Annotated in this window: 40 protein-coding genes, 4 tRNA genes and 1 rRNA gene (1 of these 45 only partly in view); 25 read left to right on the top strand and 20 right to left on the bottom strand. The window is 52.1% G+C overall.

Annotation, left to right across the window (positions count from 1 at the left end; translation table 11 throughout):
* The first annotated feature begins 56 nt into the window (after positions 1-56).
* A tRNA-Thr gene (locus tag ACM615_RS14380) sits at positions 57-132 on the top strand.
* Positions 133-168: 36 nt separating this feature from the next.
* A 5S ribosomal RNA gene (gene rrf, locus ACM615_RS14375) occupies positions 169-284 on the top strand.
* A gap of 141 nt (positions 285-425) precedes the next feature.
* On the opposite strand, the gene actP is transcribed toward rrf, so the two are convergent.
* The 3 genes from actP to acs are packed head-to-tail and all read right to left on the bottom strand — an operon-like array spanning position 426 to position 4417.
* Positions 426-2093 carry a cation/acetate symporter ActP gene (gene actP, locus ACM615_RS14370; protein WP_165353160.1) on the bottom strand — a complete coding sequence of 556 codons (1668 nt, stop codon included), beginning with the start codon at positions 2091-2093 and terminating at the stop codon, positions 426-428.
* Positions 2090-2401 carry a DUF485 domain-containing protein gene (locus ACM615_RS14365; RefSeq protein ID WP_112289154.1) on the bottom strand — a complete coding sequence of 104 codons (312 nt, stop codon included), beginning with the start codon at positions 2399-2401 and terminating at the stop codon, positions 2090-2092. The genes actP and ACM615_RS14365 overlap by 4 nt, the downstream gene beginning before the upstream one ends.
* Positions 2402-2455: 54 nt before the next feature.
* Complete coding sequence (gene acs / locus ACM615_RS14360) at positions 2456-4417, bottom strand: acetate--CoA ligase (protein ID WP_112289155.1); 1962 nt, start codon at positions 4415-4417, stop codon at positions 2456-2458.
* A 518-nt stretch (positions 4418-4935) separates the two neighbouring features.
* Here acs and ACM615_RS14355 point away from each other — a divergent pair.
* The 5 genes from ACM615_RS14355 (at position 4936) to ACM615_RS14335 (ending at position 10224) form a co-directional block, all read left to right on the top strand.
* Positions 4936-5517, top strand: coding sequence for a fimbrial protein (locus tag ACM615_RS14355; RefSeq protein WP_112289156.1), 582 nt, complete (start codon positions 4936-4938; stop codon positions 5515-5517).
* A 199-nt stretch (positions 5518-5716) separates the two neighbouring features.
* Entirely contained in the window at positions 5717-8119 is a 2403-nt protein-coding gene (locus tag ACM615_RS14350) for a fimbria/pilus outer membrane usher protein (RefSeq protein ID WP_240783326.1), read from the top strand.
* A gap of 56 nt (positions 8120-8175) precedes the next feature.
* Entirely contained in the window at positions 8176-8901 is a 726-nt protein-coding gene (locus ACM615_RS14345) for a fimbrial biogenesis chaperone (RefSeq protein ID WP_369921247.1), read from the top strand.
* A gap of 55 nt (positions 8902-8956) precedes the next feature.
* Entirely contained in the window at positions 8957-9928 is a 972-nt protein-coding gene (locus tag ACM615_RS14340) for a fimbrial protein (RefSeq protein ID WP_113878358.1), read from the top strand.
* Positions 9929-9951: 23 nt separating this feature from the next.
* Positions 9952-10224 (top strand): helix-turn-helix domain-containing protein, encoded by a 273-nt coding sequence (locus ACM615_RS14335; RefSeq protein ID WP_112289160.1) that lies wholly within the window; start codon positions 9952-9954, stop codon positions 10222-10224.
* Positions 10225-10249: 25 nt separating this feature from the next.
* Here ACM615_RS14335 and ACM615_RS14330 read toward each other — a convergent pair whose 3' ends face one another.
* The 7 genes from ACM615_RS14330 to aspA form a co-directional block, all read right to left on the bottom strand.
* Positions 10250-10804, bottom strand: coding sequence for a FidL-like protein (locus ACM615_RS14330; RefSeq protein WP_113878359.1), 555 nt, complete (start codon positions 10802-10804; stop codon positions 10250-10252).
* Complete coding sequence (locus ACM615_RS14325) at positions 10794-11684, bottom strand: winged helix-turn-helix domain-containing protein (protein ID WP_159282469.1); 891 nt, start codon at positions 11682-11684, stop codon at positions 10794-10796. Before ACM615_RS14325 ends, ACM615_RS14330 begins: the two co-directional genes overlap by 11 nt.
* Positions 11685-11939: 255 nt before the next feature.
* Positions 11940-12965, bottom strand: a complete 1026-nt coding sequence (locus ACM615_RS14320; protein WP_431012070.1) for a S66 family peptidase — start codon at positions 12963-12965, stop codon at positions 11940-11942.
* Between the two features lie 355 nt (positions 12966-13320).
* Entirely contained in the window at positions 13321-13896 is a 576-nt protein-coding gene (gene dicD, locus ACM615_RS14315; protein WP_112289746.1) for a division control transcriptional repressor DicD, read from the bottom strand.
* 43 nt (positions 13897-13939) lie between these two features.
* Positions 13940-15670: a protein-disulfide reductase DsbD gene (locus tag ACM615_RS14310; protein ID WP_431012069.1), complete on the bottom strand. Its 1731-nt coding sequence runs from the start codon at positions 15668-15670 to the stop codon at positions 13940-13942.
* 205 nt (positions 15671-15875) lie between these two features.
* Positions 15876-17177, bottom strand: a complete 1302-nt coding sequence (locus ACM615_RS14305; protein WP_113877072.1) for an anaerobic C4-dicarboxylate transporter — start codon at positions 17175-17177, stop codon at positions 15876-15878.
* Between the two features lie 153 nt (positions 17178-17330).
* A complete protein-coding gene (gene aspA / locus ACM615_RS14300) occupies positions 17331-18767 on the bottom strand; it encodes an aspartate ammonia-lyase (protein WP_112289751.1) in 1437 nt (478 codons plus the stop codon).
* A gap of 386 nt (positions 18768-19153) precedes the next feature.
* On the opposite strand from aspA, the gene ACM615_RS14295 reads away from it, so the two are divergent.
* From ACM615_RS14295 to ACM615_RS14280, 4 genes are all read left to right on the top strand, one after another.
* Entirely contained in the window at positions 19154-19645 is a 492-nt protein-coding gene (locus tag ACM615_RS14295; protein ID WP_014333639.1) for an FxsA family protein, read from the top strand.
* A gap of 214 nt (positions 19646-19859) precedes the next feature.
* Entirely contained in the window at positions 19860-20153 is a 294-nt protein-coding gene (locus ACM615_RS14290; RefSeq protein WP_009636718.1) for a co-chaperone GroES, read from the top strand.
* Between the two features lie 53 nt (positions 20154-20206).
* On the top strand, positions 20207-21853 hold the full coding sequence (gene groL, locus ACM615_RS14285) for a chaperonin GroEL (RefSeq protein WP_112289754.1): 1647 nt from the start codon (positions 20207-20209) through the stop codon (positions 21851-21853).
* A gap of 301 nt (positions 21854-22154) precedes the next feature.
* Positions 22155-22499, top strand: coding sequence for a DUF4156 domain-containing protein (locus tag ACM615_RS14280; protein ID WP_112289755.1), 345 nt, complete (start codon positions 22155-22157; stop codon positions 22497-22499).
* Positions 22500-22708: 209 nt separating this feature from the next.
* On the opposite strand, the gene epmB is transcribed toward ACM615_RS14280, so the two are convergent.
* A complete protein-coding gene (gene epmB / locus ACM615_RS14275; RefSeq protein WP_120162437.1) occupies positions 22709-23737 on the bottom strand; it encodes an EF-P beta-lysylation protein EpmB in 1029 nt (342 codons plus the stop codon).
* 38 nt (positions 23738-23775) lie between these two features.
* Here epmB and efp point away from each other — a divergent pair, with 38 nt between their 5' ends.
* From efp to ACM615_RS14260, 3 genes are all read left to right on the top strand, one after another.
* A complete protein-coding gene (gene efp, locus ACM615_RS14270; RefSeq protein ID WP_431012068.1) occupies positions 23776-24342 on the top strand; it encodes an elongation factor P in 567 nt (188 codons plus the stop codon).
* A gap of 95 nt (positions 24343-24437) precedes the next feature.
* A complete protein-coding gene (locus ACM615_RS14265; RefSeq protein WP_013573743.1) occupies positions 24438-24566 on the top strand; it encodes an entericidin A/B family lipoprotein in 129 nt (42 codons plus the stop codon).
* Positions 24567-24686: 120 nt separating this feature from the next.
* Complete coding sequence (locus tag ACM615_RS14260) at positions 24687-24821, top strand: entericidin A/B family lipoprotein (RefSeq protein ID WP_014333643.1); 135 nt, start codon at positions 24687-24689, stop codon at positions 24819-24821.
* Between the two features lie 84 nt (positions 24822-24905).
* Here ACM615_RS14260 and blc read toward each other — a convergent pair whose 3' ends face one another.
* The 5 genes from blc to frdA form a co-directional block, all read right to left on the bottom strand.
* A complete protein-coding gene (gene blc, locus ACM615_RS14255; RefSeq protein ID WP_431012067.1) occupies positions 24906-25430 on the bottom strand; it encodes an outer membrane lipoprotein Blc in 525 nt (174 codons plus the stop codon).
* Between the two features lie 124 nt (positions 25431-25554).
* The gene (frdD, locus tag ACM615_RS14250) at positions 25555-25914 is read right to left on the bottom strand and encodes a fumarate reductase subunit FrdD (RefSeq protein ID WP_279919924.1); all 360 of its coding nucleotides are present in this window, start codon (positions 25912-25914) and stop codon (positions 25555-25557) included.
* 9 nt (positions 25915-25923) lie between these two features.
* Positions 25924-26334: a fumarate reductase subunit FrdC gene (gene frdC / locus ACM615_RS14245; RefSeq protein ID WP_431012066.1), complete on the bottom strand. Its 411-nt coding sequence runs from the start codon at positions 26332-26334 to the stop codon at positions 25924-25926.
* An 11-nt stretch (positions 26335-26345) separates the two neighbouring features.
* Entirely contained in the window at positions 26346-27071 is a 726-nt protein-coding gene (locus ACM615_RS14240; protein WP_238484726.1) for a succinate dehydrogenase/fumarate reductase iron-sulfur subunit, read from the bottom strand.
* A 1-nt stretch (position 27072) separates the two neighbouring features.
* Complete coding sequence (gene frdA / locus ACM615_RS14235; RefSeq protein WP_113877076.1) at positions 27073-28872, bottom strand: fumarate reductase (quinol) flavoprotein subunit; 1800 nt, start codon at positions 28870-28872, stop codon at positions 27073-27075.
* Between the two features lie 283 nt (positions 28873-29155).
* Between frdA and epmA the strand changes: the two genes are divergently transcribed.
* From epmA to ACM615_RS14220, 3 genes are all read left to right on the top strand, one after another.
* Positions 29156-30133 (top strand): elongation factor P--(R)-beta-lysine ligase, encoded by a 978-nt coding sequence (gene epmA / locus ACM615_RS14230; RefSeq protein ID WP_113877077.1) that lies wholly within the window; start codon positions 29156-29158, stop codon positions 30131-30133.
* Between the two features lie 266 nt (positions 30134-30399).
* On the top strand, positions 30400-31767 hold the full coding sequence (locus ACM615_RS14225; RefSeq protein ID WP_113877078.1) for a nucleobase:cation symporter-2 family protein: 1368 nt from the start codon (positions 30400-30402) through the stop codon (positions 31765-31767).
* Positions 31768-31862: 95 nt separating this feature from the next.
* Positions 31863-33221, top strand: a complete 1359-nt coding sequence (locus tag ACM615_RS14220; protein WP_159282464.1) for an 8-oxoguanine deaminase — start codon at positions 31863-31865, stop codon at positions 33219-33221.
* Between the two features lie 69 nt (positions 33222-33290).
* On the opposite strand, the gene mscM is transcribed toward ACM615_RS14220, so the two are convergent.
* The 3 genes from mscM to rsgA form a co-directional block, all read right to left on the bottom strand.
* Positions 33291-36659 (bottom strand): miniconductance mechanosensitive channel MscM, encoded by a 3369-nt coding sequence (gene mscM / locus ACM615_RS14215; protein ID WP_431012065.1) that lies wholly within the window; start codon positions 36657-36659, stop codon positions 33291-33293.
* A gap of 47 nt (positions 36660-36706) precedes the next feature.
* Positions 36707-37798, bottom strand: coding sequence for an archaetidylserine decarboxylase (gene asd, locus ACM615_RS14210; RefSeq protein ID WP_431012064.1), 1092 nt, complete (start codon positions 37796-37798; stop codon positions 36707-36709).
* 182 nt (positions 37799-37980) lie between these two features.
* Positions 37981-39018 carry a small ribosomal subunit biogenesis GTPase RsgA gene (gene rsgA / locus ACM615_RS14205; protein ID WP_112289774.1) on the bottom strand — a complete coding sequence of 346 codons (1038 nt, stop codon included), beginning with the start codon at positions 39016-39018 and terminating at the stop codon, positions 37981-37983.
* Between the two features lie 126 nt (positions 39019-39144).
* On the opposite strand from rsgA, the gene orn reads away from it, so the two are divergent.
* The 4 genes from orn to ACM615_RS14185 all read left to right on the top strand — a co-directional run bounded on the left by orn (position 39145) and on the right by ACM615_RS14185 (position 40346).
* Positions 39145-39690, top strand: coding sequence for an oligoribonuclease (gene orn / locus ACM615_RS14200; protein WP_279919920.1), 546 nt, complete (start codon positions 39145-39147; stop codon positions 39688-39690).
* Between the two features lie 317 nt (positions 39691-40007).
* Positions 40008-40083: transfer RNA gene (locus tag ACM615_RS14195), tRNA-Gly, on the top strand.
* Positions 40084-40140: 57 nt separating this feature from the next.
* Positions 40141-40216: transfer RNA gene (locus tag ACM615_RS14190), tRNA-Gly, on the top strand.
* A gap of 54 nt (positions 40217-40270) precedes the next feature.
* Positions 40271-40346: transfer RNA gene (locus ACM615_RS14185), tRNA-Gly, on the top strand.
* 314 nt (positions 40347-40660) lie between these two features.
* Here ACM615_RS14185 and queG read toward each other — a convergent pair.
* Positions 40661-41815: a tRNA epoxyqueuosine(34) reductase QueG gene (gene queG, locus ACM615_RS14180; protein ID WP_113877082.1), complete on the bottom strand. Its 1155-nt coding sequence runs from the start codon at positions 41813-41815 to the stop codon at positions 40661-40663.
* Here queG and nnr point away from each other — a divergent pair.
* The 4 genes in view from nnr to mutL are tightly spaced (at most 32 nt apart) and all read left to right on the top strand, a layout consistent with a single transcriptional unit that may run on beyond the window.
* Complete coding sequence (gene nnr / locus ACM615_RS14175; protein WP_431012063.1) at positions 41814-43328, top strand: bifunctional ADP-dependent NAD(P)H-hydrate dehydratase/NAD(P)H-hydrate epimerase; 1515 nt, start codon at positions 41814-41816, stop codon at positions 43326-43328. The genes queG and nnr overlap by 2 nt on opposite strands.
* Before the next feature lie 10 nt (positions 43329-43338).
* Entirely contained in the window at positions 43339-43806 is a 468-nt protein-coding gene (gene tsaE / locus ACM615_RS14170; RefSeq protein ID WP_431012062.1) for a tRNA (adenosine(37)-N6)-threonylcarbamoyltransferase complex ATPase subunit type 1 TsaE, read from the top strand.
* 7 nt (positions 43807-43813) lie between these two features.
* Positions 43814-45574, top strand: coding sequence for an N-acetylmuramoyl-L-alanine amidase AmiB (amiB, locus tag ACM615_RS14165; RefSeq protein ID WP_431012061.1), 1761 nt, complete (start codon positions 43814-43816; stop codon positions 45572-45574).
* Between the two features lie 32 nt (positions 45575-45606).
* Positions 45607-46633: the 5' portion of a DNA mismatch repair endonuclease MutL gene (gene mutL / locus ACM615_RS14160; RefSeq protein WP_129639341.1), read on the top strand. Its footprint extends 875 nt past the window's final position; 1027 of the gene's 1902 nt are visible here — the first part of the coding sequence; the start codon lies at positions 45607-45609; its stop codon lies off the right edge, out of view.

Here is a 46633-nt window from a genome sequence, read left to right as displayed (position 1 = left end):
CCAGGCATCAAATTAGTAAAGTTTGCTTATAAGCGAGCTGTTAGAAGAATAAGCGTGCTGATATGGCTCAGTTGGTAGAGCGCACCCTTGGTAAGGGTGAGGTCCCCAGTTCGACTCTGGGTATCAGCACCAGTAATAAGCGTAGAGTTCGGTAAATTACAGAATTTGCCTGGCGGCACTAGCGCGGTGGTCCCACCTGACCCCATGCCGAACTCAGAAGTGAAACGCCGTAGCGCCGATGGTAGTGTGGGGTCTCCCCATGCGAGAGTAGGGAACTGCCAGGCATCAAAAAAAGACAAAAGCCCCGTACGAAAGTACGGGGCTTTTGTCTTTTCTACATTCAAAGGCTCTGCGATTTAAGACTGAAGATTCAAACAAAAGGCCATCCTCAGGGATGGCCTTTTGCGTTTCTGAAATCAGAACAATCAGTGATTAGAGCTTTGAGAGATCCCGATCCCGGTTTGTGAGCGTACAAACTGAGGATAGAAACGTTCCCTTTCTTTCTGGCCTTCCAGAGAGTTATCAGTAATCGAGAAGAACCAGGTCCCCACGAAGGCGACAATCATCGAGAATAAAGCCGGGTATTCATACGGATAAATAGGTTTGGCATGCCCTAAAATTTGTACCCAGATAGTTGGCCCGAGGATCATGAGTATGACTGCAGTGAGTAATCCCAGCCAGCCACCAATCATTGCTCCGCGCGTAGTCAGTTTGGACCAGTACATTGAAAGCAGGATAATCGGGAAGTTACAGCTCGCAGCGATGGAGAAAGCCAGACCGACCATGAACGCAATATTCTGTTTTTCAAACAAAATACCCAGAGCAATCGCCACGATCCCTAACAAGATGACTGTTATCTTCGAAACGCGTAACTCATCCCGTTCAGTGGCTTTGCCATCCTTGATAACACTGGCATAAAGGTCATGCGATACCGCTGAAGCGCCCGCTAATGTCAGACCTGCAACAACGGCGAGAATAGTGGCGAAGGCGACGGCAGAGATGAAGCCAAGGAAGAAGCTTCCTCCTACGGCATCAGCCAGATGGACTGCTGCCATATTATTGCCGCCGAGCAATACACCGCTGGCATCTTTAAAGGCAGGATTCCCACTGACCAGAACGATGGCGCCGAAACCGATAATGAAGGTCAAAATATAGAAGTAACCAATAAAACCGGTGGCATAAAATACGCTTTTACGCGCTTCTTTAGCATCGTTCACCGTGAAGAAACGCATCAGGATATGCGGCAGACCGGCGGTACCGAACATCAGCGCGAGGCCAAGAGACAGAGCCGATATCGGGTCTGAAACCAGTCCTCCCGGGCTCATGATCGCAATCCCTTTAGAATGCACCGCAACGGCCTGAGTAAAGAGCGTATTGAAGTTAAAGCCGACAGATCTCATGACCATCACGGCCATGAATGTCGCACCCGCCAGCAGCAGAATTGCTTTGATGATTTGCACCCAGGTTGTCGCCAGCATCCCGCCAAACAACACATAGAGCACCATCAGGATCCCGACCAGGATCACGGCAACATGATAGTTAAGACCAAACAGCAGCTGGATTAACTTACCGGCACCGACCATCTGTGCAATCAGATACAACGCGACTACGACCAGTGAACCACAGGCTGAAAGCAGCCGAATGGGTTTCTGCTTAAGACGGTAAGACGCAACGTCGGCAAAGGTATATTTACCCAGGTTTCGCAGACGTTCGGCGATGAGGAACAGGATAATCGGCCAGCCAATCAGGAAACCGATGGAGTAAATCAGCCCATCGTATCCGGAGGTGTAAACCAGCGCAGAGATGCCAAGGAAAGACGCGGCTGACATAAAGTCACCGGCAATCGCCATACCGTTTTGCAGGCCGGTAATGCGCCCGCCCGCAGTGTAGTAATCCTGACGGGATCGCGTACGTTTTGCTGCCCAATAGGTGATATATAACGTCGCACCGACAAACAGTACGAACATCACAATCGCTTCTATATTAAGAGGCTGGCGTTTCACTTCACCTGCAATTCCTTCGGCGGCAAACAGGTTGAAGGGGAAGGCTGAAACCAACGCCAGTAAAAGAAGAGAGCCACGATGAGCCTTCATGGCTGCACCTCGCGGATAATATCTGCCGTCAGCCGGTCAAATTCGCTATTCGCACGGATGACATAAATCCCGGTCAAAACGAAAGAGATAACGATCAGCCCCACGCCAACAGGAATACCCCGGGTAATCGTGGCACCTTCATAAAGTGGGGTTCCCAGCCACTGCGGATCAAAAGCAATCAGCAGGATAAAGGCAACGTACAGGACCAAGGTAATCCCTGAAAGTAACCAGGCAAAACGACTGCGTTTTTGCACCAGTTCCCTAAAGCGCGGATTATTTACAACTCTCTGATAAATGAGATCATTCATCTCAGTGACTCCTGTGAGGCATTGATAGAGTTCACCGCGCCAGGGCGGTGAAAATTACGACGGCACTTTCATTGATTGTTTTTCTTCCAACAATTTGTCGACTACGCCCGGATCCGCCAGCGTAGAGGTGTCTCCCAGATTACTGGTGTCGCCGGCAGCAATCTTGCGCAGGATACGGCGCATGATTTTGCCGGAGCGGGTTTTAGGTAATGAATCCGTCCAGTGAAGAACGTCTGGTGTGGCGATGGACCCTATCTCTTTGCGCACCCAGTTGCGCACTTCGGTATAGAGTTCCGGTGACGGTTCTTCGCCGTGATTGAGAGTGATGTAGGCGTAAATAGCCTGCCCTTTGATGTTATGCGGAATGCCGACAACAGCCGCTTCTGCAATTTTAGGGTGTGAAACCAGCGCGGATTCAATTTCAGCGGTTCCCAGCCGATGGCCGGAAATATTAAGCACGTCATCAACGCGGCCAGTGATCCAGTAATAACCGTCTTCGTCACGACGGGCACCGTCGCCACTGAAATACATATTCTTGAACGTTGAGAAATAGGTCTGCTCGAAGCGTTCATGATCACCAAACAACGTACGCGCCTGTCCGGGCCATGAATCGGTGATCACCAGATTGCCTTCGCATGCACCTTCCTGTGGAACACCTTCGTTATCCACCAGCGCAGGCTGAACGCCAAAGAACGGTCGTGTTGCCGAACCGGCTTTCAGCTCAGTGGCGCCTGGCAATGGCGTTATCATGAAACCGCCAGTTTCGGTTTGCCACCAGGTATCGACAATCGGGCAATGGCTGTTGCCTATTGTTTTGTAGTACCACTCCCAGGCTTCCGGATTAATGGGTTCCCCCACCGAGCCCATGATCCGCAGCGATTCACGGCTGGTACCTTCAATCGCTTTATCGCCTTCAGCCATCAGTGCACGGATAGCGGTAGGAGCTGTATAAAGGATGTTTACTTTATGCTTATCAATGACCTGAGCCATGCGAGCCGGTGTCGGATAATTTGGCACACCTTCAAACATCAGGCTGATTGCGCCGCATGCCAGCGGGCCGTAGAGCAAATAGCTGTGACCCGTTACCCAGCCAACATCGGCGGTACACCAGTAGATGTCTCCGTCGTGATAATCAAAGGTGTATTTAAATGTAAGAGCGGCATAGACCAGATAACCGCCGGTGGTGTGCAGCACGCCTTTTGGCTTACCGGTAGAACCGGAGGTATAGAGGATGAAGAGCGGATCTTCCGCATTCATTTCTTCGGCCGGACAATCAGCTGAAACGCCGTCAATGGCATCATGCCACCAGATATCACGACCTTCTTTCCACTCGCCCTGTTTGCCGGTGCGTTTGAAAATAATGGAATGTGTCACGCTGGTGACTGAAGGATTTTTTAGCGCATCGTCCACATTCTGCTTCAGCGGAATCGTGCGACCCGCACGCAGCCCTTCATCGGCGGTGATAACCACTTTCGCGCTGGAGTCGATAATACGACCAGAGACGGCTTCAGGTGAGAAACCGGCAAAGATAACGGAATGCACGGCACCAATACGCGCACATGCCAGCATGGCAACGGCAGCTTCCGGCACCATCGGCATATAAATCGCGACGACGTCGCCTTTTTTAACACCCAATCCTTTCAGCACATTCGCAAACTGGCAGACATCATGGTGAAGCTGTTTGTAGGTGACGTGTTTGTTTTCAGCGTTAGGGTCATCGCCTTCCCATATCAGTGCCGTCTGGTCGCCTTTTTCCGCTAAATGACGATCCAGGCAGTTCGCGGCCAGATTGAGGGTGCCGTCCTCAAACCAGCGGATATCGATATTTCCCGGTGCGAATGAAGTGTTCTTCACTTTTGTGAAAGGTTTGATCCAGTCTAATACTTTCGCCTGTTCGGCCCAGAATGCATCCGGATCTTCGACAGACTGTTGATAAAACTGCTGATATTTCTCAGGTGTAATCAGGGTACGTTCTGCGACAGAGGCAGGAATAGGGTGCTTGTAAACATGGCTCATGGTTTTTCTCCTTTGATTTGTTAATGATATGTCAACCAAAGGTTAAGTGTAGTTTGCTGTTTGGCTTTGTTTGGTTTTTGGGGGTCAGATCACGCAAGCAGAGTAAAAACAGCAGGATATGCGCATGTTCATTGCGGAGCACTCCACATAAATAAAATGGAGAGGTAGGAGGAGAAAAAAGGAGTGATTGGTAAAAATTTATGATTAAAAATGTAATAAATTGGTTAAATAAAGCTTAACTCACCTTATCTAATGCGAAAATTATTATTCATTAGAGAACATTTAATATCATTTATTTTAACTTATAAGTTAATTTCCTTTCATAATGGCAATGTTTAAAGATTAATCCGAGCGTAAAACTCTTAATATTTGCATTAAGCGAATTATTATAACGTTAAATTAAAAATATCAGTATATTGATCTGGCAAGAGAGGGGTGCTCTCTTCGGTACAGCGAATAATATCGCTTAACAGCTGCTTAACGCTTAATAGCTACCGTTACAATCTCAAGGACTTACTATGTTTAACGCTAAGAACAAGACACTGGTTATCGCTTTATCTGCCCTTATTTCTGCTTCAGCTTTCGCAGATGATGTTACAACACCGCCGACAGGAACCGATCAGGGCTCTGGCCGCATTCATTTCACCGGAACCGTTATTAATGCGCCTTGCTCAATTGCTCCAGGAGATGAGGACATTAATGTGAACATGGGTCAGGTAGCGAATAAGGTGCTGGAAAGCGGTAATAAATATTCCCAGAACGTTAACTACACCATTCACCTGCAAGGCTGCGACCTGACTGCACAAACTGCGGGCACCGTCGAATATCCGGCGATGTCTAAAGTGGCCGTTTCTTTCGCAGGCACGCCTGACAGCAGCGCGAGTGAACTGCTGGCTAACACCGGCAGTGCAAAAGGCGCAGGCATTCGTCTGATTGATGCGAACGGCGACCTGCTGAAAGTCGGTGATACCTCTAAAGATATCAACCTTGTCACCGGTAATAATGAGCTGGTATTTGCTGCGCGCGTTGAAGCCAACTCACAGCCAGTTTCGACCGGTACTATCGTTTCTCAGGCAACGTACGCCCTGAATTATAAATAAGCATTGTTATTATTTAGGGGAGTTATCTCCCCTTTATTTTCCAGGTGCACCTGCGCCAGGGGTTTATGTTTGATCTATAAAAGCAAAAAGTGATTTTATTATGTTGTTTGCGATGGATGGAACATCGACAAGGAAGGGGACAGGCTTTTGGCTTATTTTCCTTTTGTCGGGATGCTTAATTTCAATCAGAAGCCTGGCGGTGGAATTTAACGTTAACTTTATTGATTCTGCCGATCGCAATAACGTCGATCTGTCGCGTTTTCAGGTTGCCAATTACATCGCGCCTGGAGAGTACCTGCTGGATGTGATGCTTAATGGTCGCACCTTCGGTGACCAGAGTGTCATTCAATATATTCCGGTCGATGATAATAAAAATAGCCGGTTATGTTTACCGCCTTCACTGGTGGATAAATTCGATCTGACCAAAGCAGCCCGGGAAAAAATAACCCTCTGGCATCACGGCAAATGTACGTCACTGGATAAAATGCCGGAAGTGACCACTCGTTACGATCAGGAAAGGCAGACGCTTAATATCAGCATTCCGCAAGCCTGGCTGACGTTCCACGACCAGAACTGGGTGCCACCTTCTCAATGGGATGAGGGTGTAAACGGCGTTTTGCTCGACTATAACCTGCTGGGTAGCCGTTACATGCCTCAACAGGGCGATACTTCGACCAGTTTCAGCAGCTACGGTACCACCGGGTTTAACCTCGGGGCGTGGCGCGCCCGTGCGGATTATCAGTATTCCTCTTCCCGCACCTCAGGTTCGCCAGCCAGTGATAATTTCACCTGGACGCAGAAATACGTGTATCGCGCTATACCCTCTATCGGCGCACGCCTTACCGGCGGACAAACGTATCTGAGTTCTGACATTTTCGATTCATTCCGCTTTCTCGGTGCGTCGCTGAACAGCGATCAACGCATGTTGCCACCGTCATTACGTGGCTATGCGCCGCAGGTGACCGGGATCGCCAAAACCAATGCCAAAGTCAGTATCAGCCAGAATGGACGGGTCATCTACCAGACCAACGTCTCGCCGGGGCCATTCGTGGTTCAGGACCTGACCGAAGCAGTACAGGGTTCGCTGGACGTCAAAATCGAAGAAGAAAATGGCAGCGTCACTACCTATCAGGTGACGACGGCCACCATTCCCTTTCTGACCCGCAAAGGCCAGGTGCGGTTTAAAACGGCCATGGGGAAACCGACCACAGGCAGCAGCAACCGCGTTTTACAGCCGGGTTTTTACAGCGGGGAAATGTCCTGGGGGGCGCTAAATGATTTCTCGCTTTATGGCGGGCTGATTGCGACGACCGGGAATTATCAGGCGCAGGCGCTGGGTATCGGGCAAAACCTGCAAAAACTCGGCGCGGTATCTTTTGACGTGACTCGCTCTTCTGCGACCGTACCAGATGCGGGTAAACAAACCGGTTTCAGCTACCGCGCCAACTATTCCAAACGCTTTGATTCGACTGGCAGTCAGATCACGTTCGCCGGTTATCGCTTTTCACAAAAGACATTTATGTCTTTTAACCAGTATCTCGACAAGGTGAACGGTGACGGTTATTCCCGTGATGACAAACAAACGTACACAGTGACCGCTAACCAGTATCTGCCGTGGCCGGCGATCACCTTGTATCTGTCGGCGACGCATAAGGTCTACTGGAACGAAGATCCGAGCAACAACTACAGCGTCTCCGTCAGCAAGATTTTCGATATCGGGCGCTTTACCGGTGTCTCTGCCACCTTTTCGGCCAGCAAGCTGAATTACCGTGATACCGATGAAAACCAGATGTTTCTGTCACTCAGCCTCCCGCTGTCTTCAGGACAACAAATCAGCTACGACGCGCAGCAGGATTCGCAAAGCGGCTTCTCGCAAACCGCGTCGTATTACAACAGTCAGGACCCGAACAATACCTGGCGCGTTGGCGCGGGCGGGAGTAGTCCGGATATACAAAAAGGTAACGGTGTGTTCCGCGCGAACTATCAGCATATGTCGCCGTACGGCCAGTTCGGCGCTAACGGCAGCGTGAAAAATAACGATTACCGTTCGGTGAATGCGAACTGGTACGGCTCGTTTACCGCCACTGCGGCGGGTGCGGCCTTGCATCAGAGCAGCGCGGGCAGCGAGCCTCGCATGATGGTGTCGACCGGCGTGAAAGGCATTCCGATAAGCGACGGGGCATCCGTGACCAATGATTACGGCATTGCGGTGGTGAATGGCGTGTCCAGTTATCAGACCTCTGATATCCGCGTTGATGTGAACCATTTACCGGATGACGTGGAAGTCTATAGCTCAGTGGTCAGTAAAACCCTGACGGAAGGGGCAATAGGTTTTCGCAAAATCCGCGCGATTAAAGGTGAGCGTCTGATGGCGGTGATCCGCCTGAAAGATGGCAGTCATCCGCCGCTCGGGGCATCAGTCACCGACAACAGCTCCGGTTTTGAAGCCGGACTAATCGGTGACGGCGGTCTGGCCTATCTGGCCGGGGTGTCAGGTGAGAAATCCCTGACTGTCCGCTGGGGAGACGACCAGCAATGCCAGGTTCAGGTGCCGCCGCAGCCTGAAACCTCTTCAGGGCAGGTATTGCTGCCTTGCAATTAATGATGAAAAGCGGTCTGAAGGGATCGCATAAGTAAGGGAATAACCAGATGAAAAAAATGATTTTACGCTGCGTAGCCGTACTGATGTTGGCCGGAGCATGTTATCCGGCAGTCGCCGCGGTGAATCTTGACCGGACGCGCATCATCTATAACGCCAGCGATAAATCCGTCAGCGTCATGCTCGAGAACCAGAGCAAGGAGCTGCCTTATCTGGCGCAGGTCTGGCTGGAGAACGCTCAGGGCGAAAAAATTACCTCGCCGCTGGTGGCGCTGCCGCCGATGCAGCGAATTGATGCCGGGCAGAAAAGCCAGATCCGTATTCTGCAACTGCCGGAAACGGCCGGTTTACCGAAAGACCGTGAGTCGCTGTTCTACTTCAACGTGCGCGAAGTGCCGCCAAAAAGTGATATGGCGAACGTGATGCAGGTGGCAATCCAAAGCCGCGTGAAATTGTTCTTCCGCCCGGCGGAACTGAGAAAACTGTTGAAAGCCGACTGGCAGGAACAGCTCCAGGTTTCACGGCTTAGTAACGGGCTGAAACTGACGAATCCTACACCCTTTTACATCACTGTCGGATATCTGGGTAAAGACAATAAAGGCAATGCATCGGGTTTTGACAGCGTCATGCTGGCGCCGTTTGCGACGGAATCTCTGACCGGCAGTCAGTACGTCAGCGACCGTTACAGTCTCGGGTACATGGATGATTATGGCGGTCTTCAGGTCAATCAATATCATTGCCCGTCCGTGCAATGTCAGCTTATCAGCAAGGATGATAAGCGATAACAACCACGTGAGAAGCCGTGACTGAACGGATTTACCATAAAGAAAAGGGATTGTTATGCCTGATATTTGCAGATTATCCATTGGCCGGATGGCAATCATCATCCTGCTCTTCTTATTTTCCCGCAGCGCCCTGGCGCTCGATTGTGTGGAGAAAGGCACCGGTATTGTGGATAAACCGGCGATACCAGTAGGGCAACTGGCTATCCCGGCGAATGTTCCTGTCGGCACCAAGGTCTGGGAATCGAATGACATCAACGTCACGGCGTATTGCGACAATGTGCTGGGGTCGATTATTGACGTTGTGCATTTCTACTTTAACCCTAAATCCCAGTCGATCGGGGAAGGCTTATTGCTGGGTGTGAGCTACAACGGGCAGGATCTGGAACAGAACGAGCAGAGACTCAGTACTAACAGTACGCCTATCAAAAAGGGCCAGAACGTCACCGTCAACGTGACGTTTCGCCTGTATATCAAAGTCAGTGGAAATGCCCCTTCCAGCGGGCATTACCAGGGCGCGGATCAGTTCACCGTCTTTCAGCTTGATGGCAGCAGAGGTATTAACAAATCCCCCGGTGCTAAAAACCTCAAATACAACCTTTCTGGCTTGCAGGGGATCCGTTTTCTGGCCTGCGGTTCAGACCTGAAAGTGTATCCGGAATCTCAGATTGTTGATTTTGGCGCCATTCAAAGCACGACCCTTTCACGATCTTCAGGTATTTCACTGCCATTTGCCATTAAGGCTGTAAAACAAGGATGTCTGGATAACTTCTCACTGCAGGCAGAATTTTCTACGGCCAGTCCGCTGCTGGATGACACCGCGATAGACCTTTCAAACGGTGCCAAGCTCATGCTCTACAACGACCAGCAGAAGGCAATTACTTTCAACCGGTACGATAACTTTGCAGAGCTTAACAATGTGAATGAGGTCACCAAAAACTTCACTGCAAAACTGAGTGCCATTCCGGGGAAAACACTTTCTCTCGGGCAGTTTGATGCGTCGGTGATCGTCAAAATTAACTATTACTGACCGCAAAGATAAGGGAGAACGATATGCTAAGAACGGCAAAACTGCGGGCTCAGGCGCTGGAAGAGCCCATATACTCAGCCCAGGCACCTGAACTCATCGCAGAAAAGCACATTCACGCCCTGCTGCAAACCCTGCGCGAGGATGCCGGATTGAGTAAAACTGAACTGGCCAGACGGCTTGGGATCACGCCACCGGCAATCACCCGTCTTGAGAAGCGGCCAGCTCAGGCAAGCTTCAGTACTTTGTCTCGTTATGCCCAGGCTTGCGGTTATGATTTATATCTTTACTATAAATAATCAGGCTTCATCCATTTTGCTGTTTTTAAAAAGATTTTTTGAAAACACATAATGCAAACGAAGACTGATTACTTTCTATCAGCATGGTGTTGTCATCATATTTTTTCAACACCATCGTATCGGTATGCCCGGTCAGAAAAAAACTGTTTATCATCAGAAGCGAAGAAATCCCCCAGTCCATATTGTCTATGCTATCAATGTTAATCTGTCTGCTGGTCATTGAATAGGTATCGGTCACTTTGCTCTCCTGTACGTAGTCATAATAGATATTCCTTAACAAAGTTTTCCTGTTTACCAGCTTCCCTTCCTCATTGTATAAATATGCAGTTCCACTGAGTGAAACTAAAATTTTACGATTATCAAGAAAACTAAAGTACAGAGAGGTCACCATTTTCGCTCTCTGATGATCATATTGTGCTTCTACGATCATACTTCCCCTGCAAGGGATATTAACCGGGAACGTATGCTTGTCCTTTCTCAGAGACATTCCATATAACACTAACAGCAATGCGGCGACAGGAAGTAACGTAAAAATAATGGTTTTCTTACCCGGAGGAATAAATTTTCTATCACTGATCATGCGTGGTCCTGTCATTTGTATAATAGCTTATGCAAACACTTGCTTTATGATTGTCATCGGTGCTGCATTGCGCGAGAAACTCCCGCACTGAACCGGTATTTATTGGCGAAGAGAAAAGCTCGCTTTGAAATATAAGAATGTGTCCTGGTTTGCATGAGATATTGTTCTTATGCAGAAAATCTTCTGCCAGTTGAATAAAATTACTCTTATTTGACCGGGAAACCGGGGCCGTAGCGTACAAGCTGCAGGATCCGATTTTGGCAATCTCTAAGTCAGCTTTCGGATCGCTCATATCATTGTAAAAAATGAAAATTGCCCAGACTGTCAGTGCGGCAGTGACCAGAATGCTCATTATAAAATAATGATGATATTTTCCCTTCTGCGGTTCAGGTTCAGGTTCAGGTTCAGTTGCATTTTGCTGTGGCGCCACAGAATGATTTATTATTTCGTCATCCGGCATCGCTCCGCTCAGAACAATATCGGGTTCTTTAGCAACTTCATCACTATTTTCTACTAATACCTGAGTCTCAATCTTATTGGCACAGGTCTCAATAATGATTTCCTTCCGGATGATAAATCCGACTTTAGGCACAGTAACGATAAATTCATTTTGGTATCCCAGCGTTGAGATGACTTTACGTAATTTGCTGATACAGTGATTAAGGTTATTATTGCTAGCGTTCAGGCCGTAGTCATCCCATACTTTTTTAAAGAATGTTTCACGCTGAACGACCACGCCCTGTTGTTCGATTAACAATAATAATATTCTCCGTGCAGGATTTGAGACGGTGATCTTACTTTCATCATCACTCAGTAATGAAAGCGAATTTTCCTCCGGATTGAAGACTATTTGATTTTCAATCAGATAAACCATGGGCATTCCACTCCTCCCTGTTTAGAATATTCGGTCATTTCCGCCGCATCAGTTAATTAGTACAGTGCTGCTTTACGGGTGCTTTATCTTTATATACTGCTTCACAGAGGGCAGTTAGTATAAACCCTTCTATTTTAAAAACAGATTTCTGTAGTAAATGTTTACAGAGCAGTCGCTTGAAATGTAAATGGCCGGGATATGAAACAGGAACATGATAATAAATCACGTACGGAATTTTAGTAGTACGTGATTTAGGAGGTATCAGCGCAGGTAATGACCAGAGATGTCGATACGCTGTCGATCAAAGTCGACAACAATATCAGTGCCCAGAGGAAGTGTTAACATCGGATGAGTGTGGCAACAGTCAAAGCCATCGACCAGGGGAATTTCCTGCCCGTTCAGAATCTCCAGCAGCACGTCCGCCGGCTGTCTTCCCGTACCGGCATTATCGAACAGTTCGTGTTTTCCGAGCAGAATGGCGCTCACACGATCGAAAACTCCGTTGAGCTTCAGCATCGAGAAAGAGCGTTCAACGGTGGCAATATCTTTAAGGCTGTCTTCAATAAACAATATATCGCCCTGATGAATTTCCGGCATATAAGGGCTACCCCAGATGCCTGATAAAGTATTCAGGTTCCCGCCGATAACCCGTCCTTCAATGCGTCCTGCCCCGAGAAAACGGCAGGTATTTGCATACAATTTTTTGGCTCTGACGGGCATGACGTCATTCCAGTTGAGCTTTTCGTCCGTCCAGTATGCAGGAAGAGGATAACGGTAAGGCGCTTTATGGCGGGTCATCAGGATATCGGCAAAAGAGGCCCAGGTTTCATCAACCAGCGGGGGAAACTCGCCGAAAGAAGCCACCAGCGCCGGACCGTAGAACGTGATGAGACCGGTCTGAGCATAAATTCCGGCCAGAAGCGCCGTGGAATCGGAATACCCGATAATGATTTTCGGGTCGGCGCGCAGCGCATCGTAGTCCAGATAAGGCAGCAGGGAATTGCTGTTATTGCCTCCAATCGTCGACATCACACAACGCACCTGCGGGTCGCGGATCAGCTGATTGAATTCTTCCGCTCTCGCGGCAACTGAACCTGAACGGTAATGGTCAGAATGCCCCGTCAGTGAGCCCGCTTTCAGTACAAATCCTTTTTCTTCAAGAAATTTCTTTCCACGAGAAAAACGCTCAGGTGCCGTAGCAGTAACAGGTGACGACGCAGAGAAAAAACCAACGGTATCGCCGGTTTTCAACGGAGATGCGAGTAGCGGATTTGTGGACGAAGGCATTTTATATCCTATAAATTTGCTCAATGTTCAATCTGCAATGTATCAGCTCAAGTGCAGGTTTAATATGAGTTTATAGGGGATAGCAGTGGGGGATTGGACAGGAAATGATGTGGGCTGAGCAAGCGTCAGACAATTGGGGATGAGGTTCGATGGAGAGTCCGTACCGCAGAAAGCAAAAAACCAGCCGTTAGGCTGGTTTCTTTAAATACGGTGCCCGGACTCGGACTAACNNGCGCATTAAACCGTATTGGGCCTGTGCCGTCAACGGCTTTGTCATCTAAAACACATAAAATGCGTTCGTTTGCTGCCTTTTCATTCAAAAAAAGCGAATTCGCGGGTCTGAAGACCAGAGAAGTCAGGAAAGCGCGCCATGTTCGCGGCAACGGGCGACGTTCAGCACATCCTCTGCCAGACGGCGGGCGACTTCCACGTCGTTCAGCTGGCGCTTAACCAGCAATTTACTCAGACACCCTTCCAGGATCAGTTCCATCTGCTGAGCGACCATTTCTGCATCATCCGACCCCATTTCCTGCAAAAGCGCCAGAGTGTAGTCATAGGATGCCAGTTTCTGTTGCTGAGCTAACTGATGGATCGGCATATCGCTGTCAGGGAAAAACGTACAGGCGGCGATAAACAGGCAACCGGGGTAGCGTTGCTGGCGCACCTGCTCATCCAGCACTTTGTACCGGGCCAGTAATTTCTGCGGCGCAGAAAGGGATTCATCGAGCATCAGCTGACGTCGCCAGATATCAATCTGTTCACCATGATAACGCAGGCTGTCATACAGCAGAGCTTCGGCATCCGGCCAGAAACGGCGTAATTCATTGAGCGGAACATCCACCAGTTCGGCGACAGTTTCCAGTGACAATGTTGCAAGGCCACGTTGTTCCAAAAGATTAAGGGTTTTATCGAGAACTTGTTCACGTAGCACGTTTGCCTCCTCACAATTCGCGTACTTCAAAAGGTAGTGTCGTTTAAGGGCGGGTTTTCTGCAAATGCGCGCTGAACTCTGCGGCATTCATAAACCCTGTCACCCTCGACTGTGGCAACTCATGTCCATCAGGTCCGAAGAATAAAATCGTCGGCAGGCCCAGAACCTTCAAACGCTCTAATAACGCTTTCTGTTCCGCGGAGTTTTGGGTGACATCAGCCTGCAGCAACAAGGTATTCGTCAGTTCATTCTGCACTTCTGGCGCTGAGAAGGTATATTTTTCGAACTCTTTACATGCCACACACCAGTCGGCGTACAAATCCAGCATGACGCGTTTGCCCTGAGCCCCCTGAAGGGCGGCATCCAGTTCACCCACATTATGGATTTTCTGGAAATTCAACGCGTGCTGTGGCGCAGTTGTTTCACCGGCTGGCGTAAATGCCCAGTCCTGTAAGGGGCGACTGACAATCAGTGCCGCCGCAAGGAAGACTATCTGCAGCACGCGGACCACGCCTCGCTGGCTTTTCAGGCTCAGTACCAGCGCCCAGCCGAAGAAGGCCACGCCGAGCAGACTCCACAAACGCAGTCCCCAGGTATCGCCAATCACGCGTTCCAGCAGGAAAACCGGCAGAGCCAGTATCACAAAGCCAAAACCTTCCTTGACGTACTGCATCCACGGCCCGCTGCGTGGCAGCAGTTTGTTGCCAAACATCGTGGCGATAATCAACGGAATGCCCATCCCCAGCGCATACAGATACAGCGTGCCAGCCCCCGCCAGCAGATCCCCGCTCTGGGCGATATACAACAAAATCGCGCTGAGCGGCGCGGTAGTGCAGGGCGAGCAGATCAGTCCCGCCAGTGCACCCATAATAAAGACGCCGGGCAGCGAGCCGCCTTTTTGCTCATTACTCCACAAAGCTAGACGGGTCTGCACAGAAGAAGGAAGTTGCAGGTTGAACGTGCCAAACATCGACAGCGCCAGTGCAATGAACATCACCGAAAGCACAATCAGTACCCACGGACTTTGCAGCGCCGCCTGGAACTGCAAGCCTGCTGCGGCCACTATCATGCCGAGCAGGGTGTATGTCAGCGCCATGCCCTGCACGTAAACCAATGCCAGCAGGAAGATACGCTTCATACTGTGAGGGCGCTGGCGTCCGAGAATGATGCCTGAAATCAGCGGATACATTGGCAGCACGCAAGGCGTAAAGGCAATTCCGATGCCGATCAGCAAAGCCCATAGCGGAGAAAACGGCAGGGGGGTGGATTGTATTTCAGGCGTCGCGATAACCGGCGCGTTATCCGTTGCTGGTGTACTGGCGCGTTCCGGTTGTGTAACGGCACTCAGCGGAACCTCACGGGTTTCCGGCGGGTAACAGAACCCTGCGGCAGCACATCCCTGATAAGTGACACGAACGGTCGCCTCGGTGCTTGCCTCACGTATCGGAACCACAATATTTAGCGCGTTTTCATAAACTTCGCTGTCACCAAAAAATTCGTCGTGATGTTCGCGCCCCTTCGGCAAAAGGAAGGCGGCGAGCTGCGCATTCTTCGGTTCAAGCTCAATTTTACTGCGGTACAGATAATAGCCGTCGCGGATTTGCCAGCTAAGTTTAAGGTCATGACCCTGCTGCTGAAAATCAAAACTGAAAGCCTGATCGACAGGCACAAACTGCGCCGCAGCGGGTTTGCCAAACAAAGAGGCATTCGCCTGAAAGGGCAAAAGACACAGGCTGCAAAGCAGGAAGAAAATTCGAAGAATGCGGTGATCCATGCGGAGTAAAGTTCTCTTTGTCGCGGCAGATATACAGCCACTGAGTGAATCGACAGAAGAAGCGGACGGCTTCATGCCGCAGCGCGTTAATGAAATACGAGTATACCCCGCACAATCGGTGAGCAGAAAGCCCTGCAGGTGTTGAACGTGGTCTGATGCGGGAAGAATGCAGAAACAACGGGGGCCTGAGCCCCCGGAAAAACTGTCAGAGAATAATACTGCCGAAGCCAAATCCGAAAAGTACCGACAGGAACACGCCGATGGTGCCCGGGATAAAGAACGGATGGTTGAAGACGAAGCGTCCGATGCGTGTGGTGCCGGTGTCATCCATCTGCACGGCTGCAACCAGCGTCGGGTATGTTGGCAGAATGAATAAACCGGAAACGGCAGCAAAAGAACCCACTGCGGTCAGTGGCGATACGCTCAGCGCCAGCGCCATCGGCAGCAGGGCTTTGGTGGTGGCAGCCTGTGAATACAACAGCGCAGAGCTGAAGAAGAAAATCACGGCCAGCAGCCACGGATGTGCCTGAATCAGGGTGCCTGCCGTTTCTTTGATCCAGCCGAGATTGGCCTGCACAAAAGTGTCACCCAGCCAGGCAACACCGAGAATACAAATACAGGCGCTCATGCCGGATTTAAAGGTGCTGGAGGACAGAATCGAATCCGTATCGATACGGCACAGCAGAGTAATCAACGTCGCGACGCTGAGCATGATAATCAGAATGGCGCTGTTAGTGGTCATCACCGGTTGTGCGACCCAGCCCAGACTCGGGCTGTTGATCACTGCGTATCCGACCACACCAAAAACGCCGAGCAGGAACAACAACACGGAGAGTTTTGCGCCAGGTTTGATTTCCAAGACCTTATCGCCACGCAGCTCAATCAGCCCTTCTTCATAACGTTTCAGGTAAACCGGATCGTTGGAAAGTTTGGAGTCAAAGCACCAGCTGACAATCAGCGACATCAGGATAACAGCGGCCAGCGTTGCCGGGATCATCACCATCAGCAGATGCAAATAACTGACGCCGTGGCCTTCCATGGTTGACGCCATATAAACAACGGCGGCAGAAATGGGGGATGCGGTAATCGCTATCTGCGCGGAAACGACGGCAGTCGAAAGCGGACGACAGGGTTTGATCCCCTGTTCTTTCGCCACTTCTGAAATCACGGGCAGGGCGGAAAGCGAGATGTTGCCGGTACCGGCCATAATCGTCAGGAAATAAGTGACGATGGGGGCGAGGATCGTAATGTGCTTAGGGTTACGGCGCAGCAGCTTTTCAGTTTGCTGCACCAGATAATCCATCCCGCCCGCCACCTGCATGGTTGAGATAGCCGCGATCACCGCCATGATGATGGAGATAACATCAAAAGGGATGGTACCCGGTTTGACGCCAATCAGCGCCAGCACCAGCACGCCCAGTCCTCCGGCGAATCCGATGCCGATACCGCCCAGGCGCGCGCCGAGGAAAATCGCTGCCAGTACAATAATAAGTTCGATGATTAGCATGGTTGTCCGTCCATAATCCTGCTACTCCTTAAGGGATTGATAATTAATAAGGAATTGATAATTAATTGTTATGTAATTGTTGTGTCGCAAAAAGTAAAAAGGCCCGTTATTCCGCAGAACAACGAGCCTTTAAAAGGTCAGTAATTTAATCTGTTACTGTTCATTTTCATCAGTATAGCGTTTCGCTTTGTAGGCCGGATGCTTCAGGTTCTCGATAGAGAAAATGTCGTCCAGCTCGGCTTCAGTCAGCAATCCGCGCTCAAGCACCACTTCTCTGACACTCTTGCCGGTTTCCGCACAGATCTTCCCGACTATATCGCCATTGTGGTGGCCGATGAACGGGTTGAGATAGGTGACGATACCGATAGAGTTGAAGACGTAGAACTCGCACACTTCTTTGTTGGCCGTAATGCCGTTGATGCATTTTTCCAGCAGATTGTAGCAGGCGTTCGTCAGAATATGCACTGACTCAAACATCGCCTGACCAATCACCGGTTCCATCACGTTCAGCTGTAACTGACCTGCTTCGGCTGCCATGGTGACGCATACGTCGTTACCGATGACTTTGAAGCACACCTGGTTCACCACTTCCGGGATAACCGGGTTAACTTTGGCTGGCATGATAGAAGAACCGGCCTGCAATTCTGGCAGATTGATTTCGTTCAGGCCAGCGCGCGGGCCGGAAGAGAGCAGGCGCAGGTCGTTACAGATTTTGGAAAGTTTAACCGCCAGACGTTTCAGTGAGCTGTGAACCATCACGTAAGCGCCGCAGTCAGACGTCGCTTCGATAAGGTCTTCTGCCGGTACGCATGCCAGATTGCTGACTTCAGCCAGTTTCTCTACTGCCAGCTGCTGATAACCTTCCGGTGTGTTCAGACGTGTACCGATCGCCGTCGCGCCGAGGTTCACTTCCAGCAGTAATTCGCCGGTGCGCATCAGGTTGCGGGTTTCTTCTTTGAGCAGCACGTTGAATGCGTGGAATTCCTGACCGAGGGTCATCGGAACCGCATCCTGCAACTGCGTGCGTCCCATTTTGATGATGTTTTCGAACTCTACCGCTTTACGCTCGAAACCGTCGCCCAGCTGAGAAATCGCATCAACCAGTTTCAGCAAAGAGGTGTACACGGCGATACGAAAACCGGTCGGGTAGGCATCATTGGTGGACTGGCATTTGTTCAGATGATCGTTTGGATTCAGGAACTGATAATCGCCTTTCTGGTGTCCCATCAGTTCCAGACCGATGTTCGCCAGTACTTCATTCGTGTTCATATTTACCGAGGTTCCCGCACCGCCCTGATAGACGTCGATAGGGAACTGGTCCATGCATTTGCCTTTATCAAGCACTTCATCGCACGCCTGAATAATGATGTCCGCAATATGACGTGGGATGGTGCGCAGCTCTTTATTGGCCAGAGCCGCCGCCTTTTTCACCATCACCATGCCACGAACAAACTCAGGGACATCGCTGATCTTGGTGTTGCTGATATAGAAGTTTTCAATCGCCCGCAGGGTGTGAATGCCGTAATAAGCTTCTGCCGGTACTTCGCGCGTGCCCAGCAGGTCTTCCTCGATACGAATGGTGTTTGACATGAGAACCTTCTCTTCGGTACTGAATGTGTTATGCGATGTTTAAAATTATGTTACTTACCGTGTTAAATATAAAACGATCAACCTTTGTTTTGGCAACGAAGGCGATCATATGCTGCTTCAGGCGAATTGCACGTACTAAGATCACTATCCTGCCCTATTACTGTGCATGTTTTTGGTATCTGTGAGAATTCTCACAATTCATTCAGCGGCTCAATTAAATCAGGTCTGACGCTTGAAATCACTGTGATGTAGCACCATCTCAGTGTAGTCAGCCTGCATTTCTTTGAAAGTAAAGATCCTGAGCAGGCACTTATTCCTGGTTTCGATTGCCTCTGTGACCGTATTTTACGACAGAGTTTTCGGAGCCTAATTACAAGGAGAATGCGGTGCGCTGGTTACCGTTATTACTGTTATTTCTGCTGGCCTACATCGAAATCACCTTATTTATCAAGGTGGCTGCGGTGGTCGGTGTTGCCACAACATTATTGCTGGTGGTGTTTACTTCCTGCGTGGGTGTTTCTCTGGTGAAAAATCAGGGCATGAAAACCTTTATGCAGTTGCAGCAAAAGCTGGCGGTCGGGGAAAGCCCGGCAGCTGAAATGGTGAAAAGCGTTTCGCTGGTGATTGCCGGTTTCCTGTTGCTGGTACCGGGCTTCTTTACCGATTTCCTCGGCTTACTGCTGTTGTTACCGCCAATACAGAAACGCCTGACCTTAAAACTGATGCCGCACCTGAACATTGTCCGCTCTGGCGGCAACTGGGGGAGCAGCGCGCCGACAGGAAATACCTTTGACGGCGAGTTTCAGCGCACGGATGAAACGCAGGAACGTCTGGTTTCACCAAAAAAAGATGACGACACAGAGCACCGCGATCGCTAATCTCTGTGGCCTTGATTGTTAAAAGATTGTTGGGAAGCGCTGTGAAAGCCGATTTTTAGCGGTCAGAGCAGCGAAAGAAAAAGCGAAAATTTTTCTGTTCTTCCCCTTGAAGGGCAGGGTATCGCCCCCATTAAACAAACCACGAGGCCAGGCAGGTTTTGCCAGGCATTCAACCCTAAAAATAGATATGGACCCGCTCACAGGAGAGTTATCAATGAAAATTCGTCCATTGCATGACCGCGTTATCGTCAAGCGTAAAGAAGTAGAATCTAAATCCGCTGGCGGCATCGTTCTGACTGGCTCAGCTGCTGGTAAATCTACCCGTGGCGAAATCCTGGCTGTCGGCCATGGTCGCATTCTGGAAAACGGTGAAGTTAAAGCGCTGGACGTGAAAGTTGGCGACATCGTCATTTTCAACGACGGTTACGGCGTTAAAGCTGAGAAGATCGACAATGAAGAAGTGTTGATCATGTCTGAGAGCGACATTCTGGCAATCGTAGAAGCCTGATCGTCCCCCGATCCACTTTTTTCTGAACAGAACGAATTTAAGGGAAATTAACAATGGCAGCTAAAGAAGTAAAATTCGGTAACGACGCCCGTGTGAAAATGCTGCGTGGCGTAAACATCCTTGCTGATGCAGTAAAAGTGACCCTGGGCCCTAAAGGCCGCAACGTGGTTTTGGACAAATCTTTCGGCGCACCAACCATTACTAAAGACGGCGTGTCCGTTGCACGTGAAATCGAACTGGAAGACAAGTTCGAAAACATGGGTGCACAAATGGTGAAAGAAGTCGCGTCCAAAGCGAACGATGCAGCGGGTGACGGTACGACTACCGCAACCGTTCTGGCACAAGCCATCATCACTGAAGGCCTGAAAGCTGTTGCCGCCGGTATGAACCCGATGGATCTGAAACGCGGTATCGACAAAGCTGTCGTTCATGCGGTTGAAGAACTGAAAAAATTATCTGTCCCTTGCGCTGACTCTAAAGCTATCGCACAGGTTGGTACCATCTCTGCTAACTCCGACGAAACTGTCGGCAAACTGATCGCTGAAGCGATGGAAAAAGTAGGCAAAGAAGGCGTCATCACTGTTGAAGAAGGTACCGGCCTGCAAGACGAGCTGGACGTTGTTGAAGGTATGCAATTCGACCGCGGTTACCTGTCTCCATACTTCATCAACAAACCAGAAACCGGTTCTGTTGAACTTGAAAGCCCGTTCATCCTGCTGGCTGACAAGAAAATTTCTAACATCCGCGAAATGCTGCCAGTACTGGAAGCCGTTGCGAAAGCCGGTAAACCACTGCTGATCATTGCTGAAGACGTTGAAGGCGAAGCCCTGGCGACCCTGGTAGTGAACACCATGCGTGGCATCGTGAAAGTGGCTGCGGTTAAAGCACCAGGCTTCGGCGACCGTCGTAAAGCTATGCTGCAGGACATCGCCACTCTGACCGGCGGTACCGTTATCTCTGAAGAGATCGGTCTGGAACTGGAAAAAGCGACTCTGGAAGATATGGGTCAGGCGAAACGTGTTGTTATCAACAAAGACACCACCATCATCATCGATGGCGTTGGCGAAGAAGCAACTATTCAGGGCCGTGTTTCTCAGATCCGTCAGCAGATCGAAGAAGCGACTTCTGATTACGACCGCGAAAAACTGCAAGAGCGTGTGGCTAAACTGGCAGGCGGCGTAGCTGTTCTGAAAGTTGGCGCAGCGACTGAAGTTGAAATGAAAGAGAAAAAAGCTCGCGTTGAAGATGCCCTGCACGCAACCCGTGCTGCGGTAGAAGAAGGCGTAGTTGCTGGTGGTGGTGTTGCGCTGATCCGCGTTGCTCACACTCTGGCTAACCTGACCGGCGACAACGACGACCAGAACGTGGGTATTCGCGTTGCTCTGCGCGCAATGGAATCTCCACTGCGTCAGATCGTTGTGAACGCAGGTGAAGAAGCTTCTGTTATCGCCAACAAAGTGAAAGCGGGCGAAGGCAGCTTCGGCTACAACGCTTACACCGAAGAATACGGCGACATGATCGCAATGGGTATCCTGGATCCAACTAAAGTAACCCGTTCTGCTCTGCAGTACGCGTCTTCTGTAGCTGGCCTGATGATCACCACTGAGTGCATGATCACCGACCTGCCTAAAGACGATAAAGTCGATATGGGCGGCGCTGGCGGTATGGGTGGCATGGGCGGTATGGGCGGCATGATGTAATCATCATCCCCCTGCGTTCATCCGCAGGTACGCGAAATCAGCGGACATTTTTGTTCACTGACACAACGTACTGAAGAAACCCGGTCTGAAAAGGCCGGGTTTTTTTATTTGACCATTTTTTATCGGGTTCAGTAAGATAACTCTCATTGTCGTCGGCCATTAACGTGTAGACTCATTTTTGCGTGATTTTCGGATTGATTCCGATAGCGCAAACCTTGGGCATACGTGGCAGCGGATGCCTAAGAGAGCCAGGTGTTTTCTGATAGGCTTTATGTGATTACAAAAACAAATGGGGAAAGTGATGCGGATTAAAATGTTACTGGGCCTGTCAGCTATCGCGCTGCTTGCCGGGTGCAGTACCACTCATCAACTGGATGCAGCGGGCCAGCAGGTGAAATTCACGGATGACAAACCAGGCGCAAATTGTCAGCTGCTTGGCGAAGTCACCGGTGCCCAAAGCAACTGGTTCTCCGGTACCGGCGGTGACGGTAGCTCCATGCGTGGTGCAGCCAATGACCTGCGTAACAAAGCGGCAGCGATGGGCGGCAACACTATTTATGGTGCCAACAGCCCGTCCCAAAACTTCCTGTCCAGCTTTGCACCGGTTGACAGCAAAATGGTCGGCCAGGTTTATAAGTGCTCATAGTCGGGCTGTACGCCGTTTAATTGCGTGAATGCCAGATAGAATAAAGGGATGCCAGTGGCATCCCTTTTTGCGTTCCCCCTTCATATCTCAAGCCACCGGTGCGTTGGCTACGTTCAGTCACCCGAATCACTTACCTGAGTAAGCTCATTGGGACTCCATCACTTGCCGCCTTCCCGCAACTTGATTTAATTTGGGGTAAGAAATGCGTGTTAAGACTGCTTCAGCCGCAGATCCAGAATGGTTTTACTCGGCTCGCCGCCAATCTCGCGGGTCAGCTTCGGTACCATATAACCAGACACCTTACTCATCAGCCCTTTCATGATGACGCGCGCTTCGTCGTCGTTGACCATGAAATGCGCCGCGCCCTGGACTTTATCCAGCACGTGGATGTAGTAAGGCAGAATACCGGCATCAAACAGCGCATTGCTCAGTGTCGCCAGCACATCAGCAGAATCATTCACGCCACGCAGCAGCACACTTTGGTTAAGCAGCGTCACGCCGTGGTGTTTCAGCTTCGCCATGCTGGCGCGCAGCGCATCATCAATTTCATTGGCGTGATTGATATGCGTCACCATCAGCACCTGAAGGCGTGATTTTTCAAGGCGCTGGCAAAAGGTATCCGTGATACGTGCAGGGATCACCACCGGCAGACGCGTATGAATACGCAGACGTTTAATGTGTGCGATGCCTTCCAGTTCACCGATCAGCCAGTCGAGTTCGTGATCTTTCGCCATCAGCGGATCACCGCCGGAAAAAATAATTTCATCGAGTTCGGGGCGTGTGCGGATATAATCCAGCGCCTGAACCCAGTTGGCCTTATTTCCCTGGTTGTCCTGATACGGGAAATGACGACGGAAACAGTAGCGGCAATTCACCGCACATCCGCCTTTCACCAGTAACAGGGCACGATTGCTATACTTGTGCAACAGACCCGGAACAACGCTGCGTTGTTCATCAAGCGGGTCGGTGGTAAAGCCCGGCGCGGCGATAAATTCCTCGCGTGCGGTCAATACCTGAAGCAATAAAGGATCCTGTGGATCGCCCGGCTGCATACGTGCCACAAAGGCGCGGGGTACGCGAAGCGGGAACAAACGACGGGCTTCACGCCCACTTTGCAGTTCTGCATTGTCGTTAAGTGCCAGAAGAGTAAGCAGTTCATCCGGGTCAGTGATAACATCGCCGAGTTGATACAACCAATCTTCTCTAAATGGCGTGTTTAGGGTTACAATGTTTGCCATTTTTTTGGCTAATACCAGTTTAAAATTAGAGGGCCATCATGGCGACTTATTCTAGCAACGATTTCCGTCCGGGTCTTAAAATCATGTTCGAGGGCGAGCCTTACGCTATCGAATCCAGTGAATTCGTAAAACCAGGCAAAGGCCAGGCTTTCGCACGCGTTAAAATGCGTCGTCTGCTGACCGGTTCCCGTGTAGAAAAAACATTCAAATCTACTGACTCATGCGAAGGCGCTGACGTTGTAGATACCAACATGAACTACCTGTACAACGATGGTGAGTTCTACCACTTCATGCACCCTGAGACTTTCGAACAGCATCAGGTTGAAGAGAAAACCGTTTCTGACGCCTCTAACTGGCTGCAGGACAACGCAGAATGTATCGTAACTCTGTGGGATGGTCGTCCTATCGCTGTTCAGCCACCGAACTTCATCGAAGCTGAAGTTGTTGATACTGATCCGGGCCTGAAAGGTGATACCGCAGGTACCGGCGGCAAGCCAGCAACCCTGAGCACCGGCGCTGTGGTTAAAGTGCCATTATTCGTGCAGATCGGCGAAATCGTCCGTTGTGACACCCGCTCTGGCGAATACGTTTCCCGCGTTAAATAAGTTCTCAACGCTTATTACGTCGGATGAAAGCTGCCGCAGGTGAAAGCCTGTCGCAGCTTTCCAGCCCCAACTTGTTGAATTGGATTGTGTTTACCATGTTGAAGAAGATGATGTTTATCGTAGTTTCAGTGATGTTGCTGGCTTCGTTATCCGGCTGCAACACGGTTCATGGTTTCGGTGAAGACATCCAGCATCTGGGTGGCGCGATTTCCAAAGCAGGCTGATCCCTTCAGCCTCATTTTTACCAACTTTCCTAAAAATCCTGCCTGTTTCCTTCTCTATCCAGAAAGTTAGCTACACTAAAAGTGTCGTACTTTACATTCTCTTATAGGAAGGAAATTTATATGCTGAAGAAAAGTATCCTCGCTATCTTATCTGTTCTTGTTCTGTCTTCTGCGTTGACTGCCTGCAATACCACGCGTGGCGTGGGTGAAGATGTGTCTGCGGGTGGGCAAGCAATCCAGAAAAGCGCGCAATAGCGGGTGAATCACCTGAAGTAAGCTGAAGTCTGCCTGCACATTGATGCAGGCAGTGTTGTTTATGGCGTCCGGAAATGAGGTAAATTAAGGCTGTTTCACCCATACCAGTTTGCTGGTATCAAATCCGTATCGCTGCGCAGTTTGCAGAAGCTTCTGCTTCACGCTGTCATCCAGTGTCGGTGCGCGCGACAGGATCCACAAATAGCTTTTATCCGGCCCGCAGACCAGCGCGTAGCGGTAATCTTTATCCAGCTCAATGACGTTATAGCCGCCATAGAACGGGCCAAAGAATGACACCTTAAGCGCCGCCCGGTCCGCAGAACCCGTGAAGTATCCTTTGCCCTCGCTTTCTTGCCATTTGTTTTTCTGCGGATTAAACCCGCGGTTAATGACTTTCACACCGCCGTCGTCGCGCAGGCTGTAATTGGCCGTGACGCGTTCCAGCCCGCTTTCAAAACTATGATCCAGTCTGGCGACTTCATACCAGGTGCCAAGATAGCGGCTGAGTTCGAAGTTATTAACGACGTTGACGTCTTTTGGTGGTGTGACGCTACAGGCCACAGACATGAGTGCTGTGACGATGACGCCGAGTTTTGACCAGATACGCATAGAGTCTCCTTCCTTAGGTTGTTCTCTAAGTGTAGGTAACAAAAAGGAAAAGGAAAAACAAGTGGGGAAGAAAACGAAAACAGCGGCCAGAGAGCCGGCCGCTGGAAAGTCAGATCTTAAGGGATCACAGACGGATCAGTACGATAAGAGTAACAATACTTAAGATCGTTGCCAGACCGTAGAATACCCATTTTCCGGCCGGAACGTGGATCTTCAGGTCATGCATGGCGTGATGGATCCGGTGCAGTCCGCACCAAAGCGGCAGCACGATCATCAGCAGCAGGAACAGGCGTCCGATCCAGCTCTGCGCGAACGCCAGCACACGCGGATAACTCAGGGCGTCGCCGGGGAAGAAACCCAGCGGCAGCAGGAAGCACACCAGCAGAATCATCACTGGCGCGAAAATTGCGCTCCACATACCGCCTGCCCCAAACAATCCCCAGAACACCGGCTCGTCTGAACGTTTAGGAAGAATATTTTTCATGTCGCCTCCTTAAAGAAACAGTGCGATGACGAGAACAACCAGCGTCACGACAATGGTCACGCCCCAGAAACCCGCAATCACTGGCTCCGGCCCCATTTTTTTACCTTTCACCACCACGATCGAGGCTTTCGGTGCCAGTTCAAACCAGGTTTTGGTATGCAATAAAGCGGCAAACAGGGCGATCAGATTAATCAGCATGACCACCGGATTTTGCAGAAAATGCACAAAACCCGCCCAGCTTTCCGGCCCGTTACGTAACGAGAAAACCCCTGCCAGCAGCAAAAGGCTAAACCATACAGCCGGAACCGCCGTGCCTTCGCGCATCATATAAAAACGGTAGAAAGGTAAGCTTTTCCACCAGCTGGCTTTCATCTCACGTACGTAGGGTTTGCGTTTGCTGCCCGTACTTTGAGTCGTCATATTTTCTTCCCTCATTGCGGTCTGAGCCTCGCTATCATGAAGTCTTTTGAGCTTTCGACTTTGCCTTGCTGAATGGCGGCGGCAGGGTCGACGTGCTTCGGACAGACTTCGGAGCAATAACCGACAAACGTACAGCTCCAGACACCGTTCTGACCGTTTAACTGCGGCATACGTTGTGCTTTGCCGTGGTCGCGGTTATCGAGGTTATAGCGGTGCGCCAGCGTGATAGCGGCCGGGCCAATGAACTCCGGATTCAGACCGAATTGCGGGCAGGCGGCGTAACATAAACCACAGTTGATGCAGCCGGAGAACTGGTGATATTTCTCCATTTGCGCCGGGGTTTGTTTACCTGGGCCTTCCCCGACCGTGCGGGTGTTGCCGATGATATAAGGTTTGATGGCTTCCAGGCTTTCGATAAAGTGGGTCATATCGACCACCAGATCACGTTCTACCGGGAAGTTACCGAGTGCCTCGACCTGCATACCGTCCGGGTATTCCCGCAGGAACGTTTTGCACGCCAGCTTTGGCACACGGTTCACCATCATGCCGCACGAGCCGCAAATCGCCATACGACATGACCAGCGGTAGGAAAGGTCAGCGGCGAGATGGTCCTTGATGTAGCCCAGAGCATCGAGCAGAGACGTTGTTTCATCGAAAGGCACGTCATACACCACCGGATGCGGCGCGCTGTCCGTTTCCGGGTTATAGCGCATGATTTCAACCTTCAGGCTGCGCATTTTAGCCACGTGATTGCTCCTTATCTTTTTTATCGTGAGTCTCAGATTCCCCGCCGTACACACGTTTGGCCGGAGGCAGCGTGGTAATTTTCACGTCGCCGTATTCCAGACGCGGGGCGGAATCCGGCTGATAAAATGCCAGGGTATGCTTGAGGAAATTCACGTCATCGCGTTCGGTACAACCTTCATCAAGACGCTGATGCGCGCCGCGTGATTCGCGACGATGCAGGGCGGAGTGCGCCATACATTCAGCCACTTCAAGGCCATGACCCAGCTCGATGGTGTACAGCAGATCAGTATTAAAGACGCTGGAGGTATCCTGAATTTTCACCCGTTTGAAGCGTTCTTTCAGTTCGGCCAGCTTATCGACGGTTTTTTGCATCAGCTCAGTGGTGCGGTAAATCCCGCAGCCTTCTTCCATCGCCAGACCCATTTCGTCCCGGATGGCTGCCCAGCTTTCATCGCCTTCCTGCGCCATCAGTGCGGCAAGACGGTTTTCGATATCACGTACCTGCGCGTCGAGTGCGGCGCTGTTCCCGGTATCTTTGGCTTCCACGGCACGCTCTGCCGCTTTTTCACCGGCCATACGCCCGAACACCACCAGCTCTGCCAGTGAGTTGGAACCGAGTCGGTTGGCGCCGTGCAGACCGACGGAAGAGCATTCGCCGACCGCAAACAGGCCTTTGATACGGGTTTCACACTGCGCATCCGTTTCGATGCCGCCCATGGTGTAGTGCGCGGTAGGGCGAACCGGGATCGGATCGGTGATCGGATCGACGCCGACGTAGGCTTTAGCCAGCTCGCAGATAAATGGCAGACGTTCGCGCAGTTTTTTCTCGCCGAGATGACGTAAATCCAGATACACCACGTCGCCACGCGGCGTTTCGATGGTGCGTCCGGCGCGCCATTCATGCCAGAACGCCTGAGACACTTTGTCGCGAGGCCCCAGTTCCATGTATTTGTTTTTCGGCTCACCGAGCGGGGTTTCCGGTCCCATGCCGTAATCTTGCAGATAACGGTAACCGTCTTTATTGACCAGAATACCGCCTTCACCACGACAGCCTTCCGTCATCAGAATGCCGGAACCCGGCAGGCCGGTCGGGTGATATTGCACGAATTCCATGTCGCGCAGCGGAATGCCGTGGCGGAACGCCATGCCCATGCCGTCGCCGGTGACGATACCGCCGTTGGTGTTGTAACGGTAAACCCGGCCTGCGCCGCCGGTGGCCATGACCACCGCGTTGGCACGGATTTGTACGCGTGTACCTTCCATCATATTGATGGCGACGACGCCGCGTACCTGGCCTTCATCGACCAGAATATCGAGAACGAAATGTTCGTCGAAGCGTTTGATTTGCGGGTATTTCAGGGAAGTCTGGAACAGGGTGTGCAGCATGTGGAAGCCGGTTTTATCCGCCGCAAACCACGTTCGTTCGATTTTCATCCCGCCGAAACGGCGGACATTGACTGAACCATCATCCTTACGGCTCCACGGGCAACCCCACAGTTCGAGCTGGGCCATTTCAGTCGGGCATTGATGAACGAAATGATCCACCACGTCCTGCTCACACAGCCAGTCGCCTCCGGAAACGGTATCCTGGAAGTGAAAATCGAAGCTGTCGTGATCTTGCGTCACAGCGGCAGAACCGCCTTCGGCCGCCACGGTGTGGCTGCGCATAGGGTACACTTTCGAAATCAACGCGATATTCAGGTTGGGATTGGCTTCCGCTGCGGCTATTGCTGCGCGTAAACCCGCCCCACCTGCACCTATAATTGCAATGTCGGCGTTAAAGGTTTGCACTGCATTCCTCCACTATCATCAATGAGATCGGGTTTGAAACACCCGCGAAAAGCTCTTCATAATCGAAGAGTTAGTGAACCCCGATGACACACAGGCGCTGTCCCGGTGGCTGGTATTCTTATTGTTTGTAAGGGAATTATGATACCAAAGGGGTAGAAGTGGTAATTTGATGTGAACGCGCATTTAGGCTTTCTGTGCTTTACGCAACGCAAAATGAGATATTTGTTTGCCTGCGGGGATGCAGGTAGACTGCATGACTTTTCTGAATTCGGAGTAAATCACCATGAGCGAAACAGCAAGCTGGCAACCCAGTGCTCCTGTCGCCAATTTGTTGAAGCGTGCAGCTATCCTCGCTGAGATTCGACGTTTCTTTGCCGATCGCGGCGTGCTGGAAGTTGAAACGCCGGCGATGAGCCAGGCTACGGTGACCGACATTCATCTGGTGCCGTTCGAGACTCGTTTTGTCGGGCCAGGTGCGGCTGACGGCATGACGCTGTATCTGATGACCAGCCCGGAATACCACATGAAACGCTTGCTGGCTGCGGGCAGCGGGCCGATTTATCAGATGGGGCGCAGTTTCCGTAACGAAGAAGCCGGACGTCACCACAATCCCGAATTCACCATGCTCGAATGGTACCGTCCGCGTTATGACATGTACCGCCTGATGAATGAAGTGGATGATTTACTCCAGCAGGTTCTCGATTGCGATACCGCTGAAACCCTGTCTTATCAGCAGGCGTTTACCCGCCATCTGAATGTTGATCCGTTATCCGCCGATAAAGCGGAACTGCGTGAAGCAGCGGCAAAACTGGATTTATCCAACATCGCCGATACTGAAGAAGATCGCGATACGCTGTTGCAGTTGCTGTTTACGATGGGTGTTGAACCGCACATCGGGCGCGACAAACCAACTTTCGTTTATCACTTCCCGGCGACTCAGGCCTCTCTGGCGGAAATCAGTACGGAAGATCACCGCGTTGCGGAGCGTTTCGAGGTGTATTACAAAGGCATTGAGCTGGCGAATGGTTTCCGTGAACTGACGGACAGCCGTGAGCAGCGTCAGCGTTTCGAACAGGATAACCGCAAACGTGCGGCGCGCGGCCTGCCGCAGCATCCTGTCGATAACAATCTGCTGGATGCGTTAGAACACGGTATGCCGGAATGTTCCGGTGTGGCGCTGGGCGTTGACCGCCTGATTATGATTGCGCTGGGCGCTTCCAGCCTGAGCGATGTGCTGGCCTTCCCGGTGACTCGCGCCTGATAAGCGATTAAGCCCTGATCTCAGGTCGGGGCTTCCTTTCCAAACTCTTCCTGTTACGCCCCATCATTGTGCAATTAATCCAAAATCGCGCATTTAATGAAACAAAAGTACCCAAATGGCGCAACACTGATTTTAAAGTTTCAGTGTCAGGCGCAGTACGCCACACCCCGTAAACAGGGCATTCCTCATGCTTTAACGGAAATTTTCCTCTGGCTGGCCTGATTTATGCATTACCGGATTATCATTCATCATCCGGAAAACCCGTTATGTCAGAATCCAACGACAAAGAACTTCTTTATGGACTGGAAGAACGCATTGCACCGGCACCGGCATTTTTTACCGCCATCCAGCACGTGCTGGCAAGCGTGGTGGGGATTATCACGCCGCCGCTGATTATCGGTTCAGTGCTGGGGCTGAATGCGTATTTGCCCTATCTCATCAGCATGTCTTTGCTGGCGTCCGGCATCGGGACATTTATTCAGGCGCGCCGCTTTATGTCGGTCGGCGCGGGGATGATTTGTCTGCAGGGCACCAGCTTTGCGTTTCTCGGGGTGATTCTGTCGGGCGGTATGCTGGTAAAAAGCCGCGGTGGTTCGCCGGAAGACATCATGGCGATGATTTTTGGGGTGAACTTTGTGGCGGCATTTATCCCGCTGCTGGTCAGCCGGTTCATCGGTCAGATGCGCCGCGTGTTTACGCCGCTGGTGAGCGGCACCGTCATTGCGCTGATCGGCATCAGCCTGATTAAAGTCAGCATTACCGACTGGGCAGGAGGGCATGGCGCGGTGAATTTTGGCGCACCGGCGAATCTCGGGCTGGGTGCGCTGACGCTGCTGGTGATCGTCGCCTGTAACCGTATCGAGGTGCGCTGGCTGCGCCTGTCATCAATCGTCTTGGGCATTGTTGTCGGCTGTATCGCCGCTGCGCTGACCGGCCATCTGACGGTGAAACCTTTGCAGGGCGACTGGTTTGCATTGCCGCAACTGTTCCGTTTTGGTTTCAAGTTTGACTGGATTATTTTCGTACCCATCGCGCTGGTATCGTTTATCAGCATTCTCGAAGCGGTAGGCGATCTGACGGCTAACTGCATGCTGTCACAGCAGCCGATTGAAGGGGAAAGCTTCCGTAAGCGTCTCAAAGGCGGCATTCTGGCCGACGGCATCAGCTGTCTTATCGCGGCGGCCTTCTCGTCATTTCCTAACACGACGTTTGCACAGAATAACGGCGTGATCCAGATGACCGGCGTCGCCAGTCGTTATGTCGGCATGTATATCGGCGGCGTGTTATTAGTGCTCGGGTTGTTCCCATTCATCGGTGAAATCCTTCAGCAAATTCCTGCGCCAGTGCTGGGCGGTGCGACACTGGTGATGTTTGGCAGTGTGGTTGCGGCAGGGATCCGCATCATGACGCAGTCGCCGGTCGGGCGTCGTGAAATGCTGATTATCGCTATCGCCTTTGGCATCGGTCTGGGCATTGAAGCCGTGCCGGATGTCCTGGGTCAGTTCCCGCCAATCGTCGGTAATATTTTCGGTCATGCGGTGACCAGTGGTGGCGTTCTCGCTATCCTGCTCAACTTACTGATGCCGGCAGAACGCAGCACAAGTGTTGCGGCACAGGAAGTTAAGGTTCACTGAAATCCCGCGCGTTGCGCCCCTGGATCAGCAGACAGGGCATAACTGAGCTGACTCACTTTTTGAATTTATTGTGACCCTAAAAAAGGAAGTCAGACATGTCAGAACAACGCATGTGGATCAAAAATCCGCTGGCAGTTTTTACCGCCAATGAACTCGATGCCCGTGGCGGCATCGTCATTGAGGGGCAGAAAATTGCCGAAGTGCTGGCCTCTGGTCAGCATCCCTCACACCCGGTCGATCACATCTTTGATGCCTCAGAATCTGTACTGCTGCCGGGCCTCATCAATACACATCACCATTTCTATCAGACACTGACCCGCGCCTGGGCGCCTGTGGTCAACGTGCCGTTATTCCCGTGGCTGAAAAAGCTTTATCCCGTGTGGGCTCGTTTAGGTCCGGAGGCGCTGGGGCTGGCAAGCCGCGTCGCGATGGCTGAGTTGCTGCTTTCCGGCTGCACCACCACCACCGACCACCATTATCTTTTCCCGCAGGGTATGGAAGAAGCCATTGATGTGCAGGTCGATGTGGTCCGTGAACTGGGTATGCGTGCGTTGCTGACCCGTGGCTCAATGAGTCTTGGCGAAGAACAGGGCGGTCTACCGCCGGAACAGACGGTGCAGTCGGGCGAGGTGATTTTGCAGGACAGCCAGCGTCTTATTGACCGCTATCACCAGCGCGGCGAGGGCGCATGGATGCAGATTGCGCTGGCGCCGTGCTCGCCGTTTTCGGTCACGACCGAGATTATGCGCGAGAGTGCCAGGCTGGCGCAGCGCGAAGACGTCCGGCTGCATACACATCTGGCGGAAACGCTGGATGAAGAACAGTTTTGCCTGAAAATGTTTGGCCTGCGTACAGTTGATTATCTGGAAAGCGTCGGCTGGCTGAGCGACCGCACGTGGCTGGCGCACGGTATTCATTTTAACGACGATGAGATCCGTCGTCTGGGCGCGGCGGGCACCGGTATCTGTCATTGCCCTGTGTCGAATATGCGACTGGCATCCGGCATGTGTCCGACACGTGATCTGGAAGCGGCTGGCGTGCCGATTGGTCTGGGCGTTGACGGCTCTGCGTCGAACGATGCCTCAAATCTGATGTATGAAGCGCGGCAGGCGTTGTATCTGCAACGTTTGAAATACGGTGCGGAATACGTCACGCCGGAAAGAGTCCTGGGCTGGGCGACGCGCGGTTCGGCGAAGCTTATCGGTCGCGATGATATCGGGCAGATTGCCGTGGGCAAACAGGCCGATCTGGCGCTGTTTAAACTCGATGAACTACGTTTTAGCGGCAGCCATGATCCGGTTGCCGCGCTGTTACTGTGTGGCGCGGAAAAAGCCGACCGCGTGATGGTTGGGGGGAAATGGCGGGTCCTTGACGGTGAAATTGTCGGCATGGATATCAGATCGCTGATATCACACCATCGCAAAGCGGCGGCGGCGTTGATTGCCGATCTCTAAACTGCGGGTATTAAAAAGGGCAGAGGAGTCTGCCCTTTTGCTGTACTTGTTACTGCTGTAAATCGACTGCTATAAATCGCCCGCCGAGCGCGAACTGTTTCCGCTGCGGCCACTGCCGCTGCTGCTGGTAAAGGTCGCGTTATTGCCATTTTGCGCACGATGCAGTGTTTCCATACGCACCTGGAATGGCGGGAACGGCAGTGTGATGCCGTGCTCGCGGAATCCGGCCAGGATCAGCTGATGGATTTCATGACGAAGCGGCATACGGTGCGCCATTTCAGCGGCGTGCATACGTAGTTCGAAAATCTGAATACCTTGCTGGAGATCAACCAGATAGGCTTCCGGCGCAGGCATATCCAGCACCAGCGAGCAGCGGTGCGCCGCATTCAACAGGATTTCCGTCACTTCTTCCGAATTGGCTTCTGACGGCGCAGGAACGGTCAGTACCACACGGGTGACGGAATCTGACAGCGACCAGTTGATAAACTGCTCGGTGATAAAGGCCTTGTTCGGCACGATAATCTCTTTGCGGTCCCAGTCGGCTATCGTAGTGGCGCGGGTGTTGATCTTGGTAATGCTGCCAGTCAGGTTGCGGATCGTCACGGTATCGCCAATACGGATTGGTTTTTCAAACAAGATGATCAGGCCGGAAATAAAGTTGGCGAAAATCTCCTGCAAACCAAAGCCCAGACCGACACCCAGTGCGGCGACCAGCCATTGCAGTTTTGCCCATTCGATGCCGATCAGCGAGAAGCCGGTCAGGCCACCAATCAGCAACAACACGTATTTGGTGACGGTCAGCACGGCGTAACCGGTGCCCGGCGTCAGATCCAGATGTTGCAGCAAGGCCAGTTCAAGCAGTGCAGGCAAATTACGCACCAGCTGCGTGGTGATAATCAGCACCAGAATGGCGATCAGTACCGATCCCAGGGTGATCGGCTGCATACTTTCCACGCCCTGCACGGTGGAGGCCACCTGCCACAGATGGATATTTTCCAGGAACGAGAAGGCTGAATGGATCTCAGACCACAGGAAGATCACTGAGATCAGCGCGATCAGCGTCAGCAGCGAACGAACGAGGCGTAATGATTGCGCGGAGATCGCATCCAGATCGACCACCGGTTCTTCCACTTCTACCGTACCTTCGTTACTGGTGTTGACGTGATTCGCATCCTCTTCACCACGGGCGCGCTGATTCAGCATTTCCGCACGGCGCTGTTTGGCGCGCTCGAAAGCAATACGACGTCGCTGGATCAGCATCCAGCGGCGGATAATGTGATAAATCACCAGCAGCACGAACCAGATGGCCACCGAGGTTTCCAGACGCGCCAGTAACGCCTGCGACGTCGCCAGATAACCCAGCAGCGAGGCCAGCGCCGCCACAATTGGCGCGCCCAGCAGCATCCACCACAGCGTTTTGTTAATGACGTTTTCGCTGTTGCCCTTTTTATCGTGATACAGCGGGATACCGGCACGTTTCAGGCTGTGAGTGACCAGCGCCACCACCAGACACAGAAGGACAAAGCACAACCGTCCAAGTGTATTGGAGAATTCGCGGTCATTGAGATTATCGAAAGTAATCAGCGCCATAATCAGCGGCACCATGACCCAGATTGACAGTGCGTAATAGCGCAGTGCGCGTGAAACGGCACGCTGCGGCCAGCCAAAGTGCGCGACAAACAGCCCCTGAGGATGCGCCAGTGCTGCGCTGACCATAAACGCCCACAGAATCGGCAGTGTAGCGGTCACGCCATCACCAATCGCCACCGCAATCGGATAAGGCCAGGCACTTTGCAGCCCGAAGCCCAGCGCGGCCCACAAGACCGGCAGCGGCATCGCCACCAGGATCGACCAGAACACGGTGCGCATCGTCAGCGAGAACTGATCCTGCGTAACTTTGCCGACCCGGCTGCTGGCGCGTTCCAGGAATGCATAGTAATGCTTGCGGGAACTGATGCTGATAATCACCAGGATCAGTGCGCCAAACAGCGGCAACAGCGTTTCTTTGCTGGTGACCATCATCATGAAAGCGCCGCCGAGCTGAGTCAGTGAATCCAGCGACACCAGACGTTTCAGGTCATGCGCCACCTGCACAGGATAAGAAATCCCGATGGCGCTGACGTCCGCCACCCAGAACAGATAGCGGTGAGCGGCCTCATGTACGTCATTCAGCGCTTCGACCAGCTGACTGTTGGCCACTTTCAGCTTGGTCAGTTCAAGAATTTGGGTATCACAGCCTGAAAGCAGGGAATTGAGCAAATCACGCTGAGTCCGCAACTGGGCATCAAGAATTTTCTGCTGCGCGGCGGTCAGCGGCTTGCCGTCGTCCTGCCGTGCCTGACGATAAATCGGCTGCTTATCGAGTAAATCTTCATAGTGCAGACGCTGAACGCGCAGCTGGCCCATGTCGCGGTCAAGCTGTTGCGGTTTTGGCATTTCCGGCAGACGGGAGACCTGCGCCCGCAGCGTTTCTCCCAGAAGATTGGATGCACCGAGCCATTGCGCCTGTTCGCGGATGGTATTGATCGCCTGACGCACCTGCTGAGTCTGAGCGGCAGCCTGACGTTGCTGGGAAGATATCAGATCCATCCGCTGCGCCTGCTGATTCAGTGCCAGCGACAACTCACGGTTGGACTGCAATTGCTGACTGATGGAATGCGGAAGTTCGCCACTTTGCTCGGCCAGCAACTCGGTTTTTTCCAGCGCCTGTTCGGCTTCACGCTGGCGCTGATTATTCAGCGTATTGCGCAAAGCCTGTAATTGCTGATCCAGATAACCGGCGCGCTTTTTGTAGAGATCGGTGCGCATTCTCGACAATTCCTGCCGGTTATTGGCAGAAAGCTGAGCCAGCTCCAGTTCATCGACTTTGGCTTTGCGCGCGGCAGATTCTGCCTGCAAGGCACTCAGCTGCGCCTGCGCCAGCGGGGACGATGTGGCTGCCGCCGTTGCCGCCTGCATCCGCTGCTCAATGTCACCAAGCGCATTGCGGGCCTCAGATTGCTGTTGCGGGATCAGACTCAGTGAATCGCTGATGTCCCGTGAGCGATCCTGCTCCTGACGTAACTGGCGGGTTTCTTCCAGCTGCTGGCTGCTGACTTGCAGAATTTGCTGCTCGAGCTGAGCAGTAGGAATGCTGCCATCAACCGCTGGCGGTTTGTCCGGCTGATTTTGTAATTCCTGACGCAGTGCCTGCGTCAGTTTTGGGAAGTCATCAATGACCTTCTGGTATTGCTCGGTGCGACCGGCTGAAACACTGGCTTCATTCAGCCAGTTGAGCGCGCTTTGCAGCGCCTCAACCACCTGTGTCTGATTGGCCATTTCTTTGTTGGCTTCCGCCTGTTTCAGTTCCTGTTTGAGCTGATCTTCAGTCGGCGCCGCACCCGCCATCAATGGCAGGGATAGCAGTAAACTCATCAGCAAGGCGGGGATCAGGCGCACTCGGTCACATCCTTTTCTTCAGTTCTTTATGTCAGTTCAGTCTGAACTCAGTAGTCTTTAGGCGCTTGTGGTTCAGCCGTTGCCACACCTGCTGGTGTTTCTGTTTTGACAGGGGCTTCGGTAACCACAGGCTCAGCGACTACAGGCTCAGCGACTACAGGCTCAGCAACTACAGGTTTTGTAACTACAGGCTCCGTAACTACAGTTTCTGCAACGACTGGCTCCGCTACGATCGGTTCTGCTACAACTGGTTCCGCCGTTGCAGTTGCTGGTGTACGCAGAGCTTCGGCGAACGGTTCGCCCATGCGGGTCACGGTGCCATTTTTCAAATTTGGCATGAAACGGGTCTGATTTGCTGCAAACAGGTTGATCACGGTGGAACCCAGTTTGAAGCGGCCCATTTCCTGACCTTTTTCCAGTGCGATTGCGCCTTCTTCGCCTGCAGCCGGATAGGTCCAGCGCTTGATAATGCCTTCGCGCGGCGGTGTGACACAGCCAGCCCAGACGGTTTCAATACTGCCGACAATCGTTGCGCCAACCAGAATCTGCACCATCGGACCGAATTCAGTATCAAAGACGCAGATGACGCGCTCGTTACGGGCGAACAGATTCGGCACGTTGGCGGCAGTCAGCGGATTCACGGAGAACAAATCGCCCGGCACATAAATCATTTCGCGCAGCACGCCGTCGCACGGCATATGCACACGGTGATAATCGCGCGGTGCCAGATAGATAGTCGCGAACTGGCCGTCTCTGAACTGCTCTGCGAGCAGATAGTTACCCGCCAGCAGCGCTTCTAAACTGTAAAAATGGCCTTTGGCCTGGAACAGTTTGCCCTCGGTAATTGCGCCTAACTGACTGACTGCACCGTCGGCTGGCAGGCAAAGCATATCTAAACCGCTGACCACCGGACGCGCGCCATCGCGCAGCGGACGGACGAAGAATTCGTTGAATGTCGCGTAAGATTTCAGATCCGGATTTTGTGCTTCTTTCATGTCGACGTTATAAAAACGCGCAAAGGCTTTGATCACCCAATGGGTCAGCGTGGCGGCACGTTTATCCGCGCCCCAGCCAGCAAGACGGGTCAGTCCTTGTTTAGGAAGTAAGTATTGAAGTTTGATTTTGATACTGTCCAGCACGGGGAAAACCTCTTGGATGGTATGAATGACCGGCATTACCGGCCATTTTGCAGGAAACCCTGAATCCTGTTCAGGGTCACGCAGTGTTGTATGGCGGAGGATTGTAACGGGGTGAAATCAACGGTTCAACTTCCGTTAACTTCACCCGTTTGCCATTAACATGTTAATTCAATTAATTAGCATTAAAGTGCGTCAAAGTTTTTACGCGTTTTTACGTCTTCCATACTTTCCAGAATACGGTGGTAGTTGTCGAAACGTTCTTCGGCAATTTCGCCACGGTCTACGGCGTCACGGATTGCACAGCCCGGATCGCTGCCGTGTTTACAGTCGCGGAATTTGCAGTAGCCGAGGAAAGGACGGAATTCGACAAAGCCCTGGGTGATCTGCTCTGGCGCAAGGTGCCACAAACCAAATTCACGCACGCCCGGGGAATCGATAACGTCGCCGCCATGCTGGAAGTGATACAGACGCGCTGCCGTGGTGGTGTGCTGGCCAAGACCTGAGTTATCAGACACTTCGTTCACCAGAATTTGTTTTTCATCCGGTGGCAGAAGGGCGTTCAGCAGGCTTGATTTACCCACACCCGACTGACCCGCGAAAATACTGATGCGGTCGGTCAGCGCCGTTTCAAACGCTGGCATGCCTTCGCCGGTCTGGCTCGACACTTCAAGTACGCGATAATTGATATTGCGGTAGATATCCATCATGCCCTGAACGAATTTACGACCTTCGTCATCAAGCAGATCGATTTTGTTGAGCACAATCAGCGGCTCAACTTCCACGGTTTCGCACGCAACCAGATAACGGTCGATGATATTAAGCGACAGCTCCGGCAGAATGGCGGAGACAATCACAATCTGGTTAATGTTCGCGGCGATGGGTTTTACGCCATCATAGAAATCAGGGCGTGTCAGAACGGAGGTGCGTTCGTGTACCGCCTCGACGATGCCTTTCACACTGGTGTTTTCCCCGGCGCGCCATACAACGCGGTCACCGGTGACCAGAGAACGGATGGTACGGCGGATATTGCAACGGTGCTGGCTGCCGTCGGCCGCTTCAACGTCCGCATGCATCCCGAAACGGCTGATGACAACACCGTCCTGCGGTTCGCCATGCAGAGAATCGTCCAGCTCTTTCCGTTTGTCGGTCTGTGTCAGACGACGCTGATGGTTAGTCTGAACGCGACGTTGTTGCCCTTTAGACAGTTTTGACTTAGTCACTGCGCCTCACTTAACTGGCTTTAATCGCTCGGTGCGACCAAAACGACTATGATACCAGCTATTTTATATTAAATGCCCGAATGACGGAGATCTCCGTCAACTCTCTACTTTGTAACAGGACACATCATGGCTGCAAATGACTCGAACTTAATTTGGATCGACCTGGAAATGACCGGTCTGGATCCTGAACGTGACCGCATTATTGAGATTGCCACGCTGGTGACCGACGCGCATCTGAACATTCTGGCCGAAGGGCCGGTGATGGCAGTGCATCAGTCTGACGCTCAGCTGGCGCTGATGGACGACTGGAATGTGCGCACGCACACCGGCAGCGGTCTGGTGGAACGTGTGAAAGCCAGCCCGTTTGATGACAATGCGGCGCAGCAAAAAACCATCGAGTTTCTGCGCGAATGGGTTCCGGAGGGTAAATCGCCGATTTGTGGTAACAGCGTTGGGCAGGACAGACGCTTCCTGTTTAAGTACATGCCGGAGCTGGAAGCCTATTTCCATTACCGCTATCTGGACGTCAGTACGCTCAAAGAACTGGCGCGCCGCTGGAAACCGGAAGTGCTGGGCGGCTTTAAGAAGCAGAATACCCATCAGGCGCTGGACGATATTCGTGAATCCGTGGCTGAGTTAGCGTATTACCGCGAACACTTTATTAATCTTTAATCTTCCTCATCCTTCAGGTTGCAGATGCGTTGGCTGCACTCTCTCATCCGAATCACTGACCCATGTCAGCCATCGGGATGAACGAGTTTGCCGCCTTCCTGCAACTCGAATGATTTATGAGAAATATTTTAAAAAATCTTTAAAAAAACCTGTGGAACACGAATTCACCGTGTTTCGCTGATTAATTCACCGGATTGATGTTTTAATCGGCACTTGAACGAAAAATTCATTTTTTTGCTTTCAGGGGCTTGCGGCTAAAAGGATTTCTCGTATAATGCGCACCCCGTACCGATGAAGAATTTCGTTGAGTGCGCAGAGCGGGAATAGCTCAGTTGGTAGAGCACGACCTTGCCAAGGTCGGGGTCGCGAGTTCGAGTCTCGTTTCCCGCTCCAAATTTTTAAGTAGTTAGATTTAAAGATTAAAACGTAAAAAATGCAGTGCCATGCGACGCGGGAATAGCTCAGTTGGTAGAGCACGACCTTGCCAAGGTCGGGGTCGCGAGTTCGAGTCTCGTTTCCCGCTCCAAAATTTCAAAGTCTGTACATTTTTAACAGTACAGCAGATGCCAGACATCTCAATGCGGGAATAGCTCAGTTGGTAGAGCACGACCTTGCCAAGGTCGGGGTCGCGAGTTCGAGTCTCGTTTCCCGCTCCAGTTTTCTTCTTCAGTACAAAATCATTTCTTTATGCCTTTCTGGTGCATATTTCGTGCGCGAATGAAACAATCATTACACGGTTTGTATTATTTTTTTAAACAGACTTATCCACAGCTTTAGGTGTTTTTTTGCACTGTCTGTTTTTTGCGCCCGCCATATTGCCAAAATATAACACGCTGATTTATATCATAATAAATTTATAACGAAACGTTATGACGATCACTTGCTCTTTTTTTTGCACTTGATTGGCAAAGCATTTTTATTTTTATGCACAGAAAATTATACAAAGAAGAACAGCGTTTTTTGGGAAATGTTATGCATCCCTTGGCAAACCTTTTTCCACCGCACGGATCAGCCGTTTCTGCTGCAGTGTTTGTACTTCGACACGATGTTCATTTCTTCTTTCTACCTGTTGTGCGATAGCCCAGCTGATATGTTCATCCAGCAGCGCATTTTCCCCTTCGCGCGAATGCAGCGAATCCATCACGTCCTGCGAGTAGGGCGCATTGCCTAATGCCACTGCTATGTTGCGCAGCCAGCGCAGATGTCCGATACGTCGTATTGGCGAACCTTCCGTAATCCGTAAAAATTTCTCTTCCGTCCAGCCAAACAAAGTCATCAGCTCCGGCGCATGCAGCGCGGCACGCGGGCTAAAATCTTCTTCATCAGTCAGTTGCGAATAACGATTCCAGGGGCAGATCAGCTGACAGTCATCGCAGCCGTAGATGCGGTTGCCCATCAGCGGGCGGAATTCTTCCGGTATCGCGCCTTCCAGTTCGATAGTCAGATAGGAAATGCAGCGGCGCGCGTCAACGGTATAAGGCGCAACGATGGCACCGGTCGGGCAAGTGGTCATGCAGGCCACGCATTTGCCGCATTTCTCTTCCTGAGGCTGATCGACGGGCAACGGCAAATCAATCAGCAGTTCGCCGAGAAAGAACCACGAGCCGGATTCACGGTTGAGAATAAGTGAGTGTTTACCAACCCAGCCAAGACCGGCTTTCGCTGCCAGCGGGCGTTCCATGACCGGCGCGGAATCCACAAAGGGGCGGAAGGTGACGGTCTGATCAGCATGCTCAGTACAATGCGCCTGGATCATGTCGCCCAGTTTTTTCAGGCGCTGCCGCAACACCTTGTGATAGTCGCGTCCCAGGGCGTAACGGCTGACATAACCGAGTTGCGGGTTATTCAGGGTTTTGGCAAAGGCGGCTTTGGCGGGCAGATAGTTCATGCGCACGCTGATCACCCGCAGCGTGCCGGGCAGTAATTCATGCGGACGGGCACGCAACATGCCGTGGCGCGCCATCCAGTCCATCTCGCCATGATATTGTTTATCAAGCCAGTCTTGCAGTTTGGGCTCTTCAACAGATAAGTCTGTATCGCAGATGCCAACCTGCTGGAAGCCTAGCGATTGGCCCCATTGCTTGATATGTTGAGCCAGTTGAACGAGATCGAGAGGGAGTGTCATGACGAACCAACGTGAAAAACGAAACGAGGCGAGTTTACCACATTCCGTGTTTTCTGCTGACTGGCTGCGAAAAGCTGAGCGTCAGGCGGCGCAGGAAACGGGGATTTCTCTGTTTACACTGATGCAACGTGCGGCGAAGGCCGCTTTTTTACTGGCGCAGCGTGAATTTCCACACACGCGGCACTGGCTGATTTTGTGTGGTCACGGCAATAACGGCGGTGACGGTTTTGAAATGGCGCGTCTGGCGAAAAGCGCAGGTATACGCGTGACGCTGCTGGCCGTGGAACGGAGCAAACCGCTGCCTGATGAAGCGGAAATGGCGCGAACGGGTTGGCTGAAAAGTGGTGGAGAAATCAATTCTGCCGATTCTGCATGGCCGGATGATGCTGATCTGATTATCGATGGTTTGCTCGGTACCGGTTTATCTTCTGCGCCCCGCGCACCTTACGACGGGCTGATTGACGCCACTAACTCGGCATCATTGCCAGTGATATCTCTCGATATTCCTTCGGGGCTTGATGCGCAAACTGGCCAGACAGCGGGGAAGGCGGTTCACGCCACGCACACTGTCAGTTTCATCGCCCTGAAACCCGGTTTGCTGACCGGACAGGCGCGCGATTACACCGGTAAATTACATTGTGATGCGCTGGGGCTGCAAAGCTGGCTGGGTGGACATCTGGCAGCGTTACAGCGGCTGGATGCGTCGCAGTTAGGCACATGGTTGCACCCGCGCCGTCCGTGTTCCCACAAAGGTGAACACGGGCGTTTATTGGTGGTTGGCGGCGATATCGGGTTTGCCGGTGCAATCCGAATGGCGTCGGAAGCCGCGTTGCGCACCGGTGCTGGTCTGGTGCGAGTACTCACTCACAAAGAGCACGCTGGCCCGTTGCTGACCGCCAGACCTGAGCTCATGGTGCAGGAACTGACCGCAGCATCGCTCGATGAAGGGCTGGAATGGGCGGATGTGTTAGTCATCGGCCCCGGTTTAGGCCAGAAAGAATGGGGTAAACAGGCGGTCGAACGCGCGGCAAAGTGGGATAAACCGGCGTTATGGGACGCTGATGCGCTTAACCTGCTGGCAATCAATCCCGGGAAACGGCAAAATCGCGTACTGACGCCTCATCCTGGCGAAGCAGCCCGCTTACTCGGTTGCAGCGTGAAGGAAATTGAGAGTGACCGCTTACTTTCGGCGCAGAAACTCACGGAACGCTATGGCGGCGTGGTAGTGCTTAAAGGTGCGGGCAGTCTTATTGCGAGTGAACATGGCGAAATGGCGCTGGCAGATGTCGGCAATGCCGGTATGGCATCCGGCGGCATGGGCGACGTGCTTTCTGGTATCATTGGCGGATTGCTGGCTCAGAAACTGAATATTTATGATGCGGCCTGCGCGGGCTCAGTGGTTCATGGCGCTGCCGCAGACGAAATTGCCCACCGGCAGGGAACGCGCGGTATGCTGGCAACTGATCTTTTAGCGGTGATTGCCCCGTTAGTTAATCCAGACCTGAAGAAATAGATATCACTGAATGAATCAACTTAATATCTCTCTACCCGACGAAGCGGCAACGCTGCAACTAGGTGCTTCACTGGCGAAAGCCTGCGAAGGCTCAACGGTTATCCATCTTTATGGCGATCTGGGAGCCGGTAAAACAACCTTTAGCCGGGGATTTCTTCAGGCATTGGGGCATCAGGGCAATGTGAAAAGCCCGACCTACACGCTGGTTGAGCCTTATCAGCTGGAAAAGATCGCCGTCTATCATTTTGACTTGTATCGCCTGGCTGATCCTGAAGAACTGGAATTTATGGGGATCCGCGACTATTTCGCACAGGATGCTATTTGTCTGGTGGAATGGCCGCAGCAGGGTGCTGGCGTGTTACCCGAACCAGATATAGAACTGACGCTGGATTATTCCCTGACCGGGCGCACCGCGAAGCTGGTGGCGGTTTCCGAATCTGGTATAAATTTGCTGCATCGTGTTCAACAGCAAGGATGATCACGCGATGAACTCACGTTTTACCTCTCTGTTTACGTCGGCGGCGATGTCATTATCGACGCGGATGTTATCGACGCTGATGTTGTTTGCTGTGCTGGCGTCGCCGGTTTTTGCAGCGGGCATGAAAAATATCAATGTCTCCAATGGCCAGACGCAGTCGACGGTCACGATTACGTTTGACGGTTCGCCGGATTACTCCTTTTTCCCGCTGCATAATCCTGAACGTGTGGTGATGGATATCCGCCAGGACGGCGTGATGAAAGGGCTGCCGCTGAATTTTAACGGCCAGAACCTGGTGACGCGTGTGCGTGCCAGTACCCCGCCGAATGCACAAAGCCAGCGTCTGGTGTTTGAGCTGAATCAGAAAGTCAGAACCAACGCGACGAAACAAAAAGACGGCAGCCAGTACACGGTAGTGCTGACCATGAATGCCGCCGCGCCCGCACCACGCCGTGCTGCGCCGGTTGTCACAGCCACTAATACGCCTTCGCTAAATGCAGGCAAAACGGTCACGCCATCGTCTAAATCCAATCCGTTTACCAACGATCAGACCAAAGTGGTTTCCACTTCTGTCGCCCCTGATAACTCGCGTTCATCAACTGTCAGCACCAGCGACAGCAGAATCATTGTCGCGATTGATGCCGGTCACGGCGGACAGGATCCCGGAGCCATCGGTGCGGGCGGTCTTAAAGAAAAGAACGTCACTATTGCCATTGCCCGGAAATTGCAGGCGATTCTGAATGCTGATCCGATGTTCCAGCCGGTATTAACCCGTGACGGTGATTACTTTATTTCCGTCATGGGACGTTCCGATGTGGCGCGTAAGAAAAACGCCAACGTACTGGTTTCCATTCACGCCGATGCCGCGCCAAGCCGCAGCGCGCGTGGCGCATCGGTTTGGGTATTATCGAACCGCCGCGCGAACAGCGAAATGGGTAACTGGCTCGAGCAGCACGAGAAGCAATCTGAGCTGTTAGGTGGTGCGGGTGACGTGCTGGCGAATACCGCATCCGATCCGTACCTGAGTCAGGCCGTGCTCGATTTGCAGTTCGGTCATTCTCAACGTGTCGGCTATGACGTCGCGACCCGTGTTCTGCGCGAACTGCGCTCCGTCGGCTCGTTGCATAAAGCCAAGCCGGAGCATGCCAGTTTAGGCGTATTACGCTCGCCAGATATTCCTTCCCTGCTGGTGGAAACCGGCTTTATCAGTAACTCAACTGAGGAGCGGCTGCTGGGCAGCAGCGCGTACCAGGATAAAATTGCGAGGGCCATACACATCGGTCTGCGTAATTATTTCCAGTCGCATCCGATACAAAACGGCCCAAAGGTCGAAAACCGTCCGCTGCTGGCCTCATCAGCAGCGGCGGCCGACAGTAGCGCGAAAGCCAGTAATCAGCCGGGACCGATCGAAGTGACCGCCGGTGCAGCCGGTGCGACGCAGATCCATAAAGTGACCCGCGGCGAAACGCTGACCGGCATCGCAAACAGCTACGGCACGACGACTGCGGCGCTGCGTGATCTCAATAAACTGAAAAAAGACGGTGTCTGGGTCGGCCAGCGATTGAAAGTGCCAGCGGGCACCCGCACATCTTCTGGTACAACGGCAAAAGCGTCGAAGAAATCGTCGAAACATACCGTTAAACGCGGTGATACGTTGTCGGCAATCGCGAGTAAATATGGTGTCAGTATGAATGACATCAAAACCGCAAATCACATGAAGTCTGGCGAGGTACAGCTCGGCCAAACCTTAACTATTCCACAGTCATAGGCGGTTCATCACCGTCAGCCACAGGAGCCGCTATGCCGATCAAGGTACTGCCGCCGCAACTTGCTAACCAGATAGCTGCGGGCGAAGTTGTCGAAAGGCCGGCTTCCGTGGTGAAAGAGCTGGTGGAAAACAGCCTTGATGCCGGCGCAACGCGAATCGATATTGATATCGATCGCGGCGGTGCCAAGCTAATCCGCATTCGCGATAACGGCTGTGGTATTGGCAAAGACGAACTGGCGCTGGCGCTGGCGCGTCATGCAACCAGTAAAATCACCTGTCTTGACGATCTCGAAGCTATCATGAGTCTGGGATTCCGCGGCGAAGCGCTGGCGAGTATCAGCTCGGTTTCGCGTCTTATCCTGACATCACGAACGGCTGAGCAAAATGAAGCCTGGCAGGCCTACGCCGAAGGGCGCGACATGGCGGTCACAGTCAAACCCGCGGCGCATCCGCAGGGCTCGACCATCGAAGTGCTGGATTTGTTCTACAATACGCCTGCCCGCCGTAAGTTCATGCGCACCGAGAAAACCGAATTTACCCATATTGATGAAGTTGTCCGCCGGATTGCGCTGGCGCGCTTTGACGTGTCCGTCAATCTCAGCCACAACGGCAAGCTTATTCGTCAGTATCGCGCGGTCAAAGACCCTTCGCAGTTCTCCCGCCGTCTGGCAAGCATTTGCAGCCCGACATTTGTCGAGCACGCGCTGGAAGTGGAATGGAGTCACGGTGACCTGGCGATCCGTGGCTGGGTGGCAGATCCGGCAGGTTCGCGCAACCTGACTGACATGCAATATTGCTATGTGAATAATCGTATGATGAAGGATCGTCTGATTAATCACGCGATCCGGCAGGCCTATCAGGATCAGTTGAAAGACGATCAGCAACCTGCGTATGTGCTTTATCTGGATGTCGATCCGCATCAGGTGGATGTGAATGTGCATCCGGCTAAACACGAAGTGCGCTTCCATCAGTCGCGGCTGGTACACGATTTTATTTATCAGGCGGTAATGTCCGTATTGCAGCAGGCGGGCGCGCCGGTTCTGGATGAGCCACAGCTAC

Source organism: Rahnella sp. PAMC25617 (genome assembly GCF_050606005.1).
GTDB classification, from domain to species: Bacteria; Pseudomonadota; Gammaproteobacteria; order Enterobacterales; family Enterobacteriaceae; genus Rahnella; species Rahnella variigena.
The sequence above is the reverse complement of the archived record's forward strand: the minus strand, read 5'-3'. Positions and strand labels throughout refer to the sequence as shown.

Bases quoted from the DNA above. Each gene is read 5' to 3' on its own strand.
- actP (WP_165353160.1), bottom strand. From the start codon at position 2,093: ATGAAGGCTCATCGTGGCTCTCTTCTTTTACTGGCGTTGGTTTCAGCC.
- ACM615_RS14365 (WP_112289154.1), bottom strand. From the start codon at position 2,401: ATGAATGATCTCATTTATCAGAGAGTTGTAAATAATCCGCGCTTTAGG.
- acs (WP_112289155.1), bottom strand. From the start codon at position 4,417: ATGAGCCATGTTTACAAGCACCCTATTCCTGCCTCTGTCGCAGAACGT.
- ACM615_RS14355 (WP_112289156.1), top strand. From the start codon at position 4,936: ATGTTTAACGCTAAGAACAAGACACTGGTTATCGCTTTATCTGCCCTT.
- ACM615_RS14345 (WP_369921247.1), top strand. From the start codon at position 8,176: ATGATTTTACGCTGCGTAGCCGTACTGATGTTGGCCGGAGCATGTTAT.
- ACM615_RS14340 (WP_113878358.1), top strand. From the start codon at position 8,957: ATGCCTGATATTTGCAGATTATCCATTGGCCGGATGGCAATCATCATC.
- ACM615_RS14335 (WP_112289160.1), top strand. From the start codon at position 9,952: ATGCTAAGAACGGCAAAACTGCGGGCTCAGGCGCTGGAAGAGCCCATA.
- ACM615_RS14330 (WP_113878359.1), bottom strand. From the start codon at position 10,804: ATGATCAGTGATAGAAAATTTATTCCTCCGGGTAAGAAAACCATTATT.
- ACM615_RS14325 (WP_159282469.1), bottom strand. From the start codon at position 11,684: ATGCCCATGGTTTATCTGATTGAAAATCAAATAGTCTTCAATCCGGAG.
- ACM615_RS14320 (WP_431012070.1), bottom strand. From the start codon at position 12,965: ATGCCTTCGTCCACAAATCCGCTACTCGCATCTCCGTTGAAAACCGGC.
- ACM615_RS14310 (WP_431012069.1), bottom strand. From the start codon at position 15,670: ATGGATCACCGCATTCTTCGAATTTTCTTCCTGCTTTGCAGCCTGTGT.
- ACM615_RS14305 (WP_113877072.1), bottom strand. From the start codon at position 17,177: ATGCTAATCATCGAACTTATTATTGTACTGGCAGCGATTTTCCTCGGC.
- aspA (WP_112289751.1), bottom strand. From the start codon at position 18,767: ATGTCAAACACCATTCGTATCGAGGAAGACCTGCTGGGCACGCGCGAA.
- ACM615_RS14290 (WP_009636718.1), top strand. From the start codon at position 19,860: ATGAAAATTCGTCCATTGCATGACCGCGTTATCGTCAAGCGTAAAGAA.
- groL (WP_112289754.1), top strand. From the start codon at position 20,207: ATGGCAGCTAAAGAAGTAAAATTCGGTAACGACGCCCGTGTGAAAATG.
- ACM615_RS14280 (WP_112289755.1), top strand. From the start codon at position 22,155: ATGCGGATTAAAATGTTACTGGGCCTGTCAGCTATCGCGCTGCTTGCC.
- epmB (WP_120162437.1), bottom strand. From the start codon at position 23,737: ATGGCAAACATTGTAACCCTAAACACGCCATTTAGAGAAGATTGGTTG.
- efp (WP_431012068.1), top strand. From the start codon at position 23,776: ATGGCGACTTATTCTAGCAACGATTTCCGTCCGGGTCTTAAAATCATG.
- ACM615_RS14265 (WP_013573743.1), top strand. From the start codon at position 24,438: ATGTTGAAGAAGATGATGTTTATCGTAGTTTCAGTGATGTTGCTGGCT.
- ACM615_RS14260 (WP_014333643.1), top strand. From the start codon at position 24,687: ATGCTGAAGAAAAGTATCCTCGCTATCTTATCTGTTCTTGTTCTGTCT.
- blc (WP_431012067.1), bottom strand. From the start codon at position 25,430: ATGCGTATCTGGTCAAAACTCGGCGTCATCGTCACAGCACTCATGTCT.
- frdD (WP_279919924.1), bottom strand. From the start codon at position 25,914: ATGAAAAATATTCTTCCTAAACGTTCAGACGAGCCGGTGTTCTGGGGA.
- frdC (WP_431012066.1), bottom strand. From the start codon at position 26,334: ATGACGACTCAAAGTACGGGCAGCAAACGCAAACCCTACGTACGTGAG.
- ACM615_RS14240 (WP_238484726.1), bottom strand. From the start codon at position 27,071: ATGCGCAGCCTGAAGGTTGAAATCATGCGCTATAACCCGGAAACGGAC.
- epmA (WP_113877077.1), top strand. From the start codon at position 29,156: ATGAGCGAAACAGCAAGCTGGCAACCCAGTGCTCCTGTCGCCAATTTG.
- ACM615_RS14225 (WP_113877078.1), top strand. From the start codon at position 30,400: ATGTCAGAATCCAACGACAAAGAACTTCTTTATGGACTGGAAGAACGC.
- ACM615_RS14220 (WP_159282464.1), top strand. From the start codon at position 31,863: ATGTCAGAACAACGCATGTGGATCAAAAATCCGCTGGCAGTTTTTACC.
- orn (WP_279919920.1), top strand. From the start codon at position 39,145: ATGGCTGCAAATGACTCGAACTTAATTTGGATCGACCTGGAAATGACC.
- nnr (WP_431012063.1), top strand. From the start codon at position 41,814: ATGACGAACCAACGTGAAAAACGAAACGAGGCGAGTTTACCACATTCC.
- queG (WP_113877082.1), bottom strand. From the start codon at position 41,815: ATGACACTCCCTCTCGATCTCGTTCAACTGGCTCAACATATCAAGCAA.
- tsaE (WP_431012062.1), top strand. From the start codon at position 43,339: ATGAATCAACTTAATATCTCTCTACCCGACGAAGCGGCAACGCTGCAA.
- amiB (WP_431012061.1), top strand. From the start codon at position 43,814: ATGAACTCACGTTTTACCTCTCTGTTTACGTCGGCGGCGATGTCATTA.